The sequence below is a fragment of the Undibacterium sp. JH2W genome (assembly GCF_049340425.1).
Taxonomy (GTDB): domain Bacteria; phylum Pseudomonadota; class Gammaproteobacteria; order Burkholderiales; family Burkholderiaceae_D; genus Undibacterium.
Genome location: NZ_JBMPOT010000005.1, coordinates 114,093 through 171,763 on the forward strand (window position 1 = coordinate 114,093; position 57,671 = coordinate 171,763).

Here is a 57,671-nt window from a genome sequence, read left to right on the forward strand (position 1 = left end):
GGACATGTTTCCCAATGACAGCAAGACACTTATTCTGAGCAAGCTCATGGAATGTAAATGAACCTTGGTCATAACCAGCTCCCTACCATGATGAACGGTGCCCAATAAAAAGGATGATTGAAGTTACTATTTTTCATCAAGGTCAGCTGGGCTTTTTGCAATGCCTGTGCCTTGCTGGTCGCTGGCTCTGCCAGATTACGATAAAACTGCCCCATCAAGAGGGTAGCAGCATCATCGGAAACCGGCCAAAGCGAACCCAGGGCACTCTTTGCCCTGGCTTTCAAGGCAGCGCCGCTCAAGCCCAGCGGTGCCCTGTCATCGCCTTCCGCAGTTTCACATGCAGACAGGGTCAACAATTCCAGTTCCTGGCTTTTCATGCTGCCAGCCCTCAAAAATAGCTGCAGATTATCCATGGTAATCACATCATCATGGGCCATCACAAAAGTCGTATCTGCCGTGCCACCAAAGACCCCGTGTGAAGCAATATGCACAATCTGATAATCCCCGGTTTTAACTTTCTGACTAAACGCTGCCACGGTAAAGCCGGCATTCAACAAGGTCTGGCTGCTGGTCAGTTTTTCCAGTGTATGAATTTCTTCATTGACGCCAGCCAGTGCCAGCATTTGTTGTAATTGCTGATGTTGTTCCGGCTTACTGATGGAAAGCTGGCTCAGTTTGCCACTCATGCTGCTGTCTGCAGGCTTGGGGATATTACGCAAGCTTCGGGTCAGCACGGCTCTGGCGACTTGTCGCCCATTCATGCTGGCCGCCTGCTGGTTGGCATTCAATAATTGCTCGACCATGGCGTTCGGCAATTTATCCACCACCGTTCCTGGTTCACTCATGCCCGCCAGCAGAGTCTTGAAAGCTGCATCATGATGGGCGCGGGCATTGGTATTGGTCAGGCTCAATGCCGGTACTACAGCGATGGCATATTTTTCTATGGCAAAGCGCTGGCCATCATGCAGGGCGGCGAAGGGCAATAAGCGCAAGACACCATCAGGAACAATCACCAGGGTATGTATGCCTTGCTGCGTCAATTCAGCATCGACCGGCGTCAACAAGGCTTGATACAGGCGTTTTGCCTGAGGCTGAAAGGACAGATTATCTTTCAGGGTATTACCAAAATCAATGACATCCGCCCGCAACTTTGTGGCAGACATGGGCAAGCTTTGGCGATACATGCCTGAGCTGGTTTCCAGCAAGAGTTCCAAACGGTCTGGCAAGATAATCGGATACAGTATCGCGGTATCACTGGCAAGCACGGTACTTTTACGATTCGCCCTGGCGGTTTCGACCGCGCAACGGTCGCCCAGATAATCTTGCAATTCAGTTTGTTTGAGCAATTCCAGAACGTCGCGGGCACGGCGCAATTGCGCATTTTTTTGCATACCCTCAAGTTGAGCTGAAGTTTGCAATAGCAAATCTGCCAGTCCAAGGTAAACTGGTTCCAGGGTTTCACGGAAAGAAGAGCGACCATCCTGGTATTCAACCGGTATATCAACCCGTATGGCTTCTATATGCTCCAGTGCTCTCTGGTAGGCAGCAATTGCCCCGGCCGTGTTTGCCTGCGCCCGCAAGACGCGGCCATGACGCCATTCTATATTGATAAGCAAATCATGCGCTTCCTGTCCTTGTGCAGTCAGTAGCGCCTGATCTGTCAGAGCCAGGACATCGGTTAAGCGGCCAGCATCTTCATACATTTGCGCGAGTTGGTCCAGTGCCTCCAACTGCAATCGCGCCTGTCCTGGCCTAAGGCTCAAGACACGTGCATGTTCAAACGCCAGGAAAGCCAGGGCTAGCCCGGTATTGCCCAATGACCTGGCTTGCGCGCCGAGATTGATGCTATAGCGCGCCGCTTGCTGAACATCTTTCAGTTGCTGTAAACGCTGCCACAATGCTTGCAGGTTTTTCAATTGCTCAGCAGTAGTCGTCTTTTTGACTGTCAGCTTGTTCTGGTTGAGACTGGCACTGATGGCAATTGCCGCATTATCACCCGCCAGTTTGAAGGCAGCATTGTAATAATAAGCTGCCTGCTCCGTATGCCCCTGTTGCTGTTGCCAGTTACCAAAATCGATGGCGTAACCAGCTTTATCCAGCTTATCGTCTGCATTATCAAAGGCAAAGCTTAAATAAGCTTCTGCCTTGCTTGCCTGATGTATTTGCACATAGCTCTGTGCCAGGGCAGAGGCAGCTTTGACTTTATCGCCATTTTTTTCTGCCTTGGCATAAGCCGTTTGCAACAGATTCAAAGCCTGATTGTAATTGCCATTTGCACAGTCACGCAGGCCCTGATCCAGCGTACTTTCACTGGCAAAAGCACTTGAACTGAAGCAGCAAAACACCAGCAAGTTCAATGTCAGCATGCGTATACCAGGCGACGCAAATTTCATAGTCATGGGTCGCATTCTCAAAATAAATGGTAAGTCAATTGGAAATGCAGGCCGTGGTCTTGCAAATTGCCGCCGCTTTGCCCTGGCAAGTTGACGAGTTTCTTTGCCAGGAAAATATCTGCACTCCAATTCTGACTACGCCAGTTCAAACCTGCACCCAGTGAAGCTAATCGCTGGGCAGACTCATCTTTATTGCTGGCGCTGGCCATATCGGTAAAGGCAATTAGCTTGAACTGTTGCCCAGCATCTTGCCAGACAGGTAAAGGATAATGATATTCAAGATTGACCAACCAGGCACGGTCACGCACCACGGCATTTTCCCGGTAGCCGCGCACAGTGGCTACCCCGCCAAGAGAAAAGCGTTCCAGCGGTAATAAGCGATCTGGCGTCTGTTGCGCCGAGGCTCGCAAGATTATTTGCTGGCCTGCTGGCTCCAAATTCTTGACATATTGCAGTTGCCCGGTCCAGATACGATAATGTTGAGCGGGCACTTGCGTGTCGTTTTCATTACTGACTATGTTATTGCGTCCAAAGGCAAATATGCTGCGCATGGCCAGGGCTTGGGTTTCCCAGCGCTCTGTCCATTCCTGGGAGAAGCGAAGCACCTTGGTTTTGGAATAACCGTCTGGCTCACCCGGCGTAAATGAAAACGCCTCGTCCAGCAAACTGGTCTGGCTGTCGCGCTGGCTGTAGCTCAAGCCCAGCTCAAGCTTCCTTTGCAAGCGATTGATCAGCGCATGGCTGATGCCCAGTTCATAGCCTGAACTGCGGCTTTTGATATCCACCGCCGCCAGGGATTCACCAACTACAGAAGAACTGCCCTGGTCCAGACTCAGCCTGACACTGGTGCCCAGGCTATTTACCGGCATGGTCCAGCCCAAATGCACAGGGTCGGCCCCTTCACTATGGGCCAGACTAGCTTCCAGATAATCGCCATAGCCAATCAAATTGCGTATCCAGCCATTCACACCCAGCACTTCCGAACCTATCGAAGGCGCACGGTAATTATTTGCATACAAGCTCATACCATAAGCTTTGGCCCGCACCACATCGATATCCAGTATGGCCATGCCCGGCTGCTCACCGGGGATAATGCGACTATTGATTTTTTCAAATAGCGGGTCCGTCAACAGGAGTTGAAAACGCTGTTGCAAGACAGGCATGTTAAAGGTTTCACCTTCAGCAACCAGGCGTTTTTGCAGATAAGCCGGTCGCAAATTAGCTTCGCCCCTGATTCTCACTTCTGTGATGCGCCCTTCTATCAGGCGGATAGGTACTATGCCTGCTGGAAAAGGCTCTGTCCCCTCTGCCACTTGCAATACTGCACCAGAGTTCAGGTAACCACGTTCTACATACAAACGCGTGATACGGGTGCGTAACTCTTCCAGTTCAGCATAACTGAGAGGTTTACCCAGATAGACTTGTGTCATCTCTTGCAATTCTGCATTGCTGATTACTACATTGCCACTAAATTGAAATTCCCTGACCAGGACATCCCTGCTCTTTGCCTGCACAGCGGGCAAATTGAAGGCAGGTAAATCTGCTGCAAGCAAGGATCCTGGCGCCAGCCAGGCCAACGCCAGGCAAACAGCCATCAGCCTGGGCCGCGAGACTATACAATTTCTTGCATGATAATGAGCGGGCGCGGTCTGAAGAATAGTAGACATGAATTGGATGGGTAAATAGATGAAGCAAGCGGGTTGCGAGCCAGACTGGCAACACTGACCCGGCATGATAAGTCCATTGCCAATTCATTACAACGATACCAAGGTATGGCTTACATTTGGACACATCTGAAACAGTGGTCTCTAGCTTTACCGTCAAGCCGGGTTCCCCCTACAAGAATTGTCATGGTAAAACTCCCATGTCAGCACAGCCGCAGGCAGTAAATTGTACCGGTACAGCCACACTGCACTCATCTAAGATGATGCAAACAAGAATGACGCCAATAACAAGGATTCCAAATGCAAGCACCCAACACGCGCCCCACGCAAAAATATCAGGGTAGTTGCCAGTGCGGAGCGATACGCTTCGAAATAGAAACTGACTTTCCTGAACTGACTATGTGCGACTGCTCGATATGCCGTCGCAAGAATGCCTTGATGGTCAAGGTACATGAAAGCCATTTCACATTATTGACTGGCGCAGAGTCTTTGAGTGAGTATCAATTCAATAGCCACACTGCACATCATTATTTTTGCAAGACATGTGGAATTTATCCTTTCCATCGCAAGCGTGTCACGCCGGATAATTTTGGCATCAATGTGCATTGTCTGGAAAACTTTGATCCGGCGGACATCCCTGTACGCCAGGCGAAAGGCTCAACAATGTCCCAAGTATGATGCAATTATCAAGCACTGATGATTTCTTGACTAAAAAACAGGATACCAACCATGCAAACCCAGACCCTGCTTGGCTTTACCATGATAGCCGGACTCTCCATACTTAGCCCTGGTCCGGCCATATTATTATCCCTGAAAAATGGTGCCAGCTATGGCGTACGCGCTGTCATGTGGTCCGCTTTGGGTAATATCAGCGGCGTCTTTTTCCTGTCAACGACCGCATTTCTGGGACTAGGGGCTTTGCTGAATTCGTCTGCCGTCCTGTTTGCCGCCGTCAAAACCATAGGCGCACTGTATTTGTTTTATATAGGTGCAAAACAATTATTTGGCAAAGATAATGCACTACTGCCACGAGAGATGGATGCTGGCGAAAATCAGCAACCAGCCAGGAAGAAATTGTTTGCTGAAGCTTTTCTGACTGCTGCCACCAACCCCAAGGCATTGATGTTTTTTACCGCCCTGTTCCCTCATTTCATCAATGCCAGCGAAGCACTGGCACCACAGTTTTTTGCCCTGATGGCTATTTTCATGAGTCTGGCTTACCTGACGCATTTGATGTATGCACAACTGGCAGCACGCGCCACGCATGTACTGGTCAAGCCGCATTTTGTGAAATGGATAAACCGCGTGGTTGGTGCTGCCTTTATTTCGTTTGGGGCGATGCTCCTGAGTTTGCGCAGACAAACAGTCTGAAGGTCTGAGGGTTCAAGCAGATAAAATCTTTTCCATGAAGACGCTCAGGGGGTCTTCATGATAATCGCCAAAAGCAGCCCACTCGGCGTAACCGAGGCGAAAATACAGGCCTGGTGCTCGGGTTGTCTGATGCCTGTTTCCAGTCGGGCAACATGGACATCCTGGTCGAGCAAATGGTCTTCTAGTGCACGCATGATGTGCTTGGACAAACCACTGCCACGGAATTCGTCTGGCACAAATACGTGCTTGACTTCTCCATAACTTAGCTGCTCATCGTCATCAATTACTCTCTGCCGGATATAAGTTACGCATATAAGCATCAGACATGACAATGAGCTTGCCTGCAGCCTCTGAAGCCGGGTCTATTTTTTCTATCTTCATGCTGTTAGTGGTTTTTTTTCTTGCATATTAAAACTGATCATCTTCTTAAGTTCCGGTACACAAGAACCACAGTTTGTTCCACATTTGAGCTTACCCTGCAAACCAGTCAATATATCGACGGGCAAGCCATCCATACCTGCAAGTGCCTTATTGATTTCGGTATCCGTCACATTCAGGCAACTGCACACCACTTTGCCACGGGCTGTAAAACCCTGCGGTGCGGTGGTGCTAGGCATCAGCAGGAGACGCCCCAGTCTGGCGACTGGTTCCTGTGCCTGCAGGAAGTCCTTGAGCCAGTTTTCAGCAGACACATCTCCCGCCAGTGCCACGGCAGCCAGGCTGCCTTCTTTCACCAGGATATGACGCGAAACACTGCGGCGCTTGTCGTCATAACGCAAGACATCCACACCCTTTATACCAAAAATCTTTTCGATTTTTTCCAGTACTTCATTTGTTACCGCTTCTTCATTGGCTGCGCGAAAAATCACCCCCACCTTGTCGCGACCAAATGGTGTGCAGGATGCATAGGCAAACTCGCGCATATAAGGGCGCAAGGCAGCCTGGATACTATAAGCATCGTCACTATCCAGCCAGGCAAACACGACAAAACGCCAGGGCAATTCTGCTTTCAGAATCTTGACGGCGGCGGCTTTCAGTTCCGGTTGTTTTGAGCTGGGATCGATTGCCGGTGAGGTCAGGGCATTCACACCATAGCTGGCATTCTGTGCATGACCACGGCCAGATACATATTCCTCCCCCCAGTGCATGGCGACGAAAACCTGACCGGCGCGCTGCTCATCACTTTCGACTACTGGCAAAATGACAGTGCCACGGCGGCTGCTGACGTGCACCAGATCACCCGCTTTCAAAAAGCGTCTTTGCATATCAGTCGCTTCCATGCAAAGGCCAGGCTCTGCCACGTGGGCAAACAACTGCGCAACAGTACCGGTGCGGCTCATGCCGTGCCATTGATCGCGCAGGCGACCAGTATTCAATGAGAATGGGTAGCGTGCATCGACTGCGTCCTTGACAGGCTGATACATGGTATTGACGAAACGTGCGCGACCATTTGGTGTAGGGAAGATACCATCTTCATACAAACGCTGTTTGCCAATGCTGGCACCAGCCGGATACGGCCATTGCTGGGGCCCCTGCTGCTCGAGTATCGCGTAAGACAAGCCGGTGATGTCCAGGTCACGGCCACGGGTGCTGTCGCGGTGTTCGTTCCAGACTTGCTCATCGCTGTCGTACTTGAAGTTGACAGGTGACTTGCCCAGCAAAGGGGCCAGTACCTGGGCAAACTGACTGGCGATTTGCCAGTCGTGTTTTGCCTCACCAGGAGCGGGTATGACGGGGCGCACTCGGGATATGCGGCGCTCTGAATTGGTAACGGTGCCTGTCTTCTCGGCCCAGGTGCTGGCTGGCAAAAGGATGTCAGCATACGGCACGGTGGCCGTACTGGCATAGGCTTCCTGCACGATGACAAGCTCGGCTTTTTGCAGGGCTTCGCGTATCAGGTTTTGCTCGGGCATGGATTGCGCCGGATTGGTACAGACTATCCAGATGATCCTGATTTCACCCTGTCTTACTGCTTCAAACATCTCCACTGCGGTTTTTCCTGGTGAAGCTGGCACATCAGCTACGCCCCAGTAAGCAGCAATTTCTGCGCGATGTTCAGCATTGGCAAGGTCGCGGTGCCCCGACATCAGATTGGCCATACCACCTACTTCACGCCCACCCATGGCGTTTGGTTGTCCAGTCAAAGAAAACGGCCCGGCACCCGGCTTGCCGATTTGATGGGTAGCCAGATGCAAATTGATCAGTGCTGCATTTTTTGCTGTCCCTGATGATGATTGATTCAAACCCTGGCAATACAGCGACAGGCTGGCTTTGGATAGTCCAAACCAGCGCGCAGCCTGCACCAGGTCAGCCTCCTTGATGCCACAGGTCTTGGCAACAGCCGCTGGCGTGTAATCACGCACGGTTTGCTTGAGCTCGGCAAAACCTTCGGTATGTTCCTGGATATAGGCAAGGTCTATCAGATCTTCCCACAGACACAGATGCAGCATACCATTGAACAGTGCTACATCAGTGCCGGGCAAAATAGGCAGGAATAAATCTGCTTCACGCGCGGTATCGGTACGGCGTGGATCAGCAACGATCACTTTCAGGTTAGGATTTTTCTCCCGGGCTTGTTCAATACGGCGATATAAGATGGGATGAGCATAGGCAGTATTCGAACCGACGATGAAAATGGCTTCTGCCAGGTCTATGTCTTCATAGCAGGTGGGTGGTGCATCGGCACCCAGGGTCTGCTTGTAACCAGCAACTGCACTGGACATGCACAGGCGGGAATTGCTGTCGATATTATTTGTGCCTATCAAGCCCTTGGCGAGTTTATTGAAGACATAATAGTCTTCCGTCAGCAACTGACCAGAAATATAAAACGCCACGCTGTCCGGACCATGCGTCTTGATGGTGTCGGCAAACTTGCCAGCCATGCTGGCTATGACGGCATCCCAGTCACTGCGTTGACGTATCTCTTCACGCATTAGCGGATCACGCATTTCAGGATACAGTGCCCTGACCTGCTGCTGTATTTTTGCATCTGCCGACAGATGCAAAGTGCTGCCCTTGCTGCACAGGCGGCCAAAATTGGCTGGATGTTCGGTGTCGCCACGCACACCCAGCACTTGCCTGCCATCGCTTTCTATCACTACACCGCAACCAACGCCGCAATAACAACAGGTAGATTTGGTTTCAGTCATACATGCCTTTAAGTGCACGCTGCATCACCATACTGAGCGGGATGCAGCGCATTTTTTCTATGCCTCTATTGCCAGTGTCGATAATTCATTCGCATCCAGATAGACCTGGTCTTCTTCCACTTTCAAGCTGAATTTTTGGGTGCAGCCCTCATCCGGTGAAATCGCGCAACCTGTGGGCAACTCTATATTCCAGTTATGCAAGGGACAGGCTACCCGCTCACCAAAGACTATGCCTTGTGACAAGGGCCCGCCCTTGTGCGGACATTTATCCAGCAGGGCGAATACCTTGTTTTCTGTATTCCTGAAGATAGCCACATCCGGCTTGGCCGCACGTGCAACCACGCGTGCACCCAGCACAGGGATATCTTCAACGCGACAAATAACTTGCCATTCCTGACTCATGTTTTTTCCTCTCAAAAAATGGCGTTATGCTGGCAAGCGTTCGAATTGACGCGTATCGACCTGGGCTTTTTCTGGTTCATGCCATGGATCAGATTCGCCTTCCAATGCAAACAGCAGACGTTGATACAAGTCCTTGCGGCGTTCGTGGTCTTCCAATATGATTTTCTTCACATAATCAAGGCCGACGCGGGCGAGATAATGCACGGTGCGTTCCAGGTACCAGCCTTCTTCACGGTATAACTGCAAGAAGGCACCGGTATATTCCATGACTTCTTCATGGGTTTTCAGTTTGACCAGGAATTGTGCGACTTCAGTTTTGATACCGCCATTGCCACCGACATAAATTTCCCAACCAGAATCGACACCGATGACACCAACGTCCTTGATACCTGCCTCGGCACAATTGCGCGGACAACCGGATACGGCCAATTTGACCTTGTGAGGGGCATACATGCGCGCCAGTTCACGTTCTAGCTGTTGCCCCATGAGTGTCGAATTTTGTGTGCCGAAACGGCACCATTCACTACCCACACAAGTTTTTACAGTACGCAGACCTTTGGCATACGCCAGGCCAGATGGCATGCCCAGATCTTGCCAGACAGCGCGCAAGTCTTCTTTCTTCACGCCCAGCAAGTCAATGCGTTGGCCACCAGTGACCTTGACGGTCGGTATCTTGAATTTATCGACGACGTCAGCAATCCTGCGCAATTCGCTGGCATTGGTTTCACCGCCCCACATACGCGGGATGACGGAATAAGTACCATCCTTCTGGATGTTTGCGTGTGAGCGCTCATTGATGAAGCGCGATTGCGGATCATCCTTGGCTTCACGCGGCCAGGTAGAAATCAGATAGTAGTTAATGGCTGGGCGGCAGCTGGAGCAACCATTAGGTGTGCGCCATTCCATGAATTCCTGTACGCCTGCAACGGTCAGCAACTTATTGACCTTGATGGCATCGCGCACTTGCTGATGGCTATGATCGGTGCAAGCGCACATGGGTTTGACCTTGGACGCTGTCGAATAATCACCACCCGCAGTAAACATGATGATTTGTTCTACCAGCCCTGTACAGGAACCACAGGATGCCGATGCCTTGGTATGCTTGCGCACATCGTCCAGCGTGAACAGACCTTTTTCCTTGATGGCCTTGACGATGGTGCCTTTGCAGACACCGTTACAACCGCAGACCTCGGCTTCATCCGGCATGGCAGCCGCCTTGGTGTGGCCTTCGTGACCAACGTCACCGGTATTTGACTCACCAAACATCAATGAGTCACGGATTTCAGAAATATTCTTGCCTTCGCGCAGTAGTTTGAAGTACCAACTGCCATCGACAGTATCGCCATACAGGCAAGCACCAATCAGCTTGTCATCCTTGACGACGAGCTTCTTGTACACACCACCTATGGGGTCAGACAAAATAATCTCTTCCGTATCTTTGCCCCCCATGAATTCACCAGCGGAAAACAAGTCTATGCCTGTCACTTTCAATTTGGTGGAGGTGACTGAACCCTGGTAACGGCCTATGCCAAAATTGGCCAGGTGATTGGCGCAGACCTTGGCCATTTCAAACAAAGGGGCAACCAGGCCATACACCGTGCCACGATGGTTAACACATTCGCCGACAGAGTAAATGCGCGGGTCATAAGTCTGCATGGTGTCATTGACGATGATGCCGCGATTGCAGTACAGACCGGCAGATTCTGCCAGTGCTGTATTGGGGCGTATGCCAACGGCCATGACGATCAGTTGCGCAGGGATTTCCAGGCCATCAGTAAAGCGTATGGCTTTGACATGACCATCATCATCACCAATGATGGCTTCAGTATTTTTTTCGAGCAGAAAGTTCAGGCCGCGGTCTTCCAGGGATTTTTGCAGCATCTTGCCAGCAACGGGATCAAGCTGACGCTCCATGAGCCAGCCAGGTAAGTGCACGACAGAGACACTCATGCCACGCATTTTCAAACCATTGGCCGCTTCCAGCCCCAGCAGGCCACCACCAATAACGACAGCATGCGTATGCTTTTCTGCCGCCTCTATCATGGTATTGGTGTCGTAGATATCGCGATAGGCAATCACGCCCTTGAGGTCTTTGCCAGGTACAGGCAACATGAAAGGTGTAGAACCAGTCGCCAGCAACAGCCTGTCGTATTCAGTCTGGGTGCCGTCTTCGGCGATCACCAAACGGCGTGCCCTGTCTATCTTGACGATTCTTTTGCCTAGATGCAGGGTGATATTATTTTCTTCATACCAGTCCACGTCATTGAGCATGATGTCTTTGATGGTTTGCTCGCCGGCCAGTACTGGTGATAGCAGGATACGGTTGTAATTGGCATAGGGTTCTGCACCAAATACGGTAATGTCATACAGGTCGGGGGCGATCTTGATTAATTCTTCCAGGGTACGCACACCTGCCATACCATTCCCTACCATCACTAGCTTAAGTTTCTTCATGGCTGCTCCTTTGCTTGTCTCCCCAGCCTCTAAGCAAGAGCAATGCCAGTTCATTTTTGTAAGAGGGAAGACCTGCTTGTTTTTATAAGCCTGCACCAATTTGACTGCGCATTAATATGGTTTTCACTAAGAAAAACTGAGAAATTCCCCGCTGGCGGCAAGAGCAATGCCACTTCTTGAAGCATGTCTAGCAAATCTTCATGAACCTCATACAAAATCCCGCCATTCTGGTGCATTGCACCATTTAATTCAGATGACGCACAGTTTTCGCGCAGTAAGTTTTGTTTTTAATCACAAAGCAAGGCAAGGATATGCACATTTTGATGGCACGTCCCTTGCAAGTGGCATGCGTGTTCACTATTGGAGCGATCATGCAAAAAACATCTTTCTGGAAAGCCGGGCATACGCCCACCTTATTGGCATCCTTCTTTTATTTTGACCTTAGTTTCATGGTCTGGGTATTGTTGGGGCCACTCGCCATACAGATTTCCAAAGACCTGGGGCTGACTGCCGCCCAAAAAGGCCTGATCGTCGCCACCCCCTTATTAGCAGGGGCCTTGCTGCGCATCGTCATGGGTGTGCTGGTCGATCATTTAAAGCCCAAGAAAGCCGGTTTGATAGGCCAGATCGTAGTTCTTATAGGCTTATGCTGGGCATGGCTGGGTAATTTGCACAGCTATGAGCAACTGCTATTTCTTGGTGTGATTCTGGGTGTGGCTGGTTCTGCCTTTGCTGTAGCCTTGCCGCTGGCATCGCGCTGGTATCCGCCAGAACACCAGGGCACGGCTTTGGGAATAGCAGGTGCAGGCAATTCTGGCACTGCTTTTGCGGCCCTGTTTGCTCCAGCACTGGCAATCGCCTTTGGCTGGCAGAACGTGTTTGGCCTGGCGCTGATACCACTATTCATAGCACTGGCGGTTTATCTTATTTTCGCCAAGGATGCACCGGGCGATGCGCCTAGTAAATCCCTGACTGAATATCTGGCCGTATTAAAAGATAAAGACGCCTGGTGGTTCATGTTCTTTTATAGCGTGACCTTTGGCGGTTTTTCTGGCCTGGCCTCTTCCCTGACAATTTATTTCAATACTCAATATGGTTTGACGCCAGTGACAGCCGGTTACTTCACTGCCGCCTGCGTCTTTGCCGGTTCGCTGGTACGTCCTATGGGTGGCCGTATTGCTGACCGCATAGGCGGTATCAAAACCCTGTCTGTCATGTACACCATTGCTTCTGCCTTCCTGTTCATTGCAGCTACAGGTTTGCAATCAGCAAGCGCCGCTGTATGTGTCTTTGTGGTTGCCATGCTGGCACTGGGCACGGGCAATGGCGCGGTATTCCAACTGGTGCCCCAGCGCTTTCGTAAAGAGATGGGCGTCATGACGGGCCTGGTAGGCATGGCTGGTGGCATAGGCGGTTTTTACCTGGCTGCCAGCATGGGTTATTCACGCCAGATCACCGGCAGTTATCAGATAGGCTTGTCAATTTTCGCCAGTCTCGCCATTATCGCCCTGCTGGGTTTATCATTGGTCAAGAAACGCTGGCGCACGACCTGGGGCTCTGCTGCCATGACTACAGCAAAAATTTAATCAATCGCATATGCCTCTGACCGTCAGCACCGGACATCACAGCGTAGCCGGCTTACGCCCACGCAATGAAGACTTTGTCGGCATGGTCACGCCGGGTGAACCCGAGCTATCCTGCAAGGGCATGGTATTGGCAGTAGCCGATGGCGTCTCTGGCAATGAAGGTGGTCGGGAAGCGGCTGAATATGTAGTACGTGGCCTGCTCACCGATTACTATGCAACGCCTGACACCTGGGAAGTGACGACAGCACTCGACAAGGTGCTGGTCGCCATGAATAGCTGGGTGCAGCAGCAAGGCTCAGTCCGCCGTGAGCTGGCTGGCATGGCCACGACCATGACCTCACTGGTCTTGCGCGGGCGCATGTATTACAGCGCCCACGTGGGTGATACCCGCTGTTACCTGTTACGTGATGGCGTGCTGCAAAAACTGACCCAGGACCATGTTTGGGATAGGCCAGAAATGCAACATGTGCTGACCCGTGCCATCGGCCTGGACAATCACCTCGTCATCGATCATGGCATGGGTGAGCTGCGCGTCAATGATGTCTTTTTGCTGGCTTGTGATGGTATCTGGGCCAGCCTGACAGAATATGACCTGACAGATTTTTTGAAGCAGGTCAGCGCAGGCAAGCTGAGCAGTGAAGCTGCCTGCGAAGCTTTATGTGCAGCCGCATTGAAAGCGGGGTCGCAAGACAACTGCAGTGCAGTGATAGCACGCATAGACAGCTTGCCAGAAGGCGAGTTGCGCGATGCCATCAGCGAACTGCACACCCTGCCAGTACCAGCACGCATGAAACCAGGCCAGACCCTTGATGGCTATGCGATAGAAGAAGTCATGCATACCTCGCTGACGACGATACTGTATCGCGTCAGCGATATCTCTCATCACCGGCAACTGGTGTTAAAAACCCTGCATCCCGACAAGGCCAATGATGCACAGGAGCGCTCAGCCTTTGCGCATGAAGCATGGCTGGCCAAGCGCGTGGTAGCACGATTCTTCCCTCAGGTGATTACCCCCGATCAAAGAAATTACCTTTATTACCTATCAACCTGGCATGCGGGTGCATCCCTGCAACAGAGGCTGGAAGCTGGCCAGCATTTCACGATACCAGAAGCAGTCGCTTACGGTGGCAAGCTGGTACGCGCCATCGGTGCACTGCACAGGCGCAGCATCTTGCACAGGGATATCAAACCCGCCAATGTACATCTGGGAGATGATGATGAAATCCGCATCCTTGACCTGGGTGTAGCGCAATCCGGCTTTGACAGCCAGGATGGCCAGGGCAATGCCAGTCACAGCATGGCAGGCACCCCCTCATTTTTGGCACCTGAACAATTCCAGGGGGCGGCACCATCGCGCGCCACTGATCTGTATGCCACTGGCGTCACGCTTTACTATTTGCTGACGCGTCACTATCCTTATGGCGAAGTCGAGCCTTTCCAGCGACCCAAGTTTGGTGAAGCGGCATCACCAGGCCGTTATCGCCCCGATTTGCCACACTGGCTGGAAAATGTCTTGCTCAAGGCCGTGGCACGTGACGAAACTGAACGCTTTGAAACCGCAGAAGAATTTTTACTGGCGCTGGAACGTGGTGCCGCCCACCCTCTGCCTGCCCCACAGGCAAAACCCCTGGCACAACGCGACCCGCTAGCCACCTGGCGCTTGCTGGCTGTCTTGTCCATCGTCGCCAATGTGCTCATGTTGTATCTGTTAATTGCTCGCTAAAATCACTTACCTGAGTGAGCGATTCATCCCTGTTTTCAAGTGATTGATCCCTTTGGACTGTAATTCCAGGTGATTTCATGACATAGTCGGCAAGCACACATATCAATCTTGTTCTTTCTGGATGACCTCAGGCTAAAATAGGACTTGGGAGCACATCCAATTCCAACTGCTGCGATGAGTTTTAGTCGAACTCCAAGGGTGACCATGCATCATTTGCATTATTTTTGACTCACTTCATGATCCCTGAAAACAGAAAAAGCCAATCTCCATTCAGAAAGAGTTTGTTTTCCATTCCCATGGCTTGGGGACTGGTCATATTATTCTTCAGTCTTGCTCAATATGCAGACCTGTCAAAGACGATGCCTACACCATTTATTGAGGTGATGAGGCTCTCCACTATCTCTTTTCTGACATATATTCTGTTGAGCTTTATCCTGGCAATGGTGTTTGAGTATTTGCCAGAACACTGCCTACATGTAAAAAAACTGTTGTTATTGTATTTCCTGGTAATCTTGATCTTCCTGCCCCTTGAAGTCTGCTATGAAATGGCGACCACATATTATTTTGTCTTAAAGAAAAATCCGCCATCTGTATTGAACTTGCTGAACGACATGTCAGCCATGGGCTGGTGGTTATTGGGCTTTCAAGCCAGTGTTGCGTATTTCATGCAAGTCGCGGTGACATTTTGGCGACGCAGCCATGAACAAGCCAAGCGTACCCAAGAGTTACGTCAAAAAAATCTGATGCTTCGTCTGTCCTTGATGCAATGCCAGCTTGAACCTTATTTCCTGCTCAGCTCATTGGATGGCATAGGTAATCTTATTCGTGTGGCAGATCGCAGTCTTGCTACCACCGCCCTTGCCCGCCTTAGTGATCTACTGCGCTATGTATTGCGTTCTACCGGTAGTGAAAAACCCACTATGGCTGACGAGATAGGTTTTGCCAAAGCCTATTTGAGTTTGCAAGAATTGCGCTATGGCCAGCAGTTGCAAGTCAAATGGATGCTATCTGATCATGACTGGTCTGCGATTACTTGCCCGGCTCTATTACTACATGCTTTCCTGGAGCAGGCCTTGCTATGGTCAATTACTCTAAAGCAGGAAAAACATATCTTGCTGGCCAACCTGACATTGGCAGATGATGTGCTCAATTTCTGCGTCCTCCTCAAACTGGAAAACGCAACAAGACAAACTGACATGATACAAATTGTTGAAGTGAAAGAAAGACTGGATATTTTATATGCTGGCGTAGCCAGCCTGGAATTGACGCAAGACCCTGGGCAAATAAGCCTTGCCATGAGCATCCCTTCAAAGGATTTACAAGATGGATAGCCAAACCTTGCCAGTCATTGCAGCTTCGAATCAGGATCGCGAATCTGCGCCCGGGAAACCCTGGCCCGATGAAATGACCTACTCACCTATCTGGGAAGCAAAGAACAAGGCCACTTATCTGAATTTGGGATTCACGCTATTGTGCTGGTTACTGATTGCCAGCCTGCATGCCCTGGCCTTTTACAAAGACACATTACGCGATCCGACAACTGCAAATATTTTACTTGAATATGCATCGATACTACCCGGTTACATTTTGCTGGCAACGTTAAGCTGTACCTTTGCGGTTGTGTTATCAAAAAACACTGGCATCCTGCTAAAACCCAGAAACATACTTGCTGTATGTAGCCTGACTTTATTACTGGGCTTGCCAATCTTGACTGCCCTGGCCCTGTCTATGGAAACCCTGGTCGCACATCATGACTTGGCTGGTTTCAAGTTTGGTATCAACAAAAGGTCTGGTTTTGCCTATTTCATAGATACAACACTCTTATTGTTTGCCTATCTGATGCAGGCTGCCTTTGCTTTCTGGATCAAGGTGCAGGCAGAAGGTCAAGCTTATTCCCTGCAAAATAACGAAAGTCTAGCACTGCGACTGCGCCTCCTGCAGGGGCAGTTAAAACCACATTTTTTATTCAATGCACTCAATAGTATCAGTGCGCTGGTCAGAACAGCCGACCGCGAACTGGCTTCTGACGCACTGGAAAAACTCAGTGCATTATTGCGCTACGTATTACACTCAAGCAAACATGAGTGGTTGAGTGTGTCAGACGAGATCAACTTCACCAAAGCCTATCTGGACATGCAAATGCTACGCTATGGCGAGCGCACCAGCATCACCTGGCATCTGGCAAACGTGCCATGGGAAAAACTCGCATGCCCACCTCTGCTATTTCAACCTTTGGTAGAAAATGCCATCCATCATGGCGTAGAGCAAAATCACGAAATTTGCCACATACAAATTAACTTGCTGCAAAGAGGCGATATACTGGAGTTTCACATCACCAGCCCGGTTTTCAAGCAAGGCTGTAGTAAAAAAGGTCATGGCCTGGGCTTATCCGCAAGCACGGACAGGCTGGCCATCCTTTACGGACAACGGGCAGCCCTGAGAACCGAAGCCAGCACAGATCGTTATACGGCAACATTGGAATTTCCCTTGCGATTTTTGCAGCCTGCATGAAATACTCCAGCTCCTGCCCCTAACCACATTCTCTGACTATCTGAAGAAAACATGAGCCTCAAAAAAGTCTTGCTGGTAGATGATGAGTTACCTGCGCTAATCAATATGCAATATGTCTTGTCAGGCAATCCTGACTGGCAACTGGTAGGGAGCTGCCATTCGACAGCGCTGGCCAAAGAATTCATGCAAAAAACCAACATTGATCTGATCTTGCTGGACATAGAAATGCCGGAACAAAATGGCCTGGAGTTCGCCCGCGAAATCTGCACCCTGCCCAATACCCCATTGATCGTCTTCATTACCGCATACGACCAGCATGCTGTCAGCGCGTTTGACGTATTTGCCCTTGATTATCTGCTCAAACCCTATGATGACGAAAGATTTAATCTGATGCTGCAGAGAGCTTTGCAACAATTGAATCTGAAACAGACAGCATTGAATTCGACAGCGATACAAGATTATCTGCAAGACCGGGCAGCTTTTGATGAAGGCAAGCGCAGCCCTGAACTGCAGCAACTTATCATCAAATCCATAGGCAATACAGAACGCATTAATATTGATGAAGTGATTTGGCTTAGTACTGCCGCCAATTATGTAGAAGTCCATCTCAACAAGCGCGTCGTCCTGCATCGCGCCACTATCACGGCTATGGAAACACGCTTGCCAGAGCATCAATTCATACGAGTGCACAGAACAGCCATAGTACGCTGTGATGCGATCGCCAATTTGAAAATAAATACTGATGGCAGCCATCAAATAGATTTAAGCAACGGGGATGTGGTCAGGGTCAGCGAAAGTTATCTGAAAAATTTGAAGAAATTATTTACTACTATTTGATGCAAAATTTTTCTGATCGCGCTTTGCATTTTTTTAGTTAAATCCCCCATCCCAAAGCACTCGCAAAAAACAACACATCAGCCCGTTTCATCCCTGCTTTATCCCGATTCGTCACGCTGCAATTTCCCCCATCACCTGGCAATTCCAACTCATCCCTAGTCGATAGTTGAGGTATTTCTTTCATGGCAAAGTCTCTTTCACACCGACCTGCCGTTTGTTTTTTTAATGTCGAAACATAGGCAAGCATCATCGGGATAGTCACTTTCGCGTTCAATGAAAACTTTAGGAAATTACATGCAAAAACGAAATCATGTATTCAGAAAAACACTGGTTGCCCACGCACTGACACTGGCATTTGGTACAGCTGCATTGACAATGGCATTTGCCCCCGCCGTGCATGCGCAATCAAATGCTGCCGGTACAGTTTATGGCAAAGTCGCGCCTGGCTCTGCCAGTAATGTCGTGATAAAAAATACAGAAACAAATCTGACACGCACTGTGAGTATAGACGCATCGGGCAAATTCCAGGCCACTGCCTTACCCATTGGCCACTATCGTGCCAGCTTGCTTAAAGACAGTAACACACTGTCCAGTGTAGAACTTGATGTGCTGGCTGGACAGGGTGTGGAAGCAGCCTTCAACCTTGACGGCTCCGGCGTTCAGTCGGTGACAGTGGCAGCCACGCGCACCCGCATAGACGTATCAAATGCAACAAATGGTGCCACCTTCACCGCGAAGGAGTTGGACAAGTTACCTATCGCGAAAAATGTCAATGCCATCATACAACTTGCGCCCAATACTACGCGCAGCGACCCAACTTATGCTGGCGGCGCAGCTTTCGCAGGTGGTGGTGCGTCTGAAAATGCCTACTACATTAATGGTATGGTGGTGACCAATCCCCTGACGCAATTGGGAGCTTCTGAATTGCCATTTGGTGCGATCTCTCAGGCACAGGTTTTGGTGGGTGGTTTTGGTGCTGAATTCGGCCGATCTGTTGGTGGCATCGTCAACATCACTACCCGCAGCGGCACCAATAACTGGGAAACAGGTATCTCAAGCACTTATACACCAAATTCGCTGCGCGCCAAGCGGCTTGACTACTATTACCCTGTCATTGGAGCCAGTAATACCAAGGCAACCGATGGCCTTACGCGATTGAATCGTGCAGAAAATACTTACAATGAAAAACAACTTGGTGCCTATGTAGGCGGTCCTATTATCCGAGATAAATTATTCATGTTTATTGCGGCCGAAGGAACACGTTCCGACAATGGTGTAGTCAGTAAAGAAAGAACAGCATCATCGCTTGCGTCCAATGGATGGCGCGATCAAAATAACGAAATCAATCGTTACTATGGCAAACTGGACTGGAATATCAATGACGACCACCGCCTGGAATTCACCGTCATTGGTGACAAGACCAAGCATGACAATAGCTATTATTCATATGACTATGCAACACGTACACGTGGCGCAGTCGCCAAATTGACCGAGCATATAGAGCTCGATCCCGATGCCAATCTTGGCGACAATGGTAGCGATGTGCAAATCCTACGCTATGTCGGCAATATCACCGACAACCTGACCATCACCGCCTTGTATGGTCAAAGCAAGGCCAAGCATGTCTATCAACCGGTTGGCTACAATGCCAATTTGTTCGCAGTCACTGCGGATACCAATAGCCGTGTACCGGGCTTGAATTACAATTCATCTCAAAGCTTGCTTGGTAATTTGAATTACGATGGATCTACCGACTCCATCAAATCCACAAGGCTTGATATCGAATACAAGCTCGGCAAGCATCTGGTACGTGCTGGTCTGGATAACAATTCTGCTGATTCCCTCAATGCAGGTGTATACAGTGCCGGTGGAGGCACCTGGAGTTATTTGCGCACGACAACCCCGGATTTACCTATAAACGCTACTGGCGGTGTGATCCCGGCCCTGACACCATATGGCGGATATGCAGCCCAGGGTTATTATGTGCAAAAAGGATTGTATTCCACAGTATCAAACGCATATACACAACAATCTGCTCAATACATTGAAGACAGATTCCAGATTACCAAAGACATTTTGTTGAACTTTGGTTTGCGTAACGAGCAGTTTTCCAATTCGAATCAGGACAAGGTCAAATTTGTCGATATGAAAAACCAGTTGGCGCCGCGTTTTAGCGCTGCCTGGGACGTGAATGGCGATTCATCGTTGAAGCTGTTTGGTAGTGCCGGTCGCTATATGGTGCAGATGCCATCTGTCATTGCCTTGCGCCAAGCTAATGGTTCGCTCAACACGAATCAGTATTACGCATATACTGGAACAGATGCAAATGGCTTGCCTACCGGCTTGACACAATTGACCAATCCCCTGTCTGGCAATAGCGAATTTGGTCAGGCAAAAGATCCAAAATCCATCACTGCCACCAACCTGAAACCCATGTATCAGGATGAGTTAACATTGGGCTTTGAAAAGGCCTTTTCGCAAAACCTGAATTTTGGTGCCAAGATTACCTATCGCACCCTGCGTTCATCCATTGATGACTTCAGCGATCCACGCGTGTTTGAAGATTGGGCCAAACGCAATAATGTGCCGATTGGTGATAACTGGTCATTTTCAGGAGCGGCTTTCAATCCGGGCGAAGACAATGACTTCCTGATAGATTTCAAAGGTGGCAAGGGGTATTCTGCAGTTCATCTGACAGCGGCAAACATAGGTATGGAAAAAGTCAAGCGTGTCTACAAGGCACTGGACCTGTTTGCTGAGCATCCTTATCGCAATGGCTGGTACGGCAAAGTTAACTACACCTGGTCACGCAGTGAAGGAAATACCGAAGGCCAGACCCTCTCTGATACTGCGACCGGACAAGCCGACGTGGCAACCACGCAAACCTGGGATTACAAGGAATTGATGTACTACGCCAGCGGAAGATTGCCAAATGACCGTACTCATCAGTTAAAAGCTTTTGGCTACTATGACCTGACACCAGAATTGACTATCGGTGGTAACTTGCTGATCGCTGCTGGCCGTCCAACCAATTGCAAAGGTGGCTTCCCCAATCCTGATCCGCGTGCAGTGGCATATGGTATCAACTACAACTCGGCAACATTCTATTGCTATGGTGCGACAGTCAACCAGAATGTCCCGTCACCACGCGGTACAGTTGGCAATCTCGAATGGGATAGAAATCTGGACGTAAACCTGGTTTACAAACCGCAGCTAGTCAAGGGGCTGGTATTAAAAGTAGATGTCTTCAATGTATTTAATGCACAAACTGTGCAAAAAATTGAAGAGCGCTATAACAACAACAATGTATTACGTAACACTTACGGCGGAGTGCTAAGCATGACAGCGCCACGTAGTGTACGTTTGGGAGCGGAATACAACTACAAGTTCTGATGCCTTCTTTTTAATTTTCAACTTTTCCTTTGCGCCTTTGCAGCAATTCTGCATAAACAGAACTGCTGCAAACTTCATACGCCCGGCTTGCCGGGCGTTTTTTTGTTTACCGTCAGCCCCACAATGGTATTGCTCTTGTTGTTGATAGTGCATTAACATGAGAGTCATGTATGTTATCCAGGCTCCTGCAAGGGGCTGGACAACTGAAGACAGCAACGCCCCCCCCCTTTTACAGACTTTGATCTGACCTGAATATGCCGAATAGTCTTAATCGCCTGACCCATTTCCTGCGCTTGCGCCGCATAGGTGTACGGCTGGCGCTTAGCTATGGCTTGCTACTGGTGTTATTCAGCATTGTTCTTTTGTTGCCAATTTCACAAATTCGCAAAATGACGAGTTTGAGCGAGAAATTTGCCCGCAAAGAAGTACAAAGTCTCTTGTATGTACAAGAACTCAGTGTCTCGACAGAAAATGTAGGCCGGGCACTGTTGCAATTCCTGACTGTACCGTATGAACAACGGGTGCCTGAATACGCCATCGTCGATGAAAAAAATCGCCAGATTGACCGCCTTATCACTGCACTGGAAGCATCACTTAGTGATGACGAGCAATTAAAAAACCTGAAAATCCTCCAGGAAAAACGCCGGATTTATAACAAGCACTATCTGGATACAGTCAATCAACTGGAAGAAGAAGGCCAGGAAGCCGCCAAGGCAAGTTTTATCAAACAAGTCAAACCGGCACTGGATGCCTTACTGGATCAGTCAAAAAACTTCCTGCAGCGCGAACAGGAATTGATACTGACTCACCAGGCACAAGCACAGCATGAACTGGAACAAACCGGCATGCTGGTCGCCATGTTATCCATATTCGGGGTCATCATGGCGGCGGTACTGGCCTGGCTGACTACCCGCAGCGTCGTCAGGCCGCTGGCAAGACTGGAAGCCAGCGCCTTGCAAATTGCCAGGGGAGACTATCAAACCCGCTTTATCCCAAGCAAAACTGAAGAAGTGGCACGGGTGGGCGAAGCCTTGAATACCATGGCCGAAGCCATAGGTGTACGTGAACAGACGGTAGAGCGTCTGGCTTATTACGACAGCCTGACAGAATTACCTAACCGAACCCTGCTGCTGAAAACCCACGAGGGCAAGGATTTGCCACATCAGGGCTTTATCCTGATGGACCTGGCACGCCTGAAAGTCATCAATGAAACCCTGGGTTTTGATACGGGTGACACCGTTATTTCCGATATAGCACTGCGTCTGAAGACAGTGATCAGCAGCGATACCAGCACAACCAAGCCCTGGCTGGCCAGACTGGCAGGCGGTGCTTTTGCCATACTCTGCACAGATAGTTCAAAAACCAGTATTGAAGACTTGCATCAACGCATCGATGCAGCCATGGCCCCTCCCGTAAAATGTGGTCTTCATTCCGTCGATGTCAGCCTGGTCTATGGCTTTGCCATCACGGCAGCCACACCCATGCCCTTGATGACCCTGATCAGGAATGCCGAAGTTGCCCTGTATGCGGCCAAGCGTAGTGCCAGTGCATCAGCCTGGTATAGCGATGCGCAAGAAGCTTCACGTTTGACACATCTGAGCCTGTTGTCGGACTTGCGCTCTGCTGTCCGCGGTGCTGAACTGCAGATGTGGCTGCAACCCAAACTTCGCCTGGATACCAGCAAGGCCTATGGCTTTGAAGCCCTGGTGCGCTGGCAACATCCTACCCGTGGTTTTATCTCTCCGGCTGAGTTCGTGCCTTTTGCCGAGCGCACAGGCTATATCAATCTGCTAACCATGTGGATGCTGGAGCAAGCCATCGTTACGCTAAAGAACTGGCAAGGCAAATACCCAACCCAGACCATCGCCGTCAATGTCAGCACCCATGATTTGCGCGACGCCAGTTTTCCCGACCAGATTTCTACGCTGTTGCGTCAATATGAACTCAACCCAAAACTGCTGAAACTGGAGATTACCGAGAGTGGCATCATGGAAGATCCGGGCAGCACCATAGAATTGCTGAATCGCCTGCGTGCCATAGGCCTGGAATTGTCGATTGATGATTTTGGCACCGGTTACTCTTCCCTGTCCTACCTGCAACGCCTGCCCGTCAGTGAACTCAAGATAGACCGCAGCTTTGTCACTGATATCGACAAGCAGCCAGCCACCCAGGGCCTGGTCAAAGCCATCATAGAAATGGGCCATGGTCTGGGCCTGAGTGTGATTGCCGAAGGCATAGAAACCGCTGCCGAACGCGAAAGCCTGCGCCAGCTCGGCTGTGATTCCATGCAAGGTTATTTCGCCAGCAAGCCGTTGTATGGTGAAGGTTTGCAAAAATGGCTGGCCAGCCTGTCGACTGACTAGCATTTATGCAAGCACCTGCGTTTCCCACTGATGAAGCCCTGCGCCTGCAAACCCTGATTGCCTGCGCCATACTTGACACGCCCACAGAAGAACGTTTTGATCGCCTGACACGGTTGGCACGCCGCTTGTTTCAGACGCCAATTGCCCTGATCTCGCTGATAGACAGTGAACGCCAGTGGTTCAAATCCAGGCAAGGCCTGGACGCCACAGAGACGGCCAGGGATATCTCATTTTGTGGCCATGCCATACTCAGCCCGGATGTCTTGTACATCCCCGATGCCAGCCTGGATACCCGCTTTGCAGATAATCCTCTGGTTGCCAACGCTCCGCATATACGCTTTTATGCTGGTGCCCCTCTCAGGGCAAGCAATGGCCAGCACCTGGGTACCCTTTGCATTATTGATACACAAGCACGCACGCTGGCTGCTGCCGATCTGGCCACCTTGCGCGACCTGGCAGATTGTGTAGAGCGTGAATTTTCCCGTGAAGAACAGCAAAGGCAACACCATGCCCTGCTGGCCTTAACCGCCATCACCTCTCTTTCTTATCAAGATCCGGATTCTGCACTACAACAAAGCATGTCCATGGCCTGTGATTACCTGGGCATGACTTGTGGCCAGATCAGTCGCTTGCAAAACAATAGGAAAGAAATACTGTTATATCAGTCCGGCAATAGCTTGCATGCTACGCAGGAGCAAGCAGGCCAGGCTACACTCTGTCACTTGCCAGAGACAGCAACGGGCTTGATACAGATAGCCAATCTGGCTGACAGTGAATATCGTCATTGCCACCATCTGCAAACCGATGTGCAAAGCCTGATAGGATTGCGCCTGCATATCCACGCCAAAGACGATGCTGCACTATGCATCTGGCATACAGAAGCCAGGGTATTTCCTTTTTCCGAGGTGGAAACGGATTTTGTGCGTCTGCTGGCCGACTGGATCAGCGGCGTCATGAAGCGGCAGGAGCTGGACCGGCAATTACAAAGGCAGCGTGCCCTCAGTGATGCCATTGCCATGGCCCAAGCCTTGTTCATACGCGAAACCGGTCAGGAAAAAGGTTTTGTATCTCTGCTGGCTGCGATCCTGAAACTCACGGAGAGTGCCTATGGGTTCATTTGCGAAGTCAAGAACAAAAACGCCAGCGCCCAAGCCCTGAAAAGTATGATGCTGGCCTGGAATACTGCAACAGACCACATCAGCAGTCTGAACCTGGAAGCAGAGGCAAGGGATGCTGCCTGCCAGCAGTTGAAATCCCGCTATGGTCATGCATTCAAGGCTGCCCTGCCAGTGATAGACAATGACCTCACGACAGAGGCACTGAATCAGGTTTTCCCGGCACATTTAGAAACCTTGCATAGCTTCCTGTGCATACCCGTGCAATATGATGGTGAGCTGATTGCCCTGGTCGGCATTGCCAACAAAGCCGATGGGTACGATCAGCAGATCTGCGATTTTTTAAGTCCCTTATTCAGCACCCTGGGCCAGTTAATCAGTGCCGCCCGCGTGCAAAAACAAAGACGGGAAACTGAACGACAATTAGCCAATGTCATCAAGGGCACCAATATAGGCACCTGGGAATGCAATATCCTCACCGGCGAAACCATCTACAACGAACGCTGGGCCGAGATGCTGGGTTACACCCTGGCAGAGCTGGAGCCCACCACCGTCGATACCTGGCTCAAACTATGCCACCCGGAAGACTTGCAAATCACCAGCGGCATGATAGAGCAGCACTTCCGCGGTGAGATCGAATATTTTGATCTCAAGAGCCGTATGCGCCATAAGGATGGTCACTGGATCTGGATACATGACCGCGGCTGCGTCGTCAGTTGGGGGCCGAATGGGGAACCGCTCATCATGTCGGGCAGCCATGCTGACATCACCAGGCAAAAAGAAGCCGAAGCCGAGCTTGAACATACCTACGAATTACTGGAAAAATCCAATGCCGCGGCCCGTATCGGCACCTGGGGGCTGGAAATAAAAAGCCGCAAGCTGCAATGGAGCAAAGTCACCAAAGAAATACATGAAGTCGATGATGACTTCAGTTGTGGCGTCGACGAAGCCGTAGCCTTTTACAAAGGGGTGGAAAATCAGCAAAGGATACGTGAGTTATTTGTCCGTGCAGTGCGTGAAGGAATGTCTTTTGATACTGAATTCTGTATTCTTAGCGCAAAAGGCAATGAGCGCTGGGTACACGTCATCGGCTTCCCTCAATTCGAAGACAATGTTTGCGTGCGCGTCTACGGTACTTTCCAGGACATCAGTGAAAGAAGAGCCACTGCAGAAAACCTGCGTGACCAGGCCGCCCATACCAGTGCGATACTCGACAATGTCCTTGATGGCATCATTACCTTCGATGAAGACAATCATATTCTCAGTGTCAACAATGCCGCGATACATATCTTTGACTTTACTGCCGATGAATTGCTGGGCAAGAGCATATTGCAATTGATCCCCTACTCCAGCTACTCTGCGCCCGACAATATCACACCCGGCATACAAGACATCATAGGCATAAGCCGTGAAGTGGAAGCCAGGCGCAAGGATGGTGAGCTGTTCCCGCTGGACTTGTCAGTCTCCACCGTCAGGCGTCAGGGCAAGCCTCTGTACATCGCCCTCATGCGTGATATTACCGAACGCAAGCGCACAGAAAAAATCAAGAACGAATTCATCTCCACGGTCAGCCATGAATTGCGCACGCCACTGACATCGATTTCCGGTGCGCTGGGTTTGATTTCTGGTGGTGTGTTTGGCAGCTATTCTGAACGCATGAAACAGATGATAGACGTTGCCAATAAAAACTGCCAGCGCCTGACTTTCCTCATCAATGACTTGCTGGACATGGAAAAACTCACTGCGGGTAAAATGGTATTTCGCCTGGAAGCCAGCGACCTCAGTGACTTGCTGCAACAAGCGGTAGAAGCCAATCAAACCTTTGGCACCCTACGTGGTGTCAGCCTGCGTTTATCAAAAAATATCCCGGCAATCAGCATCTCGGTCGATACCCAGCGCTTCATGCAAGTCTTGTCGAATTTGCTGTCGAATGCCATCAAATATTCACCAGAGAATGATGCGGTGGAAATTGAGGCAGAGCAAAGAGGAAAAAAAATACGCATCTGCGTCATCGACCATGGCGTCGGTATCCCGCATGAATTCCGCGAGCGCATCTTCCAGAAATTCGCCCAGGCCGATTCTTCCGACACCCGCCAGAATGGTGGCACCGGGCTGGGCCTGGCCATCACACGCGAACTAGTAGAGAGAATGGGGGGCAGTATCGGTTTTGAATCCACCCCAGGCCTGGCGACCAGGTTTCATGTTGATTTGCCGGTTTCTTCAGGTGATTTAATACTACACGCGGCACGACCAGGTTCTACCCTCTAGATCCAACTAGCCTTTTTCCGCCTGCCAGCATCCTGCACCAGGCAAATGGTTGAAGATTTATTTTATGTATAGGCAAATAAATCACTACCATAGTTCTTGCTTTTTAGATATTCTCACTTCACTACCTATAATGCTTCATTTCTCCCACGGCTACACCCACCTCATCAGGCGGACCAGGCAATGCGCGCGACCAAAAATGTTCATTTCCACATCTACATCTCCTATTTCTTTACTGGCCTGATCCTGATCTTTGCGCTTGCCATGGGCACTGTGCTCTTCATGCGCATGAGTAAAATCATCCTGTCCCAGGCAAATAGCAGTTATTCCTTGATAGGTAATGAAGTTGCCAGCAATGTCAAAGACATTTATGAGCCGGTAAAAAACCAGACAGAGATACTGGCGCAATCCCATCCCATCGCGGGCAAGAACCTCGATGAACGCCTGACCCATGTCAACTATCTTGCCAAGGCCATCATCAGCGTCAAATCTGCCACTTCTGCTTACGTTGGTTATGCCGATGGTGAGTTTTTTTTATTGCGGCAGTTCGCCAAGTCCAATGGCGGCAAAGAGGTATTCAAGGCACCCGACAAGACTGCATGGATAGTGCAAAGCACCAGCATGGATGCAGGCAAGATGCTGGAACACATTGTTTATCTGGATGACAGGCTCAATGAGATCAGTCGCCAGCACTTACCTTTGCGTAATTACGATCCACGCCTGCGTGGCTGGTATGAAACCGCCATGAAAGACCCCGGTCAAGCCCATGTATCAGAACCCTATTATTTCTTCACCACTGGCCAGATCGGTGTCACTTACGCACAAAAAATAGTCCATGCAGATGCAGTCGTCGGCATAGATATAGAAATGCCCACCATCCATGAAACCATCAGGAATAGCAGCGTCACCCCGTCAACCATGATGGCCCTGATAGATCGCAAGGGTCAGTTGCTGGCCTGGCAAAATGGCAGGCAGCCAGCCTATAAGCCGCAAATCACCACGCGCCTGGATGGCACACAAAGCATGCCCACGCTGGCAGAGCAAGATACGCCCGTACTCAATGCAATACTCGAGCTGGGCAAGCTCGATGGCAATAGTAGTCAGACGCTGGATGTGATGGAGAAAACCTGGTCTACCTATCAGGGCAATATACAAATCCCCGGTGGCCAGGATTTGCGCATCCTGATTGCCAGCCCGCATGATGAATTGCTGGCAGGCGTCATCAAGATGCGCAGGCAAAGCATCGCCCTGTTCATGCTCTTGCTACTGATAGGCTTGAGCGTGACCATTTATTTTTCCAGGCTGGCCTCCATGCCGCTGAAACAACTCAATGCAGAAGCCAGCAAGATAGCCCGTTTCGACTTCAGAAGCCCGGTCAATATCCAGTCACGCATCAAGGAAATTGCTGATCTCAGTAATTCAATGCGCGGGATGAAAGCCACCATACGCTCCTTCCTTGATATCGCCAGCAGCCTGGCATCCGAAACCAATTACGATAAATTGCTGGCGCGGGTACTCAAAGAAATGTCGGAAATCACCGAAGCCAAATCCGGCATGTTATATCTCTACCAGCCACAAGACCAGACCATGCAGGTAGTGCAAGCCTACGCAGACCATGAGGTGCTGGAAGCTGCCACCCAATGCATCAGTATGACGGATGAAGACCATCCCGTCATACTGGCTTGCAAGTCCCGCAGCAGTATCTGCCAGTTGCAGCCAGCAGACCTGGCACGCTACTTCAGCACCCTGCCTGCCACCGACCACATTACTACCCTCATCGCCATCCCTTTAAAGGATAGAAACAATACCCTGGTTGGCGCAATCGCCCTGGTGATAGACGATGCTGCCATCGATCCTGGCAGGCAAGCCATGGCCGAAGCCGTCTCTGGCGCGGCCGCAATAGCCATAGAAAACCAGCGCCTGATACAGGAACAGAAGACCCTGCTGGAAGCCTTCATACAACTGATTGCCAGCGCCATCGACGCCAAAAGCCCCTACACCGGCGGCCATTGCCAGCGCGTGCCCGTACTGACCAAGTTATTGGCCCAGGCCGCCTGCAAGGAAACAACAGGCCCGTTTGCAGGCTTCCAGCTCACAGAGACAGAATGGGAAGAACTGCACATCGCCGCCTGGCTGCATGACTGCGGCAAAGTCACCACACCAGAATATATCGTCGATAAAGCCACCAAGCTCGAAACCCTGTACGACCGCATCCATGAAATTCGCATGCGTTTTGAAGTGCTGAAACGCGATGCAGAAATCAGTTATTGGAAAGCAGTTGCAGAAACGCCAGATCAGCAAGCAAAACTCAAAACTGAACTCGACAAAACCCTGGCAGAACTCGATGAAGAATTCAACTTCATCGCCACCTGCAATGAAGGCGGTGAATTCATAGCCTCTGACAAAATCGCCCGCATCAAGCAAATTGCAGAACGCAGCTGGAATCGCACTCTGTCAGACCGCATCGGTATCTCGCACGATGAAAAAGAACGTAAAGACCGCGCACCAGAACCAGCATTACCCGTACAAGAGCAGCTACTGAGTGACAAGGCAGAACATATCTTCAGCAGAGCAGAACGTGACAATGTCAGGCCAGACAACCCCTGGGGTTTCAAGGTCAAGGTGCCTGAGCACCTGTACAACCGCGGTGAAGTGTATAACCTCACCGTAGCTCGCGGCACCCTGTCAGAAGAAGAACGCTACAAGATCAATGAACACATGATACAAACCATCATGATGCTGGAAAAACTCCCCTTCCCGCGCCACCTCGCTAAAGTGCCGGAGATTGCCGGTGGTCATCATGAAAAAATGGATGGCACAGGCTACCCCAAACGCCTGATGGCAGCCGACATGAGCATACCCGCCCGCATGATGGCCATAGCAGACATCTTCGAAGCCCTGACCGCCACCGACCGCCCCTACAAGAAAGGCAAAACACTATCAGAAGCCATCAAGATCATGGGATTCATGAAAAAAGACCAGCACATAGACCCGGAGCTGTTTGCGCTATTCCTGCGTTCCGGGGTATATCTGGAATATGGCAAGATGTTCATGCGACCCGAACAGATAGATGCAGTGGATGTTAATGCTTACCTGTGACCTGATGCTCCACATCTGCCAGGCTGACATTTGAGCAGTTTTCTTCAGCACTATCATACTGCCCTCTTTTTTTATTGCTGCAAGCCATAAAAAAGAGGGCAACATCAACATCTCATAAACAATTCGTTTCCTCGATGAAACTTTTAATACCCCACTTAGTCCAAGCACCTGGATACCGGGTGGGTCTCACGTGGCATCCAAAAACAAAATGAACAACATTCATTTGGCAATATCAACCCCTACTTAAAAGAAAACAAAAGAGAAAAAGCATGAATGCAGATTTAATGCAAAGACTGGCCGATTGCGAGCAATCCAACAAACGTATGAAAAAACTGTTCTGGTTGCAAGCACTGATCTTGCTATCCGTTGTTGCCTGGTTCACTGCCAAGCCAACTCAAGCCCAGGCGCCAGAAAGCGGTATTATCAAAGCCAAAGAAATTGTCATCGTCGATAACAAGGGTATAGTTCGCGCCCGCCTTGGTGGCAACCTGCCTGATGCCGTCATGGATGGCAAGGTCACACCGCGCGGCAGCAATGCGGCTGGCCTGTTGATCTTTGATGAAGAAGGCACAGAACGCGGCGGCTACGTCACCCAGGACAATGGCAGCAACGCCATGATCACGCTCGATAGCAAGCACAAGCAACTGGCTTTATTCGTCGCCGGGCCAGAAGGTGAAGCCAGCGCCCTGCGGCTCTGGAACAAAGACAACAGCATAGAATTGCGCTCTGACACCAACGGTTCACGCATGAGTGTATCCGACCAGAACGGTGTCAAACTGCAACTGCCGGAAATCAAACCACTGAATGAATCCACCTGTAAATATTTTGCTGATCTCGAGAAAAAATATCCGGGAAAAAACATCTGCCGCAACAAGTACAGCAAAGAAGCCTGCGACCCCTGCATGCAGTAAACACCCAGGCTGAATGAAAACAGGCAAGAGCTTCCTCATACATATGAAGAGGCCCTTGCTGTTTCATACAAGCAGGCTTATCGCTTCACAAACTTACTTGTTTGCACTCGCCCTGGTATAGCTGTTGATCAGATTCCGGTAATCAGGAATATGATTCGAGAACAGTGTGCCCAGACCGATCACATCATTCCTCCAGTCACGGTGCAATTCACCGGCAACCGCAAACCAGCTCGTCAACTGCGCGCCTGCTGCCTGCATGCGTTGCAGGGCAGAATTGCGGGTGATGTCGTTGAAAGTGCCTGATGCATCCGTCACCACAAACACTTCATAACCCTCACCCAGAGCCGACAAGGCAGGGAAAGCTACGCACACTTCAGTCACCACGCCAGCGATGATGATTTGCTTGCGGCCGGTTGCCTTGACGGCAGTCACAAACTCTTCATTGTCCCAGGCATTGATCTGGCCAGGGCGCGCAATGAAGGGTGCGTCAGGAAAAATCTCACGCAATTCCGGTACCAGCGGGCCATTCGGGCCATCCTCAAAACTCGTCGTCAATATCGTTGGCAGATTAAAGTACTTCGCCACATCTGCCAGCGCCAGCACATTGTTCTTGAACTGATCAGGCTGGATATCACGCACCAGCGACAACAGACCAGTCTGGTGATCCACCAGCAGCAGGATTGCATCATCTTTATTCAAACGTTTGTAGAGATCTTTGTTCATGTCAACTTCCTCAAAAAAGTGGGCAAGATTGCCCACGTAAAAAAATTGCTGTTAACTATTAAATTTTTCCAAAACTACCGCTTCTGAAATCCGCAAAAGCCTGGTCTATCTCAGTCGCCGTGTTCATCACAAAAGGCCCATGCGCCACTACCGGTTCATCAATGGGATCACCACTGAGCAGCAACACATGCGCATCAGCCTCTGGCTGTATCAAAACATCTTCACCTGCCTTGTCCAGCAAGACCATTTGCGCTGGCCCGGCCAACTGCTGACCATTGATCTTGACCGTGCCTTGCAGCACAACCAGCATGGCGGTACGGCCCGCCTGCAAATTCAAGCTCGTAGCCATGCCCTGGTTCAGCCGCATATCCCAAACATCCATAGGCGTATGCGTATGTGCTGGCCCATTATTAGCGGCATAGCTACCGGCAATCACCCGCAGACAACCTGCGCCACCTGGCAAATCCAGCACAGGGATATCGCGATTCAAAATGCCCTGATAACCCGGCGTCGTCATCTTGTCGCGTGCTGGCAGGTTGACCCAGAGTTGCACCATCTCCAGCGTGCCGCCTGTGCGGCTGAAAGCTTCTGAATGAAACTCGTCATGCAAAATGCCTGCGCCTGCCGTCATCCACTGCACATCACCCGGGCCTATGGTGCCACCTGCCCCAGTTGAATCGCGGTGCTCAACTTCGCCCTGATACACAATGGTCACCGTCTCAAAACCACGGTGAGGATGGCTGCCAACGCCGCGCTGACGTTCGCCCGTCATCGGCGCAAACTGCGCAGGGCCTGCGTAATCCAGCATCAAAAACGGGCTGATGTGCTGGCCCAGGCTGGCATTGGAAAACAAAGTCCGCACCGGAAAACCATCACCAACCCAGTGTTGGCCGCTAGTACCGTAGATACCTAAAACCTGTTTCATGATCTTGTCCTTGCTGGTTGGACACGCTTGGTGTCGATGGAAAGAAGTGTAAATTCTTCCCAAACAAGGCGGTAGTAGGCGAAAATATGATGCAACGTCCCATAAATAGAACGATGGACTCGAACGATAAATTAAAAAATAAACGCCATGTCACAAGACTTGAATGACCTCTACTACTTTGCCCAGGTGGTCGACCACCGCGGCTTTGCCCCAGCCGGGCGCGCCCTGGGCATACCCAAGTCCAAACTCAGTCGCCGCATCGCCGAACTGGAAGAACGCCTGGGCGTACGCCTGATACAGCGCTCGTCGCGCAGTTTTTCTGTCACCGAGATAGGTCAGACTTACTACAGCCATTGCAAGGCCATGCTGGCCGAAGCCAGCGCCGCACAAGAAGCCATAGATCAGGACAAGGCAGAACCACAAGGCGTGATACGCCTGAGCTGCCCCATCGCCATGCTGCATGCCCAGGTCGGCACTATCCTGGCCGACTACATGACCAGCCACCCGCGCGTCACCCTGCAACTCGAAGCCAGCAACCGCCGTGTCGATGTCATAGCCGAAGGCTTTGATCTCGCCATACGCGTGCGCCCGCCCCCGCTGGAAGACAGCGAACTGGTCGTCAAGGTATTAGGCACCCGCTGCTGGTGCCTGGCCGCCAGCCCCGCCCTGCTGGAGAAACTGGGCACGCCAAGACAACCAGCCGACCTGGCCAACTACCCCAGCCTGGACCTCGGCCCCGCGCGTGAAGAATACCTGTGGCAACTGGTAGGCGAACAAGGCGAACTACTGACCATGCGCCACACCCCACGCATGATCAGCGATGACATGACAGCCCTGCGCCAGGCCGCCATCGCCGGCGCAGGCGTCGTGACATTACCTGTGATGATGATGGAAGAAGAATTAAAAGACGGCCGCCTGGTCCAGCTCATCCCCTACTGGACCCTGAAACACGGCATCGTCCACCTGGTGTTTCCATCAAGGCGATGGATAAGACCGGCGGTGCGCAGTTTGATTGATATGCTGGATGAGAGGTTTAGGGATTTGCCGAATAATTAGAACAGCCAATTATCTATGCCCCGTAGGAGAGGCTTCAGCTGCGAACAATGGCCGATATATATGTACTTACTATTGAGCAAATTCAAACTAGCTCACTTGAATTTCTGTCTGTAGCTTTCTACATGCTGAGGAAATAATTCTGTATAAAGCGAACCGGCAATACCCATGACATTAACCTCAATGAATGACTCGTCCATTTCCAGGGAATAATCGAGAACACTCACGCACAAGCAGGGGATTTCCAAACCAGTTTCACTACGCGCTGATAAATCCAGATGTGATTGATCTGCATGATTGCACCTGCATTCATTTTTTACCAGCTCATAATCAGGTGCTGGTAAGAATACGCCAGATGCCACACCCATAAAAGGATCACCCGCCTCAAGCAAAGAATGGCCGATCAGAGTTTCTCGCGCATAGATAGAAAATGTAGCCATAAGATAGGGCCGCCTCCACTTACACCTTGATCTCTTCCAGCAAGTCTGGATAGCATTCAAGGAGCTTAAGCAATTTTACCAAGGCAAGTGATAGGCGAACAAGGCGAATTGCTGTACTGGCCCCTGAAATACAATATCGTCCACCTGGTGTTTCCATCGAGCGACGGATAAGGCCAGCGGTGCGCAGTTTGATTGATATGCTCGATGAGAGATTCATGGATTTGCCAAACAACTAGGGATCAAATCCCAGGAAAATGTCTTGACCACCCGTAGGAGCGGCTTCAGCCGCGAATCGCCGATATACGTATAGCTACGATTCGCGGCTGAAGCCGCTCCTACCAAACCATGCATCTATTTCGTGACATGGTTGTCGTCAGCCTTGCCTCAGCTTAGGAATAAACAAATACGTCAACACACAGGCTAGCGCATAACTTCCCAACAGCACCGCAAACGCCACAGGCATGCGCCATGTCCAGTCTGTTGTTGCATGGAATATCCCACCCATGATGGCCACGCCAACCAGTGCACCGATTTGGCGGCTGGCATTGACGGCGGCAGAGGCGCTGCCTGCATAGCGCGTGCCACAGACTTGCAGCACTGTCGTCGTCATCGCAGGCAGGGCGACGCCTACAGAGATATTCATGATGACGACACACAATGTCAGCGTGCGCATCATCAAGGCTGAAGCCATGTCAGTGTTGAGGGTAGTCAGCAATATGCACAATGCCATCAGTGCAGCACTGGCCGTGCCAAACAACAAGGGGTAGCGCGTACCCACCCTGGCAGAAACCTGGCCAGACAGCAGATTACCGACCATGAAAGAAAACATCATAGGCAGCATCTGCATACCTGCCTCATGAGCGGTGACATGCAAGGCATCCTGGAAGAAAATCCCCAGCAAAAAGATTTGCGCAAAGGTAGAAAAACTGATCAGGAAACCTATGCCGCTCGCCGCCGGGAAGGTCGCACTGGCGAACAGCGCGCGTGGCAGCAAGGGCGAGCTGCCGCGTCTCTCCTGCACTATCAGCACCAACGTGCTGATGACCATGCCAGCCAGCAGCGACAGGATAAGTGCAGATTGCCAGCCATAGGCCGGGCCTTCGATCAGGATGAAAGTCAGGCTGACCAGCGCAACGAGCAGCAAGGCATGACTGAGCAGGGATAGCGGCCTTGGGTGCGCAGGTGCTTTGGGTATCAGCTTTTTGACCATCAACACACCCAGTATCCCCAGCGGGATATTCACCATGAAGATACTGCGCCAGCCAAACTGCTGTACCAGCATGCCACCTATCAGCGGGCCACTACCGCTGGCAACACCAACCAGGGCCGACCATATGCCAAGCATCTTGGTGCGCTGCTTGATGTCCTGAAAAGTATGACTCATCAAACTCAATGATGCAGGCATGAACAAGGCCGCGCCCAGGCCTTGCAGCAATCGCGCAATAATCAGCACAGCACCGCTGCCAGCCAGACCACACAACAGCGACGCCGCAATAAACACCAGCAAGCCCGCCTGGTAAGTCGTCTTTGCCCCCCATCTCTCAGCCAGCGCACCGCCTATGAGCAAGAGCGAAGCAAAACTCAGGGTATAGGCATCCACCACCCACACCAGACGGCTCAACGGCAAAGAAAATTTGCTGGCAATCGCAGGCAATGCGATATTGACCGAAGTCACATCCACCATCGCCATCATGAAACCCAGCGCCAGTGTCAGCAAGATCAGCGCCTCATCCAGCTTGCCCAGGCGCGGGCTGCCTGTCGCTGCCACAGCCGCCTCCATTGTTTTGCATTCATGCACTAGATTGATACTGCCCTGCCCACCACTTAGCCTGCTCATGAGAACCCCTTTTCGATAAACCTGGGAACATGGTAGTTGTCTTGTGTGATGCAGTAAATAAGCATAATATCAGCAGTCTGATGCAAAATTGCATCACCAAATTGAACACTGAAATGATTGCATCAAGCATGGATTGGGACGACACAAGAATTTTTCTGGCGATTTACAGAGCAGGCACCCTGCGCAGTGCAGCGGCCACGCTCAATATCGACCAGGCCACTGCAGGCAGGCGGCTGGCGGCGCTGGAGCAGGCTTTGAATGCGCGCCTGTTCTTGCGCACGCCTTCAGGTTACGTCGCAACACCGGCAGGCGAACATGCACTGACAGCCGCCGAGATGATGGAAAAAGCCTCAGACAAACTGCAGCGCGAAATCGCCGGGATAGATAACCGCCTCTCAGGCGTAGTGCGCGTTGCCACATCCGATACCATGGCCAGCTACTTCGTCATCCCCGCCATGCAAAAGCTGCACGCCGCCCACCCCGATATCCGCATCGTGCTGAGCACTGCAACCCAACTGAGCAACCTCACCAGACGCGAAGCAGACATAGCCGTACGCATCGTCAGGCCCACCGACCCCGACCTGATAGCCCGCCACCTGACCAAGCGCAAGCTCGGCCTGTTCGCCGCAAAAAGCTACGTCAAGAAACACCCCGCTCCACCAGACAGCAAGGGCCTGGACGGCCACGACATCATCATCTACCAGCACCGTATCGCTCCACGCCAGACAGAAAAACTCTGCGGCCTACCCATCGCCAACGCCCGCGTCACCATGGAAGTCAGCAGCGCCATGATGCTGCTCGAAGCCACACGCGCCGGACTCGGCATCGCCGAGCTGGCGACCCACCTGGCAGAAAACGATCCCCTGCTCACCCGTCTGTGGCCAGAGCGGGAAGACAGCTACGATGTATGGCTGGTTATGCATGGCGACCTTGCCCGCACTGCACGGGTCAGGGCGGTTGCGGATGCGATTGTTGGGTGTTTTTCGGGAAAGGATAGCAAGTAAAGATTAAAACCATTTTCTATGCCATTACAACTGCTCTCTCTGACTCAGCTATAGAAATCGTGCATATGCAATTAAGTAACACTCTTTAAGTCAAACCATTCCTAACACAACACCTCCAATTTAGCTAAACTCATAGAGAACTCCAGTGATGAGCGTCGCGCGCTCTACAGTATTGAATCCAGGTTCCGGTCGATCAACTGCGAGCACATCTGCAACGCCTAGGCCACCAATAGTTTCAAATTGACGTAAATGGTTAAGCGAACCTGGCAACCGCTTTCCAACTCGCTTAAATAGACTCGTTCCATCACCAAGGTGAAGCGCCACATAAGCAAGTTCATGTCGGTCTAAATCACTCAAGACGATTTCTTGGCCCCCTAGTGCAATCTGGCCAGGCAAGGCAAGCGGTATTGCACTTTGCTCTTTAACCCGATAAGCACTCTTGATGTTACAAATTAAGTGAGCATAGTCAACTTTTACTGCTTCACCACTAGCTCTCGCTGGTAGCACAAACGCCGTCTGAAAAAGTATGCCAACGACCTTATGAAGTGCCAGCTCAGATTCTTTAAAAGCCAGAGTTGGCTTACTACTTCGCGGATCAGGAGCTTCTGATACCAAAGAAATCATATTTTTATTTTTTGCACGAAGAATTCTACGTGCAAAAATCTCATCACCACGTCGCACAATAGCAAGTTGCAGATCGCCCACCTCACTAGGAATGGCTTCAACAATAGCAACACTTTGAACTGTAGAAGCGAAACCAAAATTTTGAGTACGTAAAAAATAAAATGCTTTTCCTTCAAAGCATGCTGACTCCAACAACTCCATTTCTGTTTCCTGCGATTCTCCTGTTGACATCCCCTTAACAAATGCTGAAAGGTTTGGGCGTATCGGCCAAGTAAAGTCAGGAATTTTTTCTGTTGTAAGAGTTTCGAATTCCGTTTTCACAAATGCAACCTGCTCTCTCCGGCAGAATAACCTGAAATCTTGATGCGCCAACTCTACATCTTTGCGAACTCGCTCAAGTTCATTCCGATATTTAGCGACATCTTGTGGCTGAATCAGATGACGATCTCTATGATGAGCTTTATTTAGTAATCCAAGCACAGGAGAATTAGTGGCAAATGCAGGATCTTTGCTAAGGCGTACTAAGGTTCCAGCTTGAAAAATTTCACTTGATCCAGCTTTCACTGCAGCTTTCAATTGATTTATGTGATCGCCCAATGTCGGTTTCATTGTGGTAGCGACACTTGCTGGGAAAGCAGCATCATCAAATAAATCGCCAAGACGAGCCTCTATAAATTCTCTGCATTTACCTGCATACTCTTGTGCCAGTTTTACGTCATTTTCGTCCCCTTTTGTAAGGCATAGAGCCTTGTTAACATCAAGCAAACTCGGTGAAATAATAAGAGTTGGCCGATTAGCAGTAGGAGGATGAACTTGACGATGATCTACGACAACACTTTGGGCTTGGGCTGAAACCACCAGCGAGTTTGCAAATCGATTGTCATGCGTAGTTATAAAAAGCTGAGCACCTGATGCTGTTAGAGTAGCAAGTGCAGAAGAAAGTCGATCTCGATTATCAACGTCTAACAACTCTTGCGGGTCGTCCAACAATATTAAATTAAGGCCACCTCGCTCTTTGTTAAGGTACTCCCAGTAAGCCAGATAAAAACCAACGAGATTAGCTCGAAATGCTGATGCATTCGCAACGTGTTGTGCTGGTGCTGATACCCCCTGACTACCTATGTAGAAATCTATACTCCCATCAGACTCCATTACTGTATTTGTTAATGAATGACTTGTCGCTGGATATGCGCCTTGATAAATGCGGTTACGCCATTCGGACGCAACAAAATGCAGTTTCCCTTGCAAACTTTGAACTTGATTTTCCGCTAGGCCACCTAGCTTAGTGCATTCATTCAGTGCAGAAATGGCGTGATCATATTCTTCCAACTTCATCTCTGCTATTCGTCGTTTCTTTAAATCAGATTCCATACGATTGCAGAATTCGGTTGCAGAATTTATTGGTTCAACAGCGTTGACAATTTCCTTTAAACGAGAGATTCGTCCTAGCAATGAGTTTGAATTAGGCTTTGGCTCTTCTGGTCCTTTTCCTACAATTTCAAAAATAAAGGAACGCGAGAACTCAACGTTTGCAAGTCCCCATGAAGAATAACGTAAAGCCCTGTCCAAGCGTAACAAAACTTTCTGAAGAGTCACAAGACCAGGAAGTTTTTCAGAAATGTCTTGAAATTCTGATGAAGACAATTTAGGAGCACTTTCAAGTATTCTTTCACAGGCTATTTTTACTTGGTCCCGCAAGGAGTTTAGTACCCCATCAAATGCCTCTACACCTAACATTTCCTCTACCACTGCCTTGATCATCAATTCACATGGGTTTTCAGGAAGTTCTTTTTTCAGTTCAGTTGCAAGTGTTTCAGGGAGTGTTGAGGATAAGTTGGAAATCGTCGCAGTCGACCATTTTTCCATTGTTTTCGAAATCAAAGATGAGTCGTCGTGTAATGCAGATTGCAAATGATTTCGCACTGATGAACCTGTTGTGCGATCTATTTTTCCTTCTAAATCAGAGCCACAAATGACACAAGTATCAACCAAAGATTCTTTGGCACTGTTATCTCTTATCCACTCAGCCACAATTGCATACAAACGTAGACGTGAAGCCAGATCCTGATTCTTTGCTAACTTAACTAATGTTTCAGCCTCGTCAAAAATTAAGCCCATTTTTGATACCGCATCTTGCCGTTGCTCTTCACTGAGTTTTCGAAGGCCTGCGAGACGTTTTGCTGATAATGTGGCTGACAATCCATCGATAGCACTGTTCGCGGTGTTAATGCTATTTTCCAAATTAGTTCGGTCGCTCTTTATCTCTGGATTAAAAGTATCTCCTAACACATCTTTAGCATCTGCAAGTCCTTTAGTTTTTAGAAACTCCAGATGCTCACCTACTTTCTTTAAGTGCTCTTCAGTTGACGATCCTTTTCCAGGTTCTGCAATCACCAGATCAAGTTTCAACAGCGGATTATTTTCTATAAGACTTAGCAAGTCTGCGTGTGAGCGTTGGAAAGCTACATCTGCATTCGTTATTTCAGTATTTCGCTCTTTTTTCAATTCACCAGAAATACGAGCTTTCACCTTTGCAGCATGCTTTGAAAGGTCAACTAATGGAGCTAACCCAGTAAGGTGTGCGACAGCTTTACCTAATTGCGAAGGTGAGCCAATTTCACAGTATTGCAAAATTGCCGGCATTACCGTGCCAGTGCGCAAAGCGGCAGGGTCAACGCCAAGTTCCTCCTTATTGATAACATGCTCTTCCAGCTTCCCTCTTGGAGTTCGCGTGACCATCCGTTTAAGCGGAGGGAGAGATCGACCATCCTCATCCATAAACGTCAATTCCACCCACGTATCTGCCTCGATATATGGCTTAACTGGTCTTTCGATTGCGGGATTCGGTAGAGGTGTAACAGGATTTAGTTTGTGATGAGTTGCCTGTTGTCCAGCATCGCTAGACTCCAATTCACACTCGAACTCCATGATTGCTGGTTCGGGAGAACGTTGAGGGCGTAACACTTCCCCTGTAAGCACCCATACGATGGCGTTTAACAAAGATGTTTTTCCTGCTCCGTTGAAACCTTCAAATAAAGTGATTTTGTCTTTTGGTTCAAATACGAAATCGTCAGGAGGAAGGGAATATTTACCGTAAAGGTGTAAACCAGCGAATCTATGAGCCACCAATCTCTTAAGGATCAGCGTTTTCCTTTGTCCTATTAACGGAACTTTATTGCCCTGTAATGCACTGGGCGCAATCTTCAGGCTTGCAATGATAGGCTCAATATCGCTACCTGAAAGACTCCCTGCCCATTTAGTACGATTTTTCAAATACCACTGGAGTACAGACCTAGACTCTGCCGTCGGTAGAGAAAATGTCTCGCCAGTTTCGCTAATTTCAGTTGAATGTCCTGCTATGAGATCTAAACACAATGACTCTATAGTGTGTAGGTGTAATGGACGCACCGGCGCATTTTGACTCATATGTATCCCTCAAAAGCTGGCTTCTTCATTTAGCGTAAGTAGGCATAATCAAATATTTTGATTATTTTTTTACAACACTAGCAAATATAATCAGTTTAAGAAAGAAGAGATAAATTATTTATGCCACAACTTTGCCTAGCAACAAAATTTTGTCGCCAATAAGGTACAACTGAAATAATCTAGATAAAGAACCTATAAGTTAATTATTTGATCGGAATGCACATTGCGCAGGGTAGAAAAATTTAACACACTATTCATATTGCCTTTAAAAAACAATAGGAATAAGTATTATTGGGAATAAATTCGAAAGCCAAACTGGCTTGATTAAACTACGGTCCCAGCCCTCCCCAACATCGCATGCAACAACACATTACACCCCGCCTCCAGGTGTTCTGATTTCGCATCTTCAATTTCATTGTGGCTGATACCATCCTTGCAGGGTACGAAGATCATGCCGGATGGAGCCAGTCTGGCGGTGTAGATGGCGTCGTGGCCTGCGCCTGATACTACGTCCATGGTGCTGTAGCCCAGGGTGGCTGTGGCTTCGCGTACGGCGTTGACGCAGTCTGGGTGGAAGGGGCATGGGGGGTAGTAGGAGACGCGTTCTACGCTGATGTTCAGGCCGCTGTCCTTGCTGGTTTTGTCGACGAAGGCGAGGATTTCATTGTGCATGGTGTCCAGCAGTTCGGACGACACATTGCGCAGGTCTATGCTGAATTTGACTTCACCAGGGATGACGTTGCGGCTGTTGGGGAAAACCTGCACCATGCCTACCGTGCCACGGCCATAGGGTGGGTAGCGGTTGCCGATGTTGACGACCTCTTGCATGATTTTGGTGGAGATTTGCAAGGCGTCTTTGCGCAGGGCCATGGGTGTGGGGCCTGCATGGGCTTCCATGCCGGTGACGATGCAGTCGTACCATGAGAGGCCAAGCACGCCGGGGACGACGCCGATGACTTTGTCAGCATCTTCCAGCACCGGGCCTTGTTCTATATGGGTTTCAAAATAGGCACCTATTGGATGCTGGCCTGGCACTTCTGTGCCTTTGTAGCCTATGCGTGCTAGTTCATCGCCTACGGTCTTGCCTTCTGTGTCTTTGGCGGCATAGGCGTGTTCGAGTGTGAATGCACCGCAGAATACGCCTGAGCCCATCATGACGGGGACGAAGCGTGAGCCTTCTTCATTGGTCCAGAAGGCGACCTCGATGGGTGCTTCTGTTTCTATATTGTGGTCATTGAGGGTACGCACGACTTCGAGCGCGGCCAGCACGCCGTAGTTGCCGTCGAACTTGCCGCCGGTGGGCTGGGTGTCGATATGGCTGCCGGACATGATGGGTGGCAGCGCAGGGTTCTTGCCTGCCCTACGCATGAAGACATTGCCTATCTGGTCTATAGTGACAGTGAGGCCAGCCTGTTTGGCCCAGGAGACGACGAGGTCGCGGCCTTGCTTGTCAAGATCAGTCAGGGCCAGTCGTTTGACGCCACCTTTTTGTGTGGCACCGATTTGTGCGAGTTCCATCAATGAGGCCCATAAACGGTCGCCATTGATACGTAAATTTGCGGTAGACATTGCGTTACTCCTTATATTACTTTTATGCGCGCATTCTGTTGAGCGCATGAAACATGGGCGAAAAGGATGGGCGTTTGATATAGCGCCCTGCCCCCATCTCTGCCCTTAAATCACCTTGGTTGAACACCAGCTTGCCACCGCTGATGGTGTGGGTGGGTATGCCCTTGACGGTGCGGCCTTCAAAGACGTTGAAGTCGCCTTTGGAGAATTGTGTCTTGGCTGACAGTGTCTTGCTGCCATTGGCATCCCACAGCACGATGTCGGCATCTGCGCCCTCGGTAATCACGCCTTTGCGTGGGTAGATATTGAAAATCTGCGCACAGTTGGTGGAGGTGACCTTGACGAATTCTGATGGTGTCAGGCGGCCTGTATTCACGCCTGCGTCCCACAAGATCATCATGCGCTCTTCTACGCCACCGCAGCCATTGGGTATCTTGGTGAAGTCATCCTTGCCCGCGGCTTTTTGGGCAGCACAGAAGGTGCAGTGGTCGGTGGCCGTGGTATGCAGGTTGCCGCCTTGCAGGCCTTGCCACAGAGCTTCTTGATGATGGCTGCTGCGGAAAGGCGGGCTCATGACGTGGCCTGCGGATTGTACAAAGTCCGGGTTCTTGTAGACGCTGTCATCAACAACGAGGTGGCCTGCCAGCACTTCGCCAAACACGCGCTGGCCGTGGGCACGGGCGCGGGTGATGGCATCGAGCGATTCCTGGCAGGATACGTGGACGATGTAGAGCGGCGTGTTAAGCACATTGGCAATGGCGATGGCGCGCTGTGCGGCTTCACCTTCGACCATGGGCGGGCGTGACAGGGGGTGGGACTGCGGGCCTGTCATGCCCTTCTTCATCAACTCTTGTTGCAGGACATAGACCAGTTCGCCATTCTCTGCATGCACGGTGGGTATCGCGCCAAGCTCCAGCGCGCGGGTGAAGCTTTTGACCAGGATTTCATCATCGGCCATGATGGCGTTCTTGTAGGCCATGAAATGCTTGAAGCTATTGACGCCATGCTCGTTGACGAGTTTACCCATGTCGGCATGGACAGTCTCATCCCACCAGGTGACGGCGACGTGGAAGGAATAATCGCCCGCAGATTTTTCTGCCCAGCTGCTCCAGGTATTGAAGGCTTCCATCAGGCTTTGTTGCGGGTTGGGGATGACGAAGTCGATGATGCTGGTCGTGCCACCCGCCAGGCCAGCAGCCGTGCCGGTAAAGAAATCATCTTGTGTAACCGTGCCCATGAAGGGCAATTGCATATGCGTGTGCGGGTCTATGCCGCCGGGCATGACGTAGAGGCCGCCAGCGTCGATGATCTCTGCACCCGCAGGTGCGTCGAGATTGTCGCCTACGGCGATGATCTTGCCATTGTCGCAGAGGACATCGGCTTTAAATTCGCGGTCTGCGTTGACGACAGTGCCGCCGCGTATCAAGATGGTCATGGCAGTTCCTTCATTAATTCATTGGGTGTGCAAAATTACGGAAACGATATTTGTAGGTTGGGCTACGCTTCACCAGCCCAACACTCAGCTTTCAAAAACGTGTACGTTAATTGAGGCCCAGTGTTGGGCAGATAAAGCGATGCCCAACCTACGTTAATATCCCGTGATTTCGCACATTCAAAATTCAAACCTTCTTACCACTCATCAAACCCATATACACCACCCCGGACAAGGCAAGGCCGACGAACCAGGCGTAGGTGTAGATGGTTTTTAATACTTCTGGAATAGCCGGGAAGCTGGCAGGGAAAGCCGCGTTCAAAAAACCCGGGATATTCGGCAAGACGCCGATCACAAAAGCGATCACGGCGGCCATGTTCCAGCCATTTTTATAGCTGTATTTGCCTTCATCCTGGTACAGGGCATTCACATCAATTTCTGTCTTACGGATGAAGTAATAATCAATGATCAGAATACCGGCGATGGGGCCAAGCAAGGCAGAATAACCTATCAGCCAGGTAAAGATATAGCCCTGGGTGGATTCCAAAATCTTCCACGGCATCATGATGAGGGCGATGGATGCGGTGATATAGCCACCAGTCTTATACGAAATCAGCTTGGGGTTCAGGGCTGAGAAATCATAAGCCGGGCCAACCAGGTTGGCGGCCAGGTTGACGGATACCGTGTCTATCAGCAAGATCAGCAAGGCGATCAGGACGGCAACGCCGGTCATGCGACTGGCCAGGTCTACCGGGTCCCACAGGGCTTTGCCGTACAGGACTACGGTGGCAGAAGTGACGATCACGGCCAGCAAGGCCAGCAAACCCATGGGGGCGGGCAAGCCTATGGTCTGACCTAGTATCTGATCTTTTTGTGATTTGGCAAAACGGGTAAAGTCAGGGATGTTCAGTGCCAGCGTCGCCCAGAAGCCGACCATGGCTGTCAGTGAGGGCCAGAAGGTGGTCCAGAATTGCCCGGCTTTTTTACCGCCTTCTACAAACTGGGAAGGCTGGTCAAGGATGGGGCCAAAGCTGCCCGCCTTGTTATACACCCAGCCCAGCAGGACAAAACAGATGATGATTTTCAAGGGTGCAGTATAGGTTTCCAGCTTGCGTATGGCATCCATGCCGTGGAAGATGTACCAGAATTGTATGCCCCAGAAAATCAGGAAACAGACCAGTTGCGCGGCGTTGATGCCCAGACCGGCAATATTGTCACCGCCGAGCGGATGACCAATCAATACGCCGCCCAGGGTATAAATCATTTGCCCGCCAAACCAGGTTTGTATGCCATACCAGCCGCAAGCGACGATGGCACGCATCAGTGCAGGCAGACGTGCGCCACGCACACCAAAGGAAGTACGCGCCAGCACGGCATAGGGGATGCCGTATTTGGCACCGGCATGGCCAATCAGCAACATGGGGACGAGGACGATGGCATTGGCAATAAACACGGTCACCACCGCCTGGTAGCCTGACATGCCGCCCTCAATGAGGCTGGCGGCCAGGGTATAGGCCGGGATACACATGACCATACCCACCCACAGAGCGGCAAAGTGATACCAGCGCCAGGTGCGCTGTGCTTCTGAAGTAGGTGCTAAATCTTCATTCCAAAGTTGCCCGCTTTGTGTCTGCATATACTCTTCTCCAGGTGGAATATTCGAAAAAATTCAGGTACAAAAGCTGTAGCAAACTTTATTCCAGATACTGATGATGTGCAAAATATTCCCTCCCCTTCAAGGGGAGGGCTAGGGTGGGGGTGGGTTTCGGTAAAACTCTATCATTCGCGCCTTTGCTGCAGAACCCCATCCCCATCCCAACCTTTCCCTTGAAGGGGAAGGAGCTTTTATCAAGCCATTTTGGAATCACGATCAGAAATTTTTTTACAATCTGCTATCAAAGAATTTATACCCCCACTCCCCTCCAAGTACAAGCAATTATTTCAACACTGCACGCGGGTTGCGTGGGTCTTGCGTCCAGTTCATATACGGTTTTCCTGTCGCCTGGGGTACCATGGTGATGCACTGCTCTACCGGGCAGGTGATCTGGCAGAGGTTGCAGCCTACACATTCTTCCTTGATGACTTCGTATTTGCGTGTGCCATTATCAGCAATCAGTTGCGCGATGGACTGGTGCGAGGTATCTTCACAGGCGATATAGCAGCGGCCGCATTGTATGCATTTGTCCTGGTCTATCTCGGCAATGACGGCATAGTTCATGTCCAGGTTTTTCCAGTCTGTCGTATTGGCAACGGCCTTACCGGCAAAGTCGCTGATACGCTCATAGCCTTTTTCATCCATCCAGCGAGACAGGCCATCGGTCATTTCCTTGACGATGCGGAAGCCATGCAACATGGCGGCGGTACAGACCTGTACTGAACCTGCGCCCAGCGCCAGGAATTCTGCTGCATCACGCCAGTTGCCTATGCCGCCTATGCCTGAGATGGGCAGGCCCTTGGTGGCCGGGTCACGGGCGATTTCTGCCACCATGTTCAAAGCGATAGGCTTGACGGCGCTGCCGCAGTAACCGCCATGCGTGCTTTGCGTGCCCACTATCGGACGGGCGATCATCTGGTCGAGATCAATGGACGTGATGGAGTTGATGGTGTTGATCAGCGACACGGCATCTGCACCGCCATTGAAGGCAGCGCGGGCTGGTATGCGCACGTCAGTGATGTTGGGTGTGAGCTTGACGATGACGGGCAGGGAGCAATACTTTTTGCACCAGCGCGTGATCATTTCCACATATTCTGGCACCTGGCCCACGGCTGCGCCCATGCCGCGTTCTGGCATGCCGTGCGGGCAGCCGAAGTTGAGTTCTATGCCATCTGCACCTGTGGCTTCTACCAGTGGCAGGATGCGTGCCCAGCTTTCTTCTTCGCAGGGATACATCAGCGATACGATCATGGCGCGGTCTGGCCAGTCTTTTTTGACTTGCGTGATTTCGCGCAGGTTGATTTCCAGGCTGCGGTCGGTGATCAGCTCGATATTATTAAAGCCTATGACTTCACGGTTCTTGCCAAAATGGGCGGAGTAACGCGAAGAGACGTTGACCGGTGGTGGGTCTTCGCCCAGGGTTTTCCAGACCACGCCGCCCCAGCCCGCTTCAAAAGCGCGGATGACGTTATAGGCCTTGTCGGTCGGCGGTGCAGATGCCAGCCAGAAAGGATTGGGCGCCTTGATGCCGGCAAAGTTAATCGAGAGGTCAGCCATATTACACCTTCGCTTTCAAATCATTATCAATTGCCAGCGCTGCCAGCTTGCCATGTTGGACTGCCTGTACGGTCAGGTCCTGCCCGTCGGCGATACAGTCGCCACCGGCATAAATGCCCGTTATGCTGGTGCGATACTGCGCATCCACATGGATTTTGTCATTCTGCTTTTGCAGGTCTTTTGCCAATGCGTCAGACAGACTTCTGTTGTCCATGCTTTGACCGATAGCTTTGAAAACGGCCTGTGCGGGGATGTCGATAGTGGCGCCGCTGGTTTGCAATTTGCCGCCCACTTCTCTGGTGCGTGCAAAGCGCATGCCGCTGACCTTGCCTTCTGCATCGCGCAAGACTTCTTGCGGTTGCGCCCAGGTGACGATGCGTACCTGGTTGGCTTTGGCGATGTCCTGTTCATGGTGGGTGGCAGACATATGCTCTGCACCACGGCGGTACACCAGGGTGACTTGCTCTGCACCAAGGCGGGCGATTTGCACTGCCATATCGATGGCGGTATTACCGGCACCGATGACTATGCATTGTTTAGGTACGGGCAATTTAGTCAGGTCTTCTGCCTGGCGCAATTCGGCGATGTAATCTACCGCTGCCATCAGGCCGGGTGCATCTTCACCTGTCAGGCCTAACTGGCGGCTGGTGCCAAGACCGAGGCCGAGGAAGACGGCATCATAATCACGGCGCAAATCTGCCAGATGCAGGTTCTGGCCCAGTACCTGTTCATGCTTGACGGTGATGCCGCCAATTTGCAGCAGGAATTCCACCTCGCGCTGGGCGCTGTCTTCTGTCAGTTTATATTTGGCGATACCGTATTCATTGAGGCCACCAGATTTTTGTTTTGCTTCAAAAATCACGACATCATGGCCCAGCGTCGCCAGTCTGTGCGCACAGGATAAACCTGCTGGCCCACCACCGACAATGGCGATTTTCTTGCCCGTGCTGGCAGCGCGCTGAAAAGGATGCTGTTCAAACTTGGCATTGTCGAGTGCAAAGCGTTGCAGCAGACCGATCTTGACTGGTGCACCTTCTGCATCATGATTGCGCACGCAGGCGTGCTCGCACAAAATCTCGGTCGGGCAAACGCGTGAGCAGCTTGCACCAAGGATATTTTGATCGAGAATAACTTTGGCCGCACCATTGATATTGCCGACAGCAATATTCTGGATAAAGCTGGGCACATCAATTTCTGACGGGCAGATGCGTGTGCAGGGAGCATCGTAACAATAGAGGCAGCGGTCACTTTCTATCGCTGCCTGGCGCTTGTTCAGTGCAGGATTCAAATCAGTGAAATGCGAACGCAGCGTCTCCTGACTTTCTTCTGCCTGGGGTAAATGCTTAAGGGCTTCCAACATGGTGGCTCCAATCAATCTCGGTTTGCTAACTTTTTTCTAAAAGCAAGTTTCGTGACAGCGATTATTTATTTTGAGGGAATGAAAATTCTGCCCCCTTGGAAATGCTATCCGGCCAGCGCTGCATGACTGCTTTCACACGCGTATAGAAGCGCACACCTTCAGGGCCATAGATGTGATGATCGCCAAACAGACTACGCTTCCAGCCACCAAAACTATGGAAGGCCATAGGCACAGGCAAAGGTACATTCACACCAACCATGCCTACCTGTATCATGCGCACGAACTCACGCGCAGTGCCACCATCGCGCGTGAAGACGGCCACGCCATTTCCGTATTCATGTTTGTTGATGAGGTCTGCTGCCGCTGCCATGTCTGGTACGCGTACTACACACAATACCGGGCCAAAAATTTCCTGTTTGTAGACTGTCATTTCTGGTGTCACATGATCAAACAGACTGCCACCGCAAAAGAAGCCTTGTTCATGTCCGGGCACGCTGAAATTACGGCCATCGACAACGAGTTTTGCGCCTTCTGCCACGCCTTCACCGATCAGGCTTTCTATGCGTTCTTTGGCGGCATGGGTAATGACGGGGCCCATTTCTGCATCAGGGATCAGGCCGTTATTGATCTTGAGGGATTTAACACGCGCTGCCATCGCATCAACCATGGCATCAGCAGCAGAACCAACGGCGACGGCAACCGAGATGGCCATGCAGCGTTCACCTGCAGAGCCATAAGCTGCGCCCATCAAGGCGTCGACTGCCATGTCCAGATCAGCATCTGGCATGACAACCATATGGTTTTTTGCGCCACCGAGTGCCTGCACACGCTTGCCATTGGCACAGCCACGTGCGTAGATTGCCTGGGCAATTGGTGTGGAACCGACGAAGCTGATTGCCTGTACTTCTGGATGATCGAGCAAGGCATCAACGACAGTTTTATCACCCTGCACGACATTGAAAACACCGTCAGGCAAACCCGCCTGCTTGAGTAGTTTTGCATGCAGCAAGGATGCAGATGGATCGCGTTCTGACGGTTTCAACACAAAGGTATTACCGCAGGCGATAGCGATAGGGAACATCCACATCGGCACCATGACGGGGAAGTTGAAAGGCGTGATGCCAGCCACGACACCCAGCGGCTGGCGCATGCTACAAGCATCAATGCCGCGGGCGATCTGTTCGGAATATTCGCCCTTCAACAACTGTGGAATACCGATAGCAAACTCCACCACTTCTATGCCACGTGCGACTTCCCCCTTGGCATCGGCCAGGGTCTTGCCATGTTCCTTGGTCAGCAGATTGGCGAATTCATCGGTATGCTGTTGCAGCAGGTTCAGGTAAGCCATGAGTACGCGTGCGCGTGACAGGGCTGGGGTGTTGGACCATGCAGGAAAAGCCTTTGCCGCTGCGGCGACTGCGAGGTTAACGTCCTGCTCGCTGCCGAGGGCGACCTGGCCCTGTACAGAACCGAGAGCCGGATTATAGATATCAGCAAAGCGTGGCTGCACGCTTTGATGCAGTTCGCCGTTGATGTAATGATTGACTTGATATGTGGTCATGATGCCCGCCGGATTAATCGAGGTGTTTCAAAATGTCGTGCAGTTTGCCGAACAACTGGTCTACGTGTTTCTTCTCCAAGATCAATGGAGGTGACATGGCGATGATGTCGCCCGTCGTACGTACCAGTACACCTTCAGCAAAGGCTTTCTTGTAGACGGCCATGGCGCGGGCACCGACCTTGCCTGGCATGGATTCCAGCTCTATCGCACCGATGAGGCCGACATTGCGCAAGTCTATGACATGCGGCAAGCCTTTCAAAGAATGCAGGCCATCTTCCCAATAGGCAGTCATGCTTTGTGCATGTTCCAGCACTTTTTCTTCCTTGAACACTTTAAGGGAAGCCAGGCCAGCAGCAACGGCGAGTGGGTGACCGGAATAGGTGTAGCCGTGGAATAACTCTATGCCTGCTGGGCCAGCCATCAGGGCGTCATAAATTTTCTGGTGACTGAACACTGCGCCCATAGGTACGACACCATTGGTCAGGCCTTTTGCTGTGGTCATCAGGTCAGGTGTGACATCAAAGTAGTCAGACGCAAACGGTGTACCCATGCGACCAAAGCCTGTGATGACTTCATCAAATATGAGCAGGATGCCATGTTTATCGCACAGTTCACGCAGGCGTTTCAGATAACCTTTTGATGGCAGGATGACGCCAGCAGAACCAGCCAGTGGTTCAACGATGACGGCGGCGATGGTGGAAATGTCGTGCAGGGTGATCAGGCGTTCGAGTTCATCTGCCAGATGTGTGCCGTATTCTGGCAAGCCACGGGTGAAGGCATTTTTTTCCAGGTTGTGTGTATGCGGCAGATAATCAACACCGGCCAGCAAGCTACCAAACTGTTTGCGGTTGGCTGGCAGGCCACCGAGTGACATGCCGCCAAAACCGACGCCGTGGTATGCACGTTCGCGGCTGATGAAGCGGGTGCGCTGGGCTTCGCCACGGCTGCGGTGGTAAGCCAGCACCATTTTCATGGCGGTATCAACAGCTTCCGAGCCGGAATTGGTATAAAACACCTGACCAAACTTGTGGCCGCTATAGTCGATCAACTGCTCTGCCAGTTCAAAGGCTTGCGGGTGTCCGATCTGGAAGGCAGGTGCGTAATCGAGGGTCGCCACGGCATCTTGTACCGCTTTCACCACAGTTGGGTGGGAATGTCCCAGCGGCACGCACCACAGGCCTGCCGTACCGTCGAGTATCTCGCGGCCATTCTGGTCGCGGTAGTACATGCCAGAGGCAGATGCCACCAGACGCGGTGCCTCTTTATAGTCACGGTTAGCCGTGAAAGGCATCCAGTAGGAATTGAGTTGTTGTTTGCTGAGCATGGGCTTCTCCTTGACACTGAAAACAATTTACCAAGTGGTAAAAATATGCTGAAATGCTAAATAAGCATATGCAGTAATGACATATACAGCCAGTTTAATTTCATCCAACCGTATTGGTAGCCGAGACATAACAGTTACGTGCATCTGCACAATTTAGCTTATGTTATGTCTAGCGAGGAGCAAGCATGGACGCCGTAAAAGAAGTGCAGGCAGTAGAACATGGCCCAGTCTGGCCGCAACTGGCGCTGGAACGTAGCCGCCAGGCCAGCCTGGTAGAGCAGATCGTGCAGGAAGTGAGCCGTCTGGTGCGCCAGAACGACCTGGCACAGGGTAGCAAGATGCCATCCGTGCGACAGTTTGCCAAATGCAATGCGGTCAGTACCTTTACAGTTGTGGAATCTTATGAGCGCCTGATTACCCTGGGCTTGCTAAGTTCGCGCCGTGGTTCTGGTTATTTTGTCACCAAACCGGCCTGTACACCGCAACCCATGGCGCAAGCTGTCATGCCCAGTGCGCTGGATGCGCTTAGCCCGGATTTGTACTCTGGCGTATCTAGCGCCTTGCCCGTGGGTTCAGGCTGGTTACCGCCAGAATGGTATGGCGATGATATTTTGCTGGATGCCTTGAAGCAATCGATGCGCATCCCTACCCAGCGCCTGCGTGGCTATGGCAACCCGCTGGGTTTCCCCAGCTTGCGCCAGCATCTGGCAAGCAGCCTGTCGCAGGAATTGTTCAGTGTTGATTCTGAACAGATATTGCTGACCCATGGTGCTACCCATGGCTTTGACCTCATCCTGCGTACGCTTTGCAAACCAGGTGACACTGTACTGGTCGAAGACCCCGGTTATAGCAATCTCTTGTCGCTGATACGCCATCACGGCTGCATACCGATAGGCATAGCCCGTGATGAAAAAGGCCTGAACCTTGACAGCCTGATGGAAAAGGCGCTGCTGCATCAACCCAAGCTGATGTTTGTCAATACCGTCTTGCAAAACCCGCTGGGCACCAGTCTGAGCCAGGCACAGGCGCACCGCCTGCTGGCTTTGGCAGAACAGTTTGACTTCTGGCTGGTCGAAGATGATATCTACCGCGAGCTATGCCCGCGCCCCGAACCTTCACTGGCCGCGATGGATGGTTTGCGCCGCGTGATACGGGTGGGCAGTTTTTCCAAGACGCTGTCCCCTACCCTGCGTGTAGGCTCAGTCTGCGCATCACATTCACTAATCGGTGAACTGCTAAGGGTGAAGATGCTGGCTGGTTTGACCACATCTGAAATCAATGAGCGTGCGGTGCTGCATGCGATCAGCTCGCGCCTGTACCGGCGCATGCTGGAAAAGCTCAAGCGCCAGTTGGAAACCTCGCGCAATGCCAGCATGGACATGCTGCTGGCCGCAGGTTTGACACCACTGGCAGATCCACGCGGCGGCATGTTCATCAGCGCTGGCTGGAAAGACAGCAAGGCCAGTGCCAGCGAGATTTCACGCCAGGCTTTGCAGGAAGGCATCTTGCTGGCACCAGACGAGTTTTTTAGCCTGCATGCCAGTGAGCACCCCTGGTTCCGTTTCAATATCGCTTACAGTGATGCGGGTACATTGAAAGCCTTTTTGATGAAGCAGCGCCATGGATAGAGCGCCGGATAAACTCACCCGCTCACGCGATGCACTGCAAGCCCGCATCATGCAGGCGGCGGTCGAAGTGTTTGCCGAGGCAGGTTATGCAGGCACGGCGCTGGCGTCCATTGCGGAGCGGGCTGGCCTTTCAAAACAGAATTTGCTGTACTACTTCCCGACCAAGCAGATACTGTATGAAAAAGTACTGGACCAGGTGCTCGATCAGTGGCTGGAACGCATGAATATCCTGGCAGACCCTGAGCAAGACCCGGCCACGCTGCTGCGTAATTACATACGCGCCAAACTGCGTTTTTCGCGTGAGCAGCCACAAGCCTCACGCGTGTATGCGATGGAAGTCATCAGCGGTGCTCCCGTGTATGCTGAAACCATGCGCAATAAAATCCTGCCGCTATTGCAAAAAGATATAGCCGTTTTTGAAGCCTGGATGGCAGCTGGAAAAATTGCTGCCGTCAATACCACTCATTTATTATTTGCCATCTGGGCCATGACGCAATCCTATGCTGACTTTGCCTCGCAAATGAGCCTGGTATTGGGGCACAGCCCTCTGGATGAAAATGATTTTACAGACGCAGAAACCATGATCGTCGACATGGTATTGAGCCGGGTTTGTTAGACATCAACATGTTCGTCATAACGGGAGCGGTTAATCCATCTGCTATCTGTTAGATTGCAAATCACGTGATGGAAATCTACTCTGGCCAATATAAATTTGTCTTCGCCAAAGGAGGCGCTATGTCTGGCATGATTGTGCAAAAGATGTTGATCTTGCGATATGCCTTATATTTGAGTTTATTGAATTTTAGTTCTTTGCTGCAAGCGCAAAATTTACCCACGTGCCCTGCCCGTCCTATCGTACTGGCTCTACAGGAACTAGGTCAGTTTTATCGTGCCGGTGTGGGCCTGGACAAAGACATGGCTGACGAATTTGCAAGCCGCAGTGCTTGCAAATTCGAGACACCCGTATTGCCACGTGCCCGTACCTGGCAAGAAATAGAAGCTGGCCGTGTCGATATGACACTGTCCGCACTAAAAACGACAGAACGCGCAGAAAAATTCTGGTTCTTCCCCTATCTGCAGGCGCGCCTGCTTGTCATCATCCACAAGGACAAGGCTGTCAACATCAAATCCCAGGAAGATTTTTTACAGCAAAGTAACTTGTTTCTGGGTGCAGTGCGCAGTGCCAATCACGGCTACAACGAAGGCTTTGTGCAGCAACTACGCAAATTGGGCCGGGTGGTTGATGTCAACGATAGCGAGCGACTGTATACCATGCTGGAAGCACGGCGTTTTGATGCCGTCATTGGTGTGCAACTGATCTATGGCGCTTATCTGGATCAAAAGCAAATGGAAAACAAATACAAAACCATAGACTGGAGCCCGAAAGACCTGAAAGGCCATGCGCAACTTGTGCTCACCAGGAAAAATTTCTCAGAAGTAGAGGCGCAACGCTGGAATCAATTACTGCAGGCCATGGTCAGGGATGGCACCATGTTGCGGCTCTTGCAAAAATACGTCAGCAAGGCAGAGGCCGAAAAGATGCTGGAATAATTTTTGTAGGCAATTATCGTTTACAATCGAACAGACAAGAGAACAAGGCTGCGCAATTGATCGGGGGAGTGTATGAATCACGAACAGGGATCAGAAGAAGACTGGATCATCGAAGATGATAAGGACGATAAGTCACAGCAACAGCTGGATACTTCATTTGAGTCACATCCCTGGCGCTTGCTCATTGTTGATGATGAAGAAGATATTCATGCAGTCACCCGCCTGGCGCTGAACAATATTGTATTCAAGGGCAGACCCCTGGAAATATTGTCGGCCCATAGTGCATCTGAAGCCTTTGATATCCTCAGCAAAGAAAACGATATCAACCTGATCTTGCTGGACGTTGTCATGGAAACCGACGACGCTGGTCTGCGCCTGGTCAAGCGCATACGGGAAGAACTCAAGAATCAATTGGTGCGCATAGTCCTGCGCACAGGCCAGCCCGGCCAGGCCCCCGAGAAAAGCGTTATAGTTGATTATGACATCAACGACTACAAAACCAAGACCGAGCTGACTACCCAACGCTTGTTTACCACAGTGATTGCCTCTTTGCGAGCCTATGAAGGCCTGCTATCGATAGAGCGTAGCCGCATAGGTTTGACCCGGATTTTGAAGGCATCAGCCAATTTATATGAGCTGAAGTCCTTGAAGGAATTTGCTTCAGGCGTCTTGAACCAGATTGGTGCCATATTGGATGTAGGTGCAGATGGCGTCTTATGCCTGTCGCGCAATGCAATCGGCTCATCTGGCGGCAGCCTGCAAACCAGCATCATTGCAGCGACTGGCACTTATAGTGATTATTCAGGTCTGGACAAGTTACCACCAGATTGTGAGTGGACTGCCATCGTCGAAAAAGCCTTTACAGAAAAAAAGAGCCAGTTCCAGCATCCCGCCGATGTCTTGTTCATCCATACCAGGCAGGGGCATGAGTTTGCCATCCTGGTGACACCGCCCTGGCCACTAGGGCAAATACAACGCGACTTGCTGGAACTGTTCTGTGACCGCATTGCCGCTGCCTTTGACAATCGCTATTTGAATGAACAATTGCAAAAAGCCCAGGAAGCCTCGGTCGTCGCACTGACAGACTTGGCAGAATCGCGCGATACCGATACTGGTGGCCATGTACAGCGCGTTTGCAAGCTGACCAATGCGATCGCTAATGAACTCAAGCAGCGTAATAATTTCGAGACTGACCTGACCCCGCAATTCATGGAAATGGTGGGTATCGCCAGCATCTTGCACGATGTAGGCAAAGTGGCGACGCCAGACGCGGTACTACTAAAAGCTGGCGGCCACGACAAAAGCGAGCGCATCATCATGGAATATCATGCGCTGGCCGGTGAGACTGTACTGGCACGCGCCGCCACCATGGTAGATGGGGTCAGCTACCTGACTTATGGTTCGCAGATAGCGGGCAGCCATCATGAGCATTTTGATGGGCAGGGTTATCCGCGCCAGTTGAAAGGGGAAGATATCCCGCTATCGGCCCGCATAGTTGCCGTTGTCGATGTATTCGATGCCTTGCTGCATCGCCGCCCTTACAAGGAGCCCTGGTCACTGGCTGATACCATCGCCTATATTCAAGCCAGGCGTGGCACACAATTTGATCCCCTGGTGGTGGATGCACTGCTGCATTACATACAGACAGAAAAACCGGACTGGGTGGCCGATGGCGAGCATTGACATCAGTTGTGACAACTCCTTGCAGTATCTGTCGCTACACTTGCCAGCGCCTGGATAATCGGGCACTGCGCCTGCTGCGTCGATGATGCACATTGCTGTATCAACTGTGTCAGCATATCTTCCATCCTGTGCAGATCTGCCAGCTTGGCCTGTACTTGTAGCAACCGCTCCTGTGCCACCTCGCGTATGGCTTGCTTGTCATTTCCATCTTCCAGCATGAGCAAATTGGCAATTTCATCCAGACTAAAACCCAGCTCCTGCGCCCTTTTGATAAAACGTATGCGCTCGGCCAGACTGGCCGGATACGTCCTGAAACCACTGCTAACTGTAGGCACGGGAAGCAAATCGCGGCGCTGGTAATAGCGTATGGTTTCTACACCCACACCCGCCGCTTTGGCCAATTGCCCTATCGTATATTGATCTGCATCATGATCTTTATCAATCATAGTTAAAAAGTCCTTGACTCTGTTCTTGGGTACGGAGTCTATGATAAAGCAATCAAGCTAATTTAGTACTGGAGGGAAAACAATGACTCAAGACCACATCAAGCCCCAGCATGGCGGTAATTGCTGCAGTCATAAGCACGAAACTCAAGTTGCGCCAGAACATGAAAAGAAATACACAGACCCGGTCTGCGGCATGCAAGTTAGCAAGAACACTGAGAAAACTGCCCGGTTTCAGGGTCTGGCCTACTATTTTTGCAGCCATTCTTGCGTCAGCAAGTTCAATGCGGCGCCAGAAAGCTATGTCAAGGCAAAGAAAGTGATAAGCCTGGGCAAGGCAAGTGATAATGCCATGCAAAGCGATGCCCAGGGTGAGTACAAAGACCCGGTATGCGGCATGCGCGTCAATGCACAAAGTCAGCACCAGTCCGTGCATGAAGGGCAAAGTTACTATTTTTGCTGCGGGGCTTGCCTGGAGAAATTCAGCAAAGATCCTGTTGCCTGGCTGGATCCGGCCAAACGCCCTGCTCCCAAGGCTGTGGCCAAAGATGCGATATTCACCTGCCCCATGCATCTGGAAATAGAGCAGGTAGGCCCCGGTACTTGCCCGCTTTGTGGCATGGCGCTGGAACCCAAGGAAG

General features: G+C 50.9%; 40 protein-coding genes (2 of these 40 cut by a window edge). 19 read left to right on the top strand and 21 right to left on the bottom strand.

Going from position 1 to position 57,671, the window contains the following annotated elements:
* The 3 genes in view from ACO0LC_RS08610 to ACO0LC_RS08620 are tightly spaced (at most 11 nt apart) and all read right to left on the bottom strand, a layout consistent with a single transcriptional unit that may run on beyond the window.
* A protein-coding gene (locus tag ACO0LC_RS08610) for a filamentous hemagglutinin N-terminal domain-containing protein (RefSeq protein WP_423002243.1) crosses the window boundary here: on the bottom strand, positions 1-72 show its 5' portion. Its footprint begins 3,102 nt before the window's first position; 72 of the gene's 3,174 nt are visible here — the first part of the coding sequence; the start codon lies at positions 70-72; its stop codon lies beyond the left edge, outside the window.
* Entirely contained in the window at positions 69-2,399 is a 2,331-nt protein-coding gene (locus ACO0LC_RS08615; RefSeq protein ID WP_423002244.1) for a CHAT domain-containing protein, read from the bottom strand. Before ACO0LC_RS08615 ends, ACO0LC_RS08610 begins: the two co-directional genes overlap by 4 nt.
* A gap of 11 nt (positions 2,400-2,410) precedes the next feature.
* A complete protein-coding gene (locus tag ACO0LC_RS08620) occupies positions 2,411-4,060 on the bottom strand; it encodes a ShlB/FhaC/HecB family hemolysin secretion/activation protein (RefSeq protein WP_423002245.1) in 1,650 nt (549 codons plus the stop codon).
* Between the two features lie 297 nt (positions 4,061-4,357).
* Between ACO0LC_RS08620 and ACO0LC_RS08625 the strand changes: the two genes are divergently transcribed.
* Both ACO0LC_RS08625 and ACO0LC_RS08630 read left to right on the top strand, forming a co-directional pair.
* The gene (locus ACO0LC_RS08625; protein ID WP_423002246.1) at positions 4,358-4,735 is read left to right on the top strand and encodes a GFA family protein; all 378 of its coding nucleotides are present in this window, start codon (positions 4,358-4,360) and stop codon (positions 4,733-4,735) included.
* Positions 4,736-4,786: 51 nt separating this feature from the next.
* Positions 4,787-5,428: a LysE family translocator gene (locus tag ACO0LC_RS08630; RefSeq protein WP_423002247.1), complete on the top strand. Its 642-nt coding sequence runs from the start codon at positions 4,787-4,789 to the stop codon at positions 5,426-5,428.
* 44 nt (positions 5,429-5,472) lie between these two features.
* Here ACO0LC_RS08630 and ACO0LC_RS08635 read toward each other — a convergent pair whose 3' ends face one another.
* From ACO0LC_RS08635 to nirB, 4 genes are all read right to left on the bottom strand, one after another.
* Positions 5,473-5,664 carry a hypothetical protein gene (locus ACO0LC_RS08635; protein WP_423002248.1) on the bottom strand — a complete coding sequence of 64 codons (192 nt, stop codon included), beginning with the start codon at positions 5,662-5,664 and terminating at the stop codon, positions 5,473-5,475.
* Between the two features lie 141 nt (positions 5,665-5,805).
* Positions 5,806-8,577, bottom strand: coding sequence for a molybdopterin-dependent oxidoreductase (locus tag ACO0LC_RS08640; RefSeq protein ID WP_423002249.1), 2,772 nt, complete (start codon positions 8,575-8,577; stop codon positions 5,806-5,808).
* Positions 8,578-8,634: 57 nt separating this feature from the next.
* Positions 8,635-8,979 (bottom strand): nitrite reductase small subunit NirD, encoded by a 345-nt coding sequence (gene nirD / locus ACO0LC_RS08645; protein WP_423002250.1) that lies wholly within the window; start codon positions 8,977-8,979, stop codon positions 8,635-8,637.
* 24 nt (positions 8,980-9,003) lie between these two features.
* Positions 9,004-11,433, bottom strand: coding sequence for a nitrite reductase large subunit NirB (nirB, locus tag ACO0LC_RS08650; protein WP_423002251.1), 2,430 nt, complete (start codon positions 11,431-11,433; stop codon positions 9,004-9,006).
* 371 nt (positions 11,434-11,804) lie between these two features.
* On the opposite strand from nirB, the gene ACO0LC_RS08655 reads away from it, so the two are divergent.
* The 5 genes from ACO0LC_RS08655 (at position 11,805) to ACO0LC_RS08675 (ending at position 18,090) form a co-directional block, all read left to right on the top strand.
* Entirely contained in the window at positions 11,805-13,019 is a 1,215-nt protein-coding gene (locus tag ACO0LC_RS08655; protein WP_423002252.1) for a nitrate/nitrite transporter, read from the top strand.
* A gap of 10 nt (positions 13,020-13,029) precedes the next feature.
* Entirely contained in the window at positions 13,030-14,742 is a 1,713-nt protein-coding gene (locus ACO0LC_RS08660) for a protein kinase domain-containing protein (RefSeq protein WP_423002253.1), read from the top strand.
* Positions 14,743-15,287: 545 nt separating this feature from the next.
* Complete coding sequence (locus tag ACO0LC_RS08665; RefSeq protein ID WP_423002254.1) at positions 15,288-16,073, top strand: histidine kinase; 786 nt, start codon at positions 15,288-15,290, stop codon at positions 16,071-16,073.
* Positions 16,066-17,253: a sensor histidine kinase gene (locus ACO0LC_RS08670; RefSeq protein WP_423002255.1), complete on the top strand. Its 1,188-nt coding sequence runs from the start codon at positions 16,066-16,068 to the stop codon at positions 17,251-17,253. Before ACO0LC_RS08665 ends, ACO0LC_RS08670 begins: the two co-directional genes overlap by 8 nt.
* Before the next feature lie 51 nt (positions 17,254-17,304).
* Positions 17,305-18,090: a LytR/AlgR family response regulator transcription factor gene (locus ACO0LC_RS08675; RefSeq protein WP_423002256.1), complete on the top strand. Its 786-nt coding sequence runs from the start codon at positions 17,305-17,307 to the stop codon at positions 18,088-18,090.
* Between the two features lie 37 nt (positions 18,091-18,127).
* Here the strand turns inward: ACO0LC_RS08675 and ACO0LC_RS08680 are convergent, their stop codons facing one another.
* Entirely contained in the window at positions 18,128-18,274 is a 147-nt protein-coding gene (locus ACO0LC_RS08680) for a hypothetical protein (protein ID WP_423002257.1), read from the bottom strand.
* Positions 18,275-18,384: 110 nt separating this feature from the next.
* On the opposite strand from ACO0LC_RS08680, the gene ACO0LC_RS08685 reads away from it, so the two are divergent.
* The 5 genes from ACO0LC_RS08685 (at position 18,385) to ACO0LC_RS08705 (ending at position 31,236) form a co-directional block, all read left to right on the top strand.
* A complete protein-coding gene (locus tag ACO0LC_RS08685; protein ID WP_423002258.1) occupies positions 18,385-21,483 on the top strand; it encodes a TonB-dependent receptor in 3,099 nt (1,032 codons plus the stop codon).
* A gap of 254 nt (positions 21,484-21,737) precedes the next feature.
* The gene (locus ACO0LC_RS08690) at positions 21,738-23,846 is read left to right on the top strand and encodes an EAL domain-containing protein (RefSeq protein ID WP_423002259.1); all 2,109 of its coding nucleotides are present in this window, start codon (positions 21,738-21,740) and stop codon (positions 23,844-23,846) included.
* 5 nt (positions 23,847-23,851) lie between these two features.
* Entirely contained in the window at positions 23,852-27,229 is a 3,378-nt protein-coding gene (locus tag ACO0LC_RS08695) for a PAS domain S-box protein (RefSeq protein ID WP_423002260.1), read from the top strand.
* 180 nt (positions 27,230-27,409) lie between these two features.
* Complete coding sequence (locus tag ACO0LC_RS08700) at positions 27,410-30,325, top strand: HD domain-containing phosphohydrolase (protein WP_423002261.1); 2,916 nt, start codon at positions 27,410-27,412, stop codon at positions 30,323-30,325.
* A gap of 269 nt (positions 30,326-30,594) precedes the next feature.
* Positions 30,595-31,236 carry a hypothetical protein gene (locus ACO0LC_RS08705; protein WP_423002262.1) on the top strand — a complete coding sequence of 214 codons (642 nt, stop codon included), beginning with the start codon at positions 30,595-30,597 and terminating at the stop codon, positions 31,234-31,236.
* A 93-nt stretch (positions 31,237-31,329) separates the two neighbouring features.
* On the opposite strand, the gene ycaC is transcribed toward ACO0LC_RS08705, so the two are convergent.
* Both ycaC and ACO0LC_RS08715 read right to left on the bottom strand, forming a co-directional pair.
* Positions 31,330-31,959, bottom strand: a complete 630-nt coding sequence (gene ycaC / locus ACO0LC_RS08710; RefSeq protein WP_423002263.1) for an isochorismate family cysteine hydrolase YcaC — start codon at positions 31,957-31,959, stop codon at positions 31,330-31,332.
* A gap of 58 nt (positions 31,960-32,017) precedes the next feature.
* The gene (locus ACO0LC_RS08715) at positions 32,018-32,884 is read right to left on the bottom strand and encodes a pirin family protein (RefSeq protein ID WP_423002264.1); all 867 of its coding nucleotides are present in this window, start codon (positions 32,882-32,884) and stop codon (positions 32,018-32,020) included.
* A gap of 147 nt (positions 32,885-33,031) precedes the next feature.
* On the opposite strand from ACO0LC_RS08715, the gene ACO0LC_RS08720 reads away from it, so the two are divergent.
* Complete coding sequence (locus ACO0LC_RS08720) at positions 33,032-33,940, top strand: LysR family transcriptional regulator (RefSeq protein WP_423002265.1); 909 nt, start codon at positions 33,032-33,034, stop codon at positions 33,938-33,940.
* Positions 33,941-34,032: 92 nt separating this feature from the next.
* On the opposite strand, the gene ACO0LC_RS08725 is transcribed toward ACO0LC_RS08720, so the two are convergent.
* Together ACO0LC_RS08725 and ACO0LC_RS08730 are read right to left on the bottom strand one after the other, a co-directional pair.
* Positions 34,033-34,377: a hypothetical protein gene (locus tag ACO0LC_RS08725; protein ID WP_423002266.1), complete on the bottom strand. Its 345-nt coding sequence runs from the start codon at positions 34,375-34,377 to the stop codon at positions 34,033-34,035.
* A 373-nt stretch (positions 34,378-34,750) separates the two neighbouring features.
* On the bottom strand, positions 34,751-36,214 hold the full coding sequence (locus tag ACO0LC_RS08730; RefSeq protein ID WP_423002267.1) for an MFS transporter: 1,464 nt from the start codon (positions 36,212-36,214) through the stop codon (positions 34,751-34,753).
* A 128-nt stretch (positions 36,215-36,342) separates the two neighbouring features.
* On the opposite strand from ACO0LC_RS08730, the gene ACO0LC_RS08735 reads away from it, so the two are divergent.
* Positions 36,343-37,218 carry a LysR family transcriptional regulator gene (locus ACO0LC_RS08735; RefSeq protein WP_423002443.1) on the top strand — a complete coding sequence of 292 codons (876 nt, stop codon included), beginning with the start codon at positions 36,343-36,345 and terminating at the stop codon, positions 37,216-37,218.
* A 120-nt stretch (positions 37,219-37,338) separates the two neighbouring features.
* Here ACO0LC_RS08735 and ACO0LC_RS08740 read toward each other — a convergent pair whose 3' ends face one another.
* The 8 genes from ACO0LC_RS08740 to ACO0LC_RS08775 form a co-directional block, all read right to left on the bottom strand.
* Positions 37,339-41,268: an AAA family ATPase gene (locus ACO0LC_RS08740; protein WP_423002268.1), complete on the bottom strand. Its 3,930-nt coding sequence runs from the start codon at positions 41,266-41,268 to the stop codon at positions 37,339-37,341.
* 324 nt (positions 41,269-41,592) lie between these two features.
* Positions 41,593-42,837, bottom strand: a complete 1,245-nt coding sequence (locus tag ACO0LC_RS08745) for a Zn-dependent hydrolase (RefSeq protein ID WP_423002269.1) — start codon at positions 42,835-42,837, stop codon at positions 41,593-41,595.
* A 22-nt stretch (positions 42,838-42,859) separates the two neighbouring features.
* Positions 42,860-44,272: a dihydropyrimidinase gene (gene hydA / locus ACO0LC_RS08750; protein ID WP_423002270.1), complete on the bottom strand. Its 1,413-nt coding sequence runs from the start codon at positions 44,270-44,272 to the stop codon at positions 42,860-42,862.
* 184 nt (positions 44,273-44,456) lie between these two features.
* On the bottom strand, positions 44,457-45,905 hold the full coding sequence (locus tag ACO0LC_RS08755; protein ID WP_423002271.1) for an NCS1 family nucleobase:cation symporter-1: 1,449 nt from the start codon (positions 45,903-45,905) through the stop codon (positions 44,457-44,459).
* A gap of 300 nt (positions 45,906-46,205) precedes the next feature.
* Positions 46,206-47,480: an NAD-dependent dihydropyrimidine dehydrogenase subunit PreA gene (preA, locus tag ACO0LC_RS08760; protein WP_423002272.1), complete on the bottom strand. Its 1,275-nt coding sequence runs from the start codon at positions 47,478-47,480 to the stop codon at positions 46,206-46,208.
* A gap of 1 nt (position 47,481) precedes the next feature.
* A complete protein-coding gene (locus tag ACO0LC_RS08765) occupies positions 47,482-48,840 on the bottom strand; it encodes an NAD(P)-dependent oxidoreductase (protein ID WP_423002273.1) in 1,359 nt (452 codons plus the stop codon).
* Between the two features lie 61 nt (positions 48,841-48,901).
* Positions 48,902-50,401 carry a CoA-acylating methylmalonate-semialdehyde dehydrogenase gene (locus ACO0LC_RS08770; protein WP_423002274.1) on the bottom strand — a complete coding sequence of 500 codons (1,500 nt, stop codon included), beginning with the start codon at positions 50,399-50,401 and terminating at the stop codon, positions 48,902-48,904.
* 13 nt (positions 50,402-50,414) lie between these two features.
* On the bottom strand, positions 50,415-51,725 hold the full coding sequence (locus tag ACO0LC_RS08775) for an aspartate aminotransferase family protein (protein WP_423002275.1): 1,311 nt from the start codon (positions 51,723-51,725) through the stop codon (positions 50,415-50,417).
* Between the two features lie 185 nt (positions 51,726-51,910).
* Between ACO0LC_RS08775 and ACO0LC_RS08780 the strand changes: the two genes are divergently transcribed.
* From ACO0LC_RS08780 to ACO0LC_RS08795, 4 genes are all read left to right on the top strand, one after another.
* The gene (locus tag ACO0LC_RS08780) at positions 51,911-53,353 is read left to right on the top strand and encodes a PLP-dependent aminotransferase family protein (protein WP_423002276.1); all 1,443 of its coding nucleotides are present in this window, start codon (positions 51,911-51,913) and stop codon (positions 53,351-53,353) included.
* On the top strand, positions 53,346-53,969 hold the full coding sequence (locus tag ACO0LC_RS08785) for a TetR/AcrR family transcriptional regulator (RefSeq protein WP_423002277.1): 624 nt from the start codon (positions 53,346-53,348) through the stop codon (positions 53,967-53,969). Before ACO0LC_RS08780 ends, ACO0LC_RS08785 begins: the two co-directional genes overlap by 8 nt.
* Before the next feature lie 119 nt (positions 53,970-54,088).
* Complete coding sequence (locus tag ACO0LC_RS08790; protein ID WP_423002278.1) at positions 54,089-54,904, top strand: substrate-binding periplasmic protein; 816 nt, start codon at positions 54,089-54,091, stop codon at positions 54,902-54,904.
* 72 nt (positions 54,905-54,976) lie between these two features.
* Complete coding sequence (locus ACO0LC_RS08795; protein WP_423002279.1) at positions 54,977-56,587, top strand: DUF3369 domain-containing protein; 1,611 nt, start codon at positions 54,977-54,979, stop codon at positions 56,585-56,587.
* Positions 56,588-56,589: 2 nt separating this feature from the next.
* Here ACO0LC_RS08795 and ACO0LC_RS08800 read toward each other — a convergent pair whose 3' ends face one another.
* Positions 56,590-57,033: a MerR family transcriptional regulator gene (locus ACO0LC_RS08800; protein WP_423002280.1), complete on the bottom strand. Its 444-nt coding sequence runs from the start codon at positions 57,031-57,033 to the stop codon at positions 56,590-56,592.
* Between the two features lie 82 nt (positions 57,034-57,115).
* Between ACO0LC_RS08800 and ACO0LC_RS08805 the strand changes: the two genes are divergently transcribed.
* A protein-coding gene (locus ACO0LC_RS08805) for a heavy metal translocating P-type ATPase (protein ID WP_423002281.1) crosses the window boundary here: on the top strand, positions 57,116-57,671 show its 5' portion. It continues 2,018 nt past the right edge of the window; 556 of the gene's 2,574 nt are visible here — the first part of the coding sequence; it begins with the start codon at positions 57,116-57,118; its stop codon lies beyond the right edge, outside the window.

Bases quoted from the DNA above. Each gene is read 5' to 3' on its own strand.
- ACO0LC_RS08755 (WP_423002271.1), bottom strand. From the start codon at position 45,905: ATGCAGACACAAAGCGGGCAACTTTGGAATGAAGATTTAGCACCTACT.
- ACO0LC_RS08655 (WP_423002252.1), top strand. From the start codon at position 11,805: ATGCAAAAAACATCTTTCTGGAAAGCCGGGCATACGCCCACCTTATTG.
- ACO0LC_RS08675 (WP_423002256.1), top strand. From the start codon at position 17,305: ATGAGCCTCAAAAAAGTCTTGCTGGTAGATGATGAGTTACCTGCGCTA.
- preA (WP_423002272.1), bottom strand. From the start codon at position 47,480: ATGGCTGACCTCTCGATTAACTTTGCCGGCATCAAGGCGCCCAATCCT.
- ACO0LC_RS08735 (WP_423002443.1), top strand. From the start codon at position 36,343: ATGGATTGGGACGACACAAGAATTTTTCTGGCGATTTACAGAGCAGGC.
- ACO0LC_RS08670 (WP_423002255.1), top strand. From the start codon at position 16,066: ATGGATAGCCAAACCTTGCCAGTCATTGCAGCTTCGAATCAGGATCGC.
- ACO0LC_RS08625 (WP_423002246.1), top strand. From the start codon at position 4,358: ATGCAAGCACCCAACACGCGCCCCACGCAAAAATATCAGGGTAGTTGC.
- ACO0LC_RS08720 (WP_423002265.1), top strand. From the start codon at position 33,032: ATGTCACAAGACTTGAATGACCTCTACTACTTTGCCCAGGTGGTCGAC.
- nirD (WP_423002250.1), bottom strand. From the start codon at position 8,979: ATGAGTCAGGAATGGCAAGTTATTTGTCGCGTTGAAGATATCCCTGTG.
- ACO0LC_RS08685 (WP_423002258.1), top strand. From the start codon at position 18,385: ATGCAAAAACGAAATCATGTATTCAGAAAAACACTGGTTGCCCACGCA.
- ACO0LC_RS08680 (WP_423002257.1), bottom strand. From the start codon at position 18,274: ATGAAAGAAATACCTCAACTATCGACTAGGGATGAGTTGGAATTGCCA.
- ACO0LC_RS08705 (WP_423002262.1), top strand. From the start codon at position 30,595: ATGAATGCAGATTTAATGCAAAGACTGGCCGATTGCGAGCAATCCAAC.
- ACO0LC_RS08615 (WP_423002244.1), bottom strand. From the start codon at position 2,399: ATGACTATGAAATTTGCGTCGCCTGGTATACGCATGCTGACATTGAAC.
- ACO0LC_RS08665 (WP_423002254.1), top strand. From the start codon at position 15,288: ATGGCGACCACATATTATTTTGTCTTAAAGAAAAATCCGCCATCTGTA.
- ACO0LC_RS08730 (WP_423002267.1), bottom strand. From the start codon at position 36,214: ATGAGCAGGCTAAGTGGTGGGCAGGGCAGTATCAATCTAGTGCATGAA.
- ACO0LC_RS08660 (WP_423002253.1), top strand. From the start codon at position 13,030: ATGCCTCTGACCGTCAGCACCGGACATCACAGCGTAGCCGGCTTACGC.
- ACO0LC_RS08725 (WP_423002266.1), bottom strand. From the start codon at position 34,377: ATGGCTACATTTTCTATCTATGCGCGAGAAACTCTGATCGGCCATTCT.
- ACO0LC_RS08740 (WP_423002268.1), bottom strand. From the start codon at position 41,268: ATGAGTCAAAATGCGCCGGTGCGTCCATTACACCTACACACTATAGAG.
- ACO0LC_RS08620 (WP_423002245.1), bottom strand. From the start codon at position 4,060: ATGTCTACTATTCTTCAGACCGCGCCCGCTCATTATCATGCAAGAAAT.
- ycaC (WP_423002263.1), bottom strand. From the start codon at position 31,959: ATGAACAAAGATCTCTACAAACGTTTGAATAAAGATGATGCAATCCTG.
- nirB (WP_423002251.1), bottom strand. From the start codon at position 11,433: ATGAAGAAACTTAAGCTAGTGATGGTAGGGAATGGTATGGCAGGTGTG.
- ACO0LC_RS08690 (WP_423002259.1), top strand. From the start codon at position 21,738: ATGCCGAATAGTCTTAATCGCCTGACCCATTTCCTGCGCTTGCGCCGC.
- ACO0LC_RS08640 (WP_423002249.1), bottom strand. From the start codon at position 8,577: ATGACTGAAACCAAATCTACCTGTTGTTATTGCGGCGTTGGTTGCGGT.
- ACO0LC_RS08745 (WP_423002269.1), bottom strand. From the start codon at position 42,837: ATGTCTACCGCAAATTTACGTATCAATGGCGACCGTTTATGGGCCTCA.
- ACO0LC_RS08695 (WP_423002260.1), top strand. From the start codon at position 23,852: ATGCAAGCACCTGCGTTTCCCACTGATGAAGCCCTGCGCCTGCAAACC.
- ACO0LC_RS08765 (WP_423002273.1), bottom strand. From the start codon at position 48,840: ATGTTGGAAGCCCTTAAGCATTTACCCCAGGCAGAAGAAAGTCAGGAG.
- ACO0LC_RS08775 (WP_423002275.1), bottom strand. From the start codon at position 51,725: ATGCTCAGCAAACAACAACTCAATTCCTACTGGATGCCTTTCACGGCT.
- ACO0LC_RS08790 (WP_423002278.1), top strand. From the start codon at position 54,089: ATGTCTGGCATGATTGTGCAAAAGATGTTGATCTTGCGATATGCCTTA.
- ACO0LC_RS08780 (WP_423002276.1), top strand. From the start codon at position 51,911: ATGGACGCCGTAAAAGAAGTGCAGGCAGTAGAACATGGCCCAGTCTGG.
- ACO0LC_RS08795 (WP_423002279.1), top strand. From the start codon at position 54,977: ATGAATCACGAACAGGGATCAGAAGAAGACTGGATCATCGAAGATGAT.
- hydA (WP_423002270.1), bottom strand. From the start codon at position 44,272: ATGACCATCTTGATACGCGGCGGCACTGTCGTCAACGCAGACCGCGAA.
- ACO0LC_RS08715 (WP_423002264.1), bottom strand. From the start codon at position 32,884: ATGAAACAGGTTTTAGGTATCTACGGTACTAGCGGCCAACACTGGGTT.
- ACO0LC_RS08800 (WP_423002280.1), bottom strand. From the start codon at position 57,033: ATGATTGATAAAGATCATGATGCAGATCAATATACGATAGGGCAATTG.
- ACO0LC_RS08630 (WP_423002247.1), top strand. From the start codon at position 4,787: ATGCAAACCCAGACCCTGCTTGGCTTTACCATGATAGCCGGACTCTCC.
- ACO0LC_RS08785 (WP_423002277.1), top strand. From the start codon at position 53,346: ATGGATAGAGCGCCGGATAAACTCACCCGCTCACGCGATGCACTGCAA.
- ACO0LC_RS08700 (WP_423002261.1), top strand. From the start codon at position 27,410: ATGCGCGCGACCAAAAATGTTCATTTCCACATCTACATCTCCTATTTC.
- ACO0LC_RS08770 (WP_423002274.1), bottom strand. From the start codon at position 50,401: ATGACCACATATCAAGTCAATCATTACATCAACGGCGAACTGCATCAA.